This window comes from Paenibacillus rhizoryzae (assembly GCF_059686995.1).
This window is the reverse complement of sequence record NZ_JCAALT010000006.1, coordinates 403,701-461,371: the sequence shown is the minus strand read 5'-3', so window position 1 is coordinate 461,371 and position 57,671 is coordinate 403,701. Positions and strand designations below refer to the sequence as shown.

The following is a 57,671-nucleotide window of genomic DNA, read 5'->3' as shown; positions in this document are numbered from 1 at the left end:
GTTCGGGGACGTCGATTCGGATCGAAATACGATCTCTTTAATTTTCTAAGCGCGACATATAGTTTACCTGGTAAACAAAGATTGCTCGGCTTTGTATACTGAAGATGTTCAATTGAAGCGCTTACAAATTATAGAGCAGGAAGGGGACTTTTCTTTGAAAAACAGAAAGAAATGGCAACTAGGCATGATGTCGCTCGCGCTAATCATGAGTATTGTCGGCTGTTCCAGCGGCAATAACAATGCAAATGAAAACGCTCCAAAGGAAACAGGCAATGCTGCAACAACTAACACAGACACAGCTACGAACACAACAGATGCAGCTGAACCGGCGAAAGAAGAGCCCGTAACCTTCACTTATTTCAATGCTACGGCAAACAAAGACACAGATACGAACAAGACGGAAATCGGTAAAATCCTGGAGGATCAAACGGGCGTCAACTTCAAGATGGAGCATCTTGTAGGCGACTTGAATACGAAGATCGGAACGATGATCGCTAGTAACGAATATCCGGATATCCTGCAGCCGGATGCAGGCATCGACAAAGTTTTGGAAGCGGGCGCGTTCATTCCGCTGAACGATCTTATCGATCAATATGGTCCAAACATCAAGCGCGTATACGGCCCTTACATGAACCTGATGAAAGCGGACGACGGCAACATTTACTTCCTGCCATTCAGCGCGGTAGTTGGGGAATATAAGCCGAACCCAACGATCGACCAAGGCGCTTTCTGGGTACAAAACCGCGTCCTGAAGGATGCTGGCTATCCGAAGATCAAAACATTCGACGAGTACTTTAACCTGATTAAAGATTATGCAGGCAAGCACAAAGACGATAAATTGACTGGCTTCATGTCTTTGACGCATGACTGGCGCTTCTTTGCAACAACGAACCCGCCAAACCATCTTGCAGGCTACCCGAATGACGGCGAAGTCCAAGTGGATATGAACACAATGGATTCCAAAATCTACGCAGCCAACGATGATACCAAACGCTGGTTGAAGAAACTGAATGAGTTTAACGCTGAAGGGTTGTTCGACAAGTCTTCCTTCGTAGACAACTACGATCAATACTTGGCGAAGCTGACTTCCGGTAAAGTACTTGGCTTCTTCGATTACGGCTGGCAGGTGAACCAAGCGCTGCAAACGTTGAAAACCGAAACGTTGAAAAACGGCGGCAACGACGATCTGGAGTACTTCCCGCTGCCAATCACGTTCGACAGCGGCATTAAAGATCAATACATCGATCCAGCTTCCTTTGTAAATAACCGCGGCGTTGGTATCACAACAAGCGCGAAAGATCCTGTACGTATCATTAAATTCTTCAACAACCTGCTGACAGATGAGAATCAGAAGCTGGTACAGTGGGGCGTTCAAGGCAAGAACTATGAAGTGGACGACAAAGGCAGATTGTACAGAACGCAAGAAGAGATCGACAAGCTTAAAGATAACGACTACAAACGCCAAGTAGGTATCGGCTACTTCGAGTACTACTGGCCAATGTACGGTCAAGGCTCCACATTCCCGGATGGCAATGCCGTAAACCCAGGCAGACAACCAGAAGTTGCACAAGCATCCTTTACGCCTGCTGAGAAAGACCGTCTTGCGAAATACGGCGTTCAAACGTATGCAGAGATGTTCGCCGCTCCGGATGAGCGTCCTTGGTACCCGGCATGGAGTATCGCACTTGAGCAAGGTTCGGATGCACAAATCTACACCGCTAAGAAACCAGACGTACAACGCAAATACTTTGCGAAAATCGTCCTTGCATCGCCGGATAAGTTCGACGGTCTGTGGAACGAGTATGTAGGCGAAATCAACAAGCTTCCTGTAGCGGAATACGAGAAAACGATGACTGAAAAAGTCAAAGAAAAAGTGGCAAAGATTAAAGGCTAATAATTAAGTGTAAGGCGGAAGGCCGGAACTCGCATGCAGTACGGGGCCGGCCTTTCCTAATTTAGACATATAGAACCGGTTAGGTATGGAGAGGAGTGATCGCAATGATAAAAACCAAGCAGCAGGATGTGACTGTCGATCGGATACTTCTCGGTCAGAAATCCGGTATCGGCTTATTTCTGGAGAAGCTTGTGAAGCAGCGGGCGCTTGTCCTAATGTCCGTTCCGTTCCTTATTTGGCTTGTTGTGTTTAAATATATTCCACTATGGGGCTGGACGATCGCGTTTCAGAACTATAAGCCGGCGAAATCCTTCAGCGATCAGAAATGGGTAGGGTTGAAGCAGTTTAAGTTTATGTTCTCCGATGATCGGTTTCTGGTGGTGCTTCGCAATACGCTTGCCATGAGCTTAATCAATTTCGTTCTGGGCTTTGTAACAGCGATTATACTAGCGATTCTATTAAATGAGTTAAGAAAAGTAGCGTTCAAGCGGGTCGTCCAAACGATCAGTTATTTACCGCATTTTATTTCATGGGTTGTCGCAGCTACAATCATTCAGACCGTTCTCTCTGCCGATGGCGGGGTATTGAACGAAATTCTGATGGGTCTTGGGCTGATCAAGGAACCGATTCTCTGGCTTGGAGAAGGCAAGTATTTCTGGGGCATTCTTGGGATATCGGAAGTATGGAAAAACGTAGGCTGGAACACGATTATTTATTTGGCCGCTATGACGACAATCGATCCTGCGCAGTATGAAGCTGCCGAGATTGACGGAGCAGGACGCTTCCAGCGTATCTTCCATGTTACGCTTCCGGGCATCCGGCCCGTTATTATCATTCTGATTATTCTTAACCTTGGACAAATTCTAGAGACTGGCTTCGAGCCGCAGTATTTGCTTGGCAATGGACCGAACCTCGATTATTCCGAGAATCTTGAAATCTTTATTCTGAAGTATGGTATGAATCTGGGCAACTATTCATTGTCCGTCGCAGCAGGGATATTCAAGACGGTCATCAGCATCGTGCTATTGTTCTCGGCGAATTACCTTGCAAAACGGCTAGGCCAAGAACGATTGTTTTAAGGAGGAGAACAGCATGGCTAAATCGCAAGTAAATATGGCCCGTCATTCATCGGCAGGAGATCGGCTGTTCGATATCGCCAATTACACGTTCATGGTGCTACTCATGATCGTGACACTATATCCATTCATCAACATGCTGGCTGTTTCGCTCAACGATGCCGGAGACTCCATTAAGGGCGGCGTCTACTTATGGCCAAGGGTATTAACCTGGGAAAATTATGAGTATGTGTTCAAGCAAGGGGACATCTTGCACGCGACTATGGTCTCTGCATCGCGGACGATTCTCGGCACGCTTATTTCGACCTTCTGCTCGGCGATGGTGGCTTACACGATCAGCCGTCCGGAATTCGTATTGCGCAAATTCGTCACGCTGGCATTCGTGCTGACGATGTATTTTAACGGCGGCTTGATTCCGAACTTCTTGCTGATCCGCGAGCTTGGCCTGATGGGCAACTACTGGGTCTACATTATTCCGGGCATTGTCGGCGTATTTAATATCATCGTGATTCGTTCCTTTATTGAGGCGCTGCCGGAGGGCATACTGGAATCGGCGAGAATTGACGGGGCAGGCGAGTTTATGACGTTCCTGAAGATCGTCATGCCACTGTCGATGCCGGTGCTGGCGACAACTTCCTTGTTCACGGCGGTCTATCACTGGAATTCCTGGTTCGATGTGTTCCTGTATAACTCGTCGCATATTAGCTTAAGCACGCTGCAATACGAACTGATGAAGATGCTTCAAAACTCGAATGCTTCGATCAGCTCCTCTGGCGGTAATATGGATGGCTCGGGCGGAACGGCTGCAAACTTCGTCACACCGACATCCATTCGAGCTACGATGACGATTGTCGCAAGCTTGCCGATCGTGATGGTCTATCCATTCCTGCAAAAGTACTTTGTTAAAGGGATGACGCTGGGAGGCGTAAAAGGCTAATGACAGCACATTTCAATCTTCTGCTTGATTATGGTTATGACGCGAAGGACATCGAGGCGAAGATCGAGCAAACGTGGGAGCTCCTCTTCGGCGATCATGAAGCGACGAGGATCTATTACCCGTCCGGTGACGAAATGGGGTATATGCTCGATACCGGGAACCTCGATGTTCGGACCGAAGGCATGTCCTACGGCATGATGATGGCTGTACAGCTGGATAAGAAGGATGTCTTCGATCGGCTCTGGAGATGGAGCTATCACTATATGTACATGACCTCCGGCGAGAATAAAGGCTATTTTGCCTGGTCCTGCAACACAGATGGAACGAAGCGTTCGAACGGACCGGCGCCGGATGGAGAGGAATACTTCGCGCTTGCCCTATTGTTCGCCTCGCATCGGTGGGGCGACGGTGCGGCGCCGCTGGATTACAGCGTAAAGGCGCGCGCACTGCTGCATGACTGCATACACAACGGGGAAGACGGCATCGGCTATCCGATGTGGAACCCGGACAATAAGTTAATCAAATTCGTGCCGAACTGCGAATACTCCGATCCGTCCTATCATCTGCCGCATTTCTATGAGTTGTTTGCTCTTTGGGCTAATGAAGCGGATCGCCCGTTCTGGAGAGAAGCGGCGGAAGCCAGCCGAGCGTTTTTGTTGCTGGCTTGCCATCCGGAAACCGGCTTAGCGCCGGAGTACGCCCATTATGACGGAACGCCTAACGATGATCGCGGGTACGGACATTTCTTCAGCGATTCCTACCGGGTCGCAGCCAATATCGGGTTAGAAGCGCTGTGGTTTGGCGCAAACGAGTGGATGACGCGGGAGGCAGAGCTTATTCAAGCATTCTTCGCGGATAAGCATCCCGAGGACTACCGGCGGTATACGATTGCGGGTGAGCCGTTCGAGGAGAAATCGCTTCATCCGGTTGGGCTTATCGCTACGAATGCAGCCGCATCGTTAGCGGCACCGAATGGGCCTCACGCGCGCGAGAGCGTAGCGCTGTTCTGGAATACGCCTGTTCGCGAAGGTGATCGTCGCTATTATGATAATTGTCTCTACTTATTTGCCTTGTTGGCTTTAAGCGGGCAATATCGCATTTGGTCATTAGAAGCAGGAGAATAAAGTTGATATGTAGTAGGTAGGTCTCCTGTTACAGGAGGCCTTTTCCATTTCGCGAATGAGAGGCAGGTTGTCACAGCCATGAATAAAAGAAGTACAGAGAGCGGCTATGCATGCTGGCTTGATTATCAGCTAATCTCGAATGAATCACTACGAAGTGAATATAGGAAGAGCTGCTCGCAGCTAGTGATGACAGGCGATTCAGCGCTGCTGCAAGCGGCACGCAGAGAGTTGAACCTTGCACTGGGCTTGATGCTTGGCCAAGCACCGCAAGAGGTGGAAGAGGTTGTTGTGGGGAGCTTGCCGACGGTTGTGGTCGGTACAATTGGAAGCTCCCAGCTGCTGAACCCGCTCGCAGGTCTCTATAATTTCGATGAGCTGGGCGAGGAAGGGTATGTTATTCATCGGTCCGGGTCTGCGGATAATCGGATCTACCTGTCGGCCGATGCGGATAAAGGCGTGCTGTATGCGGTGTTCCATTTTATCCGGCTGCTGCAAACCGGGGAGAGCATCGAGCAACTCGCCATTCGCGAGCTGCCGAGCAACGCTCTTCGCATGATTAACCATTGGGACAATATGGACGGATCGATTGAACGCGGATATGCCGGGAGAAGTATTTTCTTCCATGAGGGTCGCTTTATCGAGGATCAAGAGCGTGTGAGGGACTACGCTCGGCTGCTGGCATCCGGAGGCATTAATGCCCTAACGATTAATAACGTTAATGTGCACAGCCAAGAATCGAAGCTCATTACGGATGAGTTTCTGCCGGATGTAGCGAAGACGGCTGCTATCTTCCGCGAGTATGGTATTCGTCTCTACTTGAGCATTAATTATGCGAGTCCGATGGAGCTTGGCGGGCTGGATACGGCAGATCCGCTTGCGCCAGAGGTAGCGCAGTGGTGGCATGGCGCGGCGAAGAACATTTACCGTTATATCCCGGATTTCGGCGGATTTGTAGTGAAGGCCGATTCTGAATTTAGACCGGGGCCGTTTACGTATGGAAGGAATCATGCGGACGGCGCTAACATGCTGGCCGATGCGCTGGCACCGTATGGCGGCGAAGTGATTTGGCGTTGTTTTGTCTACAACTGCCTGCAGAATTGGCGGGATCGCACTACGGATCGTGCTCGTGCCGCCTATGATCACTTCATGCCTCTGGATGGCACGTTCCGGGATAATGTGATGCTGCAGATCAAGAACGGGCCGATGGATTTTCAAGTACGGGAGCCGGTTTCCCCCTTGTTCGGCGGGTTGAAGGAAACGAATCAGCTGCTTGAGCTGCAAATTACGCAGGAGTACACCGGCCAGCAAAAGCATCTGTGTTTCTTGGTGCCGCAGTGGAAAGAAGTTTTGGAGTTTGATACTTATGCTCAAGGAGAAGGTTCGACCATTGCCGAAGTAGCTAGCGGGCGGCTGTTTGGAAGAGCGCGCGGCGGCGTAGCGGCAGTCGCGAATATCGGGGATGATGCGAGCTGGACCGGACATATTTTGGCGCAGGCGAACTGGTATGGCTATGCGCGGTTGGCATGGAATCCGAGCTTAAGCGCGGAGCGAATTGCGCGGGAATGGATTGCGATGACATTCGGCTTGGATTCGGCGGTGGAGCGTATCTTGCTCGGCATGCTGCTGAGCTCGTACAGCATTTACGAGGACTATACGGCTCCGCTCGGCGTAGGCTGGATGGTCAATCCGAATCATCATTATGGCCCTAACGTGGACGGCTATGAATATTCCAAATGGGGCACGTATCACTATGCGGATTGCCATGGGATGGGCGTTGACCGTACCGTGCGAAACGGAACCGGCTTCGCGGGCCAATATCATTCTCCGGTGGCGGAGCGGTACGAATCGCTTGCGTTGTGTCCGGATGAGCTTCTATTGTTCTTCCACCATGTCCCGTATACCCATCGGCTTAAGAGCGGCAAGACGGTCATTCAGCATATTTACGATACGCATTTCGAAGGTGCGGAGCGCGCGGCGCAGCTTGTAGAGCAGTGGAAATCGCTAGACTCGCTGGTTGGCAGCGAACGGTTTGCGCAGGTGCTTAATCGACTCACGCACCAAGCGGAGCATGCGGAAGAATGGCGCGATTGCATCAATACGTACTTTTATCGGAAATCGGGGATTGCCGATGAACGGGGGCGGTTGATTTATTAGTTTAAGGATAAAGCGCTAGTGCTGCAGGGATCAGGGATGTGCCTTCGGCCGCTGTTGATTGTGTGTTCTCTAGGATTAGACTAGGAGGTAACAACACACTAGCAAAGGCGGCACGTAAACTCTCCGGCACAATCCCTTTCACCCTTTTGCGCTGCGCTTTTTCGGAAAAGACTACTAAATAAACCTTGAAGAGAAGAGAAGAGAAGAGGAGGGAAGTGCGGCATGAAAATGGTGTTTCGCTGGTACGGGACCGGCAATGATACCGTTACTTTGAAGCAGATCAAGCAAATTCCGGGCGTGGAAGGGATCGTCTGGGCGCTGCATGATGTGCCTGCTGGTGAAGAGTGGCCGATGGACAAAATTCTTGCCTACAAGGAACAAGCCGATGCTTACGGCCTGCATCTGGAGGTTGTCGAAAGCGTCAATGTCCATGAGGATATCAAACTGGGGCTGCCTTCTAGGGACCATTACATTAACAATTATAAGAAGACGATTGAGAAGCTGGCGAAGGTTGGCGTCAAAACGATCTGCTATAACTTTATGCCGGTATTCGATTGGGTGCGGACGGAGCTGTTCAAGGAGCTGGAAGACGGTTCGACGGCACTCTTCTATGAGAAAGCTAAGGTAGACAGCATGGACCCCGGCGAACTTGTGAGCCGCATTGCGAATGAGCTGGATTTCACGATGCCGGGCTGGGAGCCGGAGCGGCTGAAGCTGCTTGCGCCGTTATTTGAGCAATACAAGCAGGTGTCTGCAGAAGATCTGTGGCGAAATCTGCAGTATTTTCTGGAACACATTATCCCTACCGCGGAGCGCCATGGCATCCAAATGGCCATTCATCCCGATGATCCGCCTTGGCCGATCTTCGGATTGCCGCGAATCATCAACAGCCAAGAAAGCATCCGCAGGCTGCTTCAGCTTGTCGACAGCCCCTACAATGGGGTAACGCTGTGCAGTGGATCGCTCGGTGCTAATCCGGACAACGATATTGTGGCTATGGTGCGGGAGTTTAAAGGCCGTATTCCATTCGCGCATATCCGGAATGTACGCGTCTACGACAACGGGGATTTCATTGAAACCTCGCATCGGACATCCGATGGAACGGTAGATATTGCAGGCGTCGTGCGGGCTTATTATGAGACGGGATTTACAGGATATGCTCGTCCGGATCACGGACGGCATATTTGGGATGAACAATGCAGGCCGGGATATGGGCTGTATGATCGGGCATTAGGCATTATGTATTTGTGGGGCGTTTGGGATTCCATGCGTGCAGGCGAGGTGGCGGAATGAGCATGGGCATACCAAAGCACGAGCATTTGCAGGGGAAGGTAGCTGTAGTAACAGGTGGAAGCGGCGTCCTGTGTTCCGCAATGGCGAAGGAGTTAGCGCGGCAGGGGATGAAGGTAGCCATACTCAACCGGACCGAGGAATCGGGACGGAAGGTGGTAGAGGAGATCCGCCGGGAAGGCTTTGAGGCGATATCGGTTGTTTGCGACGTGCTCGATGCATCGAGTGTGGATGTGGCGGCAAACGTAGTTATGGAGCAGTTGGGTCCATGCCATCTGCTCATCAATGGTGCAGGCGGCAATCATCCGGAGGGCAGCACGACCAACGAGATTTTTAGGGCAGAGGATGTAGGAGCCGAGGGGATTCGCACCTTTTTCGATTTAACGGAGAAGGGCTTCGGGTTTGTGTTCGACTTGAACTTTAAAGGCACGCTGCTGCCGACGCAGGCTTTCGCGAAGCAAATGCTTCATGTCGAGGGAGCGTCGATTATCAATATTTCGTCGATGAGCGCGCCTAGCCCGATGACCAAAGTGCCTGCTTACAGCGCGGCTAAGGCTGCGATCGATAACTTCACGCAGTGGCTCGCGGTGCATATGGCGGAAGCTGGAATTCGGGTTAATGCGATAGCGCCGGGCTTCTTCCTGACGGAGCAGAATCGGAAGCTGCTAACCCATGCGGACGGTTCGCTGACGGAACGTTCTCATAAAATCATTACCCATACGCCGATGCGGCGATTCGGGAAGCCGGAGGATCTGCTTGGTGCGCTAGTTTGGCTGGCGGACGATACCGTCTCCGGGTTCGTCACCGGGGTCACGGTTCCGGTGGATGGCGGTTTCATGGCCTACTCAGGCGTATAGGAGGAGGCGGCTGGAATGACGCTCATCGTTCAGGATGTACTTGACGCGCTGGCGGCGACGGTGCCGGGTGGAGCGGTTGGTTGTCGCGCGGATCAGCTGCTCTTCGGTGAAGCTGGGCAGGCTGTCAGCGGGATCGTCGTTACTTTTATCGCATCGCAGCAGGTTTTGGAGCAGGCGGTTTCGGTAGGGGCGAATATGGTGATTTCGCATGAAGGGATCTTTTACAGTCATCATGATGGAGATAGAGATGAGGTGTTTGCGGGGCCGGTGCATGCTGCGAAGAAGCAGTTTATTGCCGAGCACGGTCTTGCGGTTTATCGCTTCCATGACGGATTGCATCGACAGCAGCCCGATGGCATTATGGAAGGTTTGCTTCAGGAGCTGGGGTGGGAGGCGTTCGTTGTGGAGCATCTCCCTGCGGCTTCAATCGTGGAGCTCCCGTCCTGTACTGGCCTCGAAATTGCGGCACACGTGAAGGCGCGGCTACGGATCGGGTCGCTCCGTGCCGTAGGCGATCTGTCTGCGCAGTGCCGCCGCATTGGATTACTCGCTGGTTACAGGGGGGGCGGGGCGTTGGCGATTCCGCTCTATGAGCAGTACCAGCTAGATCTGATCCTGTACGGCGAAGGACCGGAGTGGGAAACGCCGGAGTACGTGAGGGACGCCACTCACAGTGGAGCGGCGAAGTCCCTCCTCGTTCTCGGCCACCTGGAGAGCGAACAGCCGGGCATGAGGCTGCTGGCCGATCGGCTCAGTCGATTATTCGCCTCCGTGCCAGTGCACTATGTGAATGTGGATTCTGTGTTTGATGTGGTTTAGACCGAGGGGCTGTCTCGAAAGTGCGCAGAGCGACTTTTGAGGCGGCCCTTTTTGTTGTTGTGTTGGTGTTGGCGGTGAGCAAGGGTAAGGGTGGCTCGGAGAGCAACACATTGGCATGTTTTAGTGGAGCATCGGAGGAAGGTGAGGCAAATTGAAGAAGTGCACCTAGAGGTCTACAATGGTGGAATTTCGGGAAACAGCGTTAAAGTAGCTCACGCAGAGATCTACATTGGCCGGAATTTGGCGAAAAGAGAGCATGTAGCTCACCTAGAGATCTACATGGTGGGAGACTGGATAGAAGAGTAGTTCCGAGAGCAACACATTGGCGGAAAATTGATGGATTTAGTGGAAGAGTGGCTCCCGGAGCAACACATTGGTTGAAGAATGGTGGTTATTGAGTAAGAGTAGCTCCCAGAGCAACACATTGGTGGAAGAATGGTGGTTATTGAGAAAGAATGGCTCCCAGAGCAACACACCGGCGGAAGCCTTCCCTTCTGGCGGTGAGAATTCTCCCGATTGGGAAAAAATTCAACACAGAGGGGCAGAAGTTTGATACTGTGTGAATAGGACAACATCAAGGACCGATTGGGAGGGAAATGAATTGAAATTGCATTATCCGGGACCTGCACGAGTTTGGACGGAAGCGCTGCCAATTGGAAATGGCCGATTGGGTGCCATGATTTATGGCAGTGTGGAAAACGAGCAGCTGCAGCTAAATGAAGACACGCTTTGGTCGGGGCCGAACTTTAACTGGAACAATCCAGAGGCCCTCGCTGCTTTGCCGGAAGTTCGCCAGTTGCTGGCGCAAGAGAAATACGTGGAAGCCGATCAGCTGTGCAAACGAATGATGGGTGCGTACACGCAATCCTATTTGCCGCTTGCCCATTTGCATCTTCTGTTCGAGCACGGTAATAATACGAGCGGCTACCGGCGAGAGCTCCGCATCGATGAAGCGATCTCGACGGTGCATTATCGCATCGGCAATGTCGCTTATACGCGGGAGTATTTTGCCTCGCATCCGGATCAAGTCATCGTGATCAAACTGACCGCCAGCCAGCCGGGCAAGATCTCCTTCCATGCCAAGCTAAGCAGTCCGCTTCGTCACCGCATGGAACAAGACGGAGCATCTGAATTAACGCTGAGCGGCAGAGCTCCTGAGCATGTCGCGCCTAGCTATCAGTCTTCCGATAATCCGATCCGTTACGGCGATGAGTCGACGTCAAAAGCGATCCGTTTCAACGGAAGGCTGGCGGCATCTGCGGATGGCGGTACAGTAGTAGCGAGTCCGGATGGACTTCGCGTAAGCGGCGCTACATCGGTTGTCTTGGTATTCGATGCGGCGACGGATTTCGCGACGAAAGACGAGCAGCCTTCAGCACGCACCTCGCAGCGTGTTCATGCAGCGCTGAGCCATTCATACGAGGAGCTTCGCGCGCGGCATATCGCGGATTATCAAGCGCTGTTCAATCGCGTCGAGCTGGATCTGGGCCAAGCATCGGAATCGGACGAGCTGCTTCCAACGGATAAACGGATTAAGCAAAATGGGGCAAGCGATCCCGGATTAGTGAAGCTGCTGTTTGATTTTGGCCGTTATCTGATGATTGCTTCTTCGCGTCCTGGAACGCAAGCGACGAATCTGCAGGGCATTTGGAATCAAGAAACAAGACCGCCGTGGAGCAGCAATTATACGATTAATATTAATACGCAGATGAACTATTGGCCGGCAGAAACCTGTGCGCTCGCAGAATGTCACGAGCCAATGATCGATTTGATCGAGAAGATATCGAAGAGCGGCCGGGAAACGGCGAGTATGCATTACGGTGCGCGCGGCTGGACGGCTCATCATAATACGGATATTTGGGGACATACGGCACCGGTCGGTGATTTTGGAGAAGGCGATGCCGCATGGGCATTGTGGCCGATGGGCGGACCTTGGATGGCCCAGCATTTGTGGGAGCACTACGCGTTCAGCAAAGATAAAGCTTACCTGAGAGATAAGGCGTATCCGATTTTGAAAGAATCGGCGATGTTCTGCCTGGATTGGCTCATTGACGACGGCCAAGGAAAACTCATTACGTCACCATCCACATCGCCGGAGCATAAATTCGTTACCAAAGACGGGTATTCCGGCGTCAGCGTAGCTTCGACGATGGATCTATCGATTATCTGGGACTTGTTCACGAACTGCATTGAAGCATCCGAGGAGCTGGAGATCGATGCGGAGTGGAGAGCGGAGCTGGCAGCGGCCAAAGAGCGCTTATTCCCCTTGCAAATCGGCAAGTATGGTCAGCTTCAAGAATGGTACAAGGACTTCGAGGATGAGGATCAATTCCATCGCCATGTCTCGCATTTATTCGGCGTCTATCCCGGCCGTCAATTGACGGAGGCGAGTACACCGGAGCTGTTCGCCGCTGCGCGTCGTTCACTCGAGCGTCGTGGAGATGAAGGAACCGGTTGGAGCTTAGGGTGGAAAACCGGCCTATGGGCACGTTTTGGCGATGGCAATCGAGCACTCGCTCTAGTGAACAACCTGCTTCAACTGGTCGATGAATATGCAAAAGAAAACTATCACCGCGGCGGCGTGTACGCCAACTTATTCGACGCTCATCCGCCGTTCCAGATCGATGGCAATTTTGCCGCTACGGCGGGCATTGCGGAATTACTGCTGCAATCCCATCAGAATTACGTATGGCTGCTGCCGTCGCTGCCGGATGCTTGGCAGAACGGGTCTGTTAAGGGCTTGCGTGCTCGCGGGGGATTCGAAGTCGGCATGACGTGGAAGGAAGGCAAGCTGCACAAGGCAAGCGTGAAATCCCTAGTCGGAGGCAGCTGCACCTTGCGTTCAGAGTCGCCAATTACGATTACGGATGCAGAAGGAAATCTTGTCGCTGCCGAGCAATTAGGCGGAAGCTTATATCGATTCAGCACTCATATTGACGGAAGCTACTCCATTTCCGGATAAGATTCGAAGCCGCCGGGAGCGAGGGATGCCTCATCCACCGGCGGCTTTTTTTAAGTGCGATGCCGATAAGCCGATGGCGTCATGCCAACAATCTCTTTGAACACCCGGTGGAAGTAGGGCATGCTCTCGAAACCGCAGGCTTCGGCAATGGTTGCAACTTTATCATCCTTGCCCTGCAGAAGCTCCTTAGCTCTCAATATTCGCTTGACCGTAATAAACTCCGTGACGTTCATTCCCGTGCTCTGCTTAAATACTCTGCTAAAATGCGCGGGGCTGACGGAAGCTATCAGACTGAGCTTGCTAAGGCCGATAGCCTCCGTAAAATGCAGGTCCAAGTATAGCAAACTATCCTTCATCCAGCTTGGACCGATAAAGGCGGAGCTGGCTCTCTGCTTCCTCTCGCCGCCTTTCTCCCGATTGACCGCCAGCAGCAGCTGCTCTACATACAGAACAATGGCATGGCGGTAGCCCGCTTGCGCTGTCTGCAGCTCAGATTCCACCCCATCAAGTGCGCGTTCAACAGATTCCTGAAGCGCTGGTGAACATTCCATTTTGAACGTATGACTCATGCGACTTTGCTCGAAGCACGCCAAATAAGAAAAGGATTCTCCCAGCGAAACGCGATCCAGAAGAATAGGATGAAAAAACATAGCGGTGGACGTAACGGGATCCTCTTTGTCCGGGAATGCGCGATGGATGGTATTGCCCGGAATGATGAAGAGATCGCCTTTATTCATGTCATAAATAGTTCGGTCTATAAAGAAAGCACCCTTACCGCTGTACACATAGACAAGCTCAAACCAATCATGCACATGATCAGGCAATTCGCGCTGCGGTGTTTTTCGATCCTTAAATGTGTAGGCAAAAGGGAAGGAAGGCTGTGCATCGAAAAGTTTGCGTATAGGCTTCATGTGCGAGCGCTCCTTTGTCGTCCATCTCTTCTCTAAGGATATATCAAATTAGGGTATAAATGTGCAATAATATGCTCTTTTATGAGCTCATAGGGATGTTAAATTTAGAGTAAGACCAAACAAGCAAAGGGGATTGAATCGATGGGGAAACAGCTGAGTCAAGAGACATTACCTGCTAAGCAGCGGCAAGCCTACGAGGGTATCAAGCAAAGTCCGGTCACGGTGCTGCAAATCGGAGAAGGCAATTTCCTGCGCGGTTTCTTCGATTGGATGATTCATAAATGCCGTGAGCAAGGTCTATTCCATGGAAGTGTAGCGCTGACGCAGCCAAGGCCGGGCGGCCGGGCGAAGATCGATACGCTGCAAAGCCAAGACGGTCTCTACACCTTAGTGACGCGGGGGCTGGAGAAGGGGGAGCGCGTGGAGAAAAAGGAGATTGTATCGGTCTTCTCTACAGTCTTCAACCCTTACAGCGACTGGCAGCAGCTCATCGGACTGGCGGAGAATCCTTCCTTACGTTTTGTCGTTTCGAACACGACGGAGGCCGGACTCGTCTACAACCCGGAGCCGCTTGCGGAAGGCGAACCGATTCAGTCATTTCCGGGCAAAATCGCATGGCTGCTCTACCGCAGATATCTAGCGCTGGGCAGTACATCTCCTGACAGCGGGCTTATTTTTCTGCCATGTGAGCTGCTTGAGCGCAACGGCGATGAATTGAAGCGCTGCGTGCTGCAATATTGCGACGATTGGTCGCTGCCGGAGTCGTTCCGAGAATGGGTATCCACGCATAATCGATTCCTCAATTCGCTTGTTGACCGCATTGTAACGGGTTATCCGCCTGGGGATCAGGCGAATGCGTGGTTCGACGAATGGGGTTATGAGGATGCAATGCTGACTACAGCAGAGCCGTATCACTTCTGGGCGATCGAAGCGGAACCGGAGCTGGACGAAGAGCTGCCGCTGCAGCAGGCAGGGCTGAATGTACGCTGGGTCGATGATCTGCGTCCGTATCAGCTAAGAAAGGTGCGCATTCTTAACGGCGCTCATACGCTCATGACCCCGCTTGCCCTGCTGCATGGCGAGCAGTACGTCAGAGATGTCATGATGAATGCGGCCTTTCATGCTTTTGTGAAGGAAGCCGTTGCAGATGAAATTGTGCCGACGGTTGCCATGCCGGAAGAGGAATTGAAGGCGTACTCGGAGGCCGTGTATGAGCGGTTTCTGAATCCATACATTAACCATCGCCTCGCGGATATTGCCATGAACAGCCTCAGCAAGTTCAGAACCCGGCTGCTGCCTACTTTGCTTTATTATGTGGAGCGCGGAGAGGCGCTGCCGCAGCGAATCGTGAAGTCGCTTGCTGCACTGTTGCGGTATTACCGCGTCGTTCGGAAAGGCGATAGTTTCACAGGTCGCACGCTTGATGGCACTCCGTATACGGTTAGGGACGATGCGGCATCCTTGGCGCTTTTAGCGGGGAGCTGGTCTAGCCAACTTCCGCTTGAGGAAATTGTTCCTCGACTGCTTAGTCACAAGGAAATTTGGGGCAGCGATTTGTCTGCCATCGGCGGACTGGCGGAAGGCGTTACGGCTTTCATGGTGGAGATGGAGCGGCTCACCGAAGATGAATATAACACGAAGGTAGACAGGGGGAATGGTCAGCTGTGAGAGGAATCATCTGCGCGGAAGTAGACCGTTTCGAATGGACGGAAACTTTACCCGAACCGCTACACGAAGCGGGACATGCCATCGTCGGCATCAAACGAATCGGCATCTGTGGAACGGATCTCCACGCATTCAAAGGGAACCAGCCATTCTTCTCGTATCCGCGAATACTTGGGCATGAGCTTGCAGGTGTTATTGAAGAGGTTGGCTTTAACGAACAAGGACTCCGAGTTGGCGATCAAGTCAGCATTATCCCGTACCTGCACTGTGGAGTTTGCATCGCTTGTCGCAGCGGCAAAACAAATTGCTGCACCGATATGTCGGTTCTGGGCGTGCATCGCGATGGGGGCATGAGAGAGCGGATCTCGGTCCCGGTCGCATGTTTGCTGGCAACGAACGGACTGACGCTAGACCAGACCGCAGTGCTCGAGCCAATTGCGATCGGTGCGCATGCCGTGCGAAGGTCGGGCCTAACCGCGGGCGAGACGGCACTGGTCATCGGAGGCGGACCGATCGGCCTCGGAGTAATGGCTATTGCGAAGCATAAGGGGGCGAAGGTCATCGCGATGGACGTGAACGACGACCGGCTTAACTTCTGCGGGCAATGGGCGAAGGCGGATGCGCTTGTGAACGCGCTGCCTGATGAGCCGGTTCGGCGCATCATGGATGCGTGTAACGGCGAGCTGCCAACCGTCGTCTTCGATGCGACGGGCAACGCCAAATCCATGGGCGACTCGTTCCGTTATGCGGCCCATGGCGGCAGGCTCGTCTTTGTCGGGCTGGTCAAAGCCGACATCACCTTCAACGATCCCGAGTTCCACAAACGCGAGCTCACGCTTATGGCGAGCCGCAATGCGACGCGAGAAGACTTCGACACGGTCTTGGATGCGCTGTCCGCAGGTGCGATTGACGTCAGCCGCTACATTACGCACCGTGCACCGCTGGCCGAAATGATAGAGCAGTTTCCCAGCTGGCTAATGCCGGAATCGCGGGTAATAAAAGCGATGGTGGAGCTATAATCTCAGCCTCCGGATTGGCGAGTCGTCGCCGCTAGCGGGTGAGTTCATCGCCGAGCCGAAAGAGGCATATCCGCTCTCGTGTGGTGGGAACCGATCGCAGCAGCGCCGGCGTATTAGCACCTACCGCGCACAGAGATTCGTTTTTGCACCATTCACCACAAAACCAATTCGCAACGAGGTGACCAATTGATCTAAGCTAACTTGCTGCAATCGGCAGCCGACTTTCGTCTGGCAGGCAATTTTAAAGCAGCTTATGATGTACTCGTCCAGATGACCACTTCGGCTGCGAACAATCCGACGCAATACGGACGTTAATGCATGCGATTTTGCAGCTTGCTCCTGATGGCGTGAAGCCGTTCGCACAAGGACTCAGACGGTATACGGATGAAATAACCTAATTCGTCGCCATCCAAATATTAAGAACATCCTCTGCATAGGTATGTAACAGAGGAGCGTGAATAAAGTGGACAAGAAGGTTAAGCGTTATTTTCAGTTGAAGCAGAAGCAGAAAGAAATTGAGCAGGAGCTGACGGAGCTGCGCGGGGAGATTTTGGTGCATTGCGAGGATCACGGCGTTTCGGAGCTGGAAACGGAGAAATACCGGGTGAAAATCGTGCATCAAGAACGCAAGGAATACGATGACCTCAAGCTGTATGAATCCCTTGATGACCCGGAAGTGTGGCGGCTGCTGTCCAGGCCGGATTCTGCTAAGATTGCGGGCCTCATTAAATTAAACGTACTTAACGAAGAGAAGCTGAAGGATACGTACGCGGTGAAGAGCATTTCGCTGCTTCAAGTGGATAAGAAGTGAGCCTCACCGCCGTTACTCCAGACAAGGGCCGAAGCCTCCAAGAACCACTTTAACAAGTGGAGCTGGAGGTTTTTTAACGCGCGCGCCAATGATTCGAAACCTGTTCAAATGTGGTAAATTAGTAGGATATGTATAAACCAACCGACAGATTGGAGAATGCAAAATGAATGTCACGACCTATTGGCTGCAAAATGTGCGGCTTGAGACGGGGTTCCAGCGCGAGAATGGGATTGTTTCCGGAACGGAGACGGCGATTGGCCATGTGTTAATTGTAGATGGCCGAGTCGAGTCGATCTTGTTCGAGGCGATTCCTGCAGAGGATCAGCGTCCGAAGCGGGATGCGAAAGGCATGCTGCTGCTTCCTGCATTCAGAGATGCGCACATCCATTTGGATAAAACCTATTTCGGGGGTCCTTGGCAGGCGGTGAAGCCGGCGAGAAGTATTTTCGACCGAATCGAAGAGGAGAAAATCTTGCTCCCGAAGCTGCTTCCGGTTGCGGTAGATCGGGCGAAGCAAATCATTGAGCTGCTGCTCGGATACGGATCGACGCATATGCGAGGTCACGTCAATATCGAGCCGACCAGCGAGCTTAGGGGGCTCGAAGTTGCACGGCATGCACTTGCCGCCTATGAAGGTAAACTGGGCTACGAGCTGGTTGCGTTCCCGCAGCACGGTTTGCTGCGTTCGAATTCGCGCGGCTTGGTGAAGCAGGCAATCGAGCAGGGAGCTACTCATGTCGGCGGATTGGACCCTACTTCCGTGGATGGCGACATGGAGCAATCGCTGCATGCCATGATGGATCTGGCGGTCGAAACCGGCGCCGGCGTGGACATGCACCTTCATGAGCAAGGGGCGGCAGGCTATGAGACGATGCATCGACTTGCCGAGATGACGATTGATGCCGGCTGGCAGGGACGCGTTACAGTCAGCCATGCCTTCGGTTTTGCGAGTGGAACGGCAGCGCAAGCAGAGCAGCTGGCGGAACGTTTTGCGGAAGCGGGGATCTCGGTTGCGTCTACGGTGCCGATTGGAGGGCTGGTTATGCCGATCCCGATGATGCATCGCAAAGGAGTGAAGGTGGAGCTGGGAACGGACAGCCTTACGGATCACTGGTCGCCTTTTGGCAATGGCGACAACTTGGAGAAAGCGGGCCGCCTGGCAGAGGTGTACCACATGTCGGACGAATATTCGCTGACCCGCGCGCTTGGATTTATTACGGGCGGTGTACTTCCGCTTAATGAACAAGGAGAGCGGGTATGGCCGGCTATCGGAGACGATGCATCGGCAGTACTCGTGCAGGCGAGCTGCTCCGCGGAAGCGGTGGCCAGAAGAGCGCCGCGGATTGCATCGCTGTATCGTGGCAACGTGGTATCGGGAACACTGTAACGAGAGCTGAAGTTGAACGCCTATTTACTGTATAAAGATTTTCTGTTATCATCTTTCCAATATTCAAACGCGATGAAGAGAAGAGTAGGGAAATATCGTTCTTGTACAGAGAGCTCCGGCAGCTGAGAAGGAGCAAGGAACATTTTCGCGAAACAAGCCTCTGAGCAGCATGTCGGAACCGCAAGGGGATGGCATGACGGGAGCTCCCGTTACAGAGCTAGAGTATAACCATCTGCATCGGCATGAACAACGGCACCGGCAGGCGGCGTACTTGAAGAGGTTAATATGGCGACATATTAATGAAGCTGGGGTGGCACCGCGATCGATAAACTTCGTCCCCAAGACAACATGTCTTGGGGGTGAAGTTTTTTTGGTTTTTGCAGCGAATCGGAGTGTCAGATCATATCTTCATTAGGAGGCGTTGACCTTGGATAACGAGAAAGAACACCATAACGAAAATTTTCTGTATAAGCTGATCAGCGAAGAGCTGGAACAAAAGCCATTCGGAAGAGCCATGTGCACGCGGTTTCCGCCGGAGCCTAATGGTTATCTTCATATCGGAAGCGCCTATGCGATCCACACGAATTATACGATGGCGCAAAGGTTCGGCGGCAACTTCCATCTGCGTTTCGACGATACGAATCCGCTGAAGGAGGATATCGAGTACGTTCATGCGATCGTAGAGGATATCCGCTGGTTCGGTTATGATCCGGGCGAGCACATCTATTACGGCTCCGATTACTCGGAACAAATTTATAAGGCTGCCGTCACGTTAATGGAGCGCGGCAAAGCGTATGTATGCGAGCTAACCCCGGATGAGACGAGGGAGTATCGCGGAACATTAACGGAGCCCGGGAAGAACAGTCCTTATCGGAATCGGTCGGTGGAGGAGAATTTGGAGCTTTTTGCAAAAATGCGCAATGGCGACTATCCGGCCTCATCCATGGTGCTTCGAGCCAAAATCGACATGGCATCACCCAATCTCAATCTGAGGGACCCCGTCATTTATCGGATTATCCACGCGGAGCATTATCGGACGGGGAACGAGTGGTGCATTTATCCGATGTATGATTTTGCCCATCCCATTCAAGATGCCATTGAGGGAATCACCTATTCCATGTGCTCGATTGAATTCAAAGACCATCGGCCTTTGTACGAGTGGGTTCTGGTGGAGGTTGGCATCCACGAGCCTCCTCGTCAAAGGGAATTCGGGCGGCTTAGCTTAACAGGCGTTGTGACGAGCAAAAGATTCCTGAGGCAGCTCGTAACGGGTGGTTATGTAGACGGTTGGGATGATCCGAGGCTGCCTACGCTTCGCGGCCTAAGAAGAAGGGGCTTTACGCCGGAGAGTATCCGCCGATTTATTGAGGAGATTGGCAGTATTCGCACGACAAGCACGGTGGACATCTCCTTGCTGGATCATTGTCTCAGACAAGAGCTGAAGGACAAGACGGCGAGCGTGATGGCGGTGTTGCAGCCGTTAAAGGTGGTCATCACGAACTATCCTGAGGGGGAGACAGAACTGCTGGTGGTTGATAACAATAGCGAAAACGAGGCTTTGGGGAAACGGGAGGTTCCATTCACGCGGACGATCTATATCGAGCGGGATGATTTTATGGAAGTGCCGCCGAAAGGGTATCACCGGTCAAGCCCTGGTAGTGAAGTGCGGCTGAAAGGCGCGTACTTTATCCGCTGTGAGGAAGTGATCAAGGATAAGGCGAGCGGCGAGATTAGGGAGCTGCGCTGCACGTACGATCCGCTTACGAAGAGCGGTACGGGTTTCACCGGACGCAAGGTGAAGGGGACCATTCATTGGGTTTCCGCAGCGCATGCGGTGAAGGCCGATGTACATTTGTACGACAGGCTGCTGCTAGACGAGAGTGCGCCAACCCGCGAGGAAAGTAGTTGGGACGACGCGATCAACCCTGAATCACTCGTGATCGTCAAGGACGCGCTGATCGAGCCGTCGGTTCGAGACGCCGGTGCGGAGGAGAAGTTCCAATTCTTCCGCCATGGTTACTTCAGTGTGGATCGGAAACACAGCGGCTTTGAGGGGCCGCTTGTGTTCAATCGAATCGTGCCGCTGAAGGATACGTGGAATAAGAAGTGAGGGAAAGAGATTTTCCTGAAAAATGTTCCTTGGTCATGTTGGTTATGGTTGAGGGCCGCGAGTGTGGAAGTGAGAGTTCGAAAATGGAACTCTCACCGCCGAAACCGCGCGGAAATGAAGCTGAGAGTACGGAAATCGAACTCTCAGCAGTCAAACTAACCTAACTGGCTCTGTGCGCTGAAGTGAGAGTTCGAAAATGGAACTCTCACCGCCGAAACCGCGCCGAAATGATGCTGAGAGTACGGGAATGGAACTCTCAGCAATGGGCAGCCAATAAAAAAGGGACGCCCTGAGGCGTCCCTTTACTATGCCTACAGTCCGCGAACCAACCCGCCGTCGACCATCAACGCTTGGCCGGTCATGTAGCTGTTCGCCGGCGATGCGAGGAACGCGACATAGCGGGCGAATTCCGCCGGATTGCCATAACGGCCTACGCCGACCTCGCTTTCGTTCCGCGTACGCTGCGCCTCGTACGTAATGCCCGCTGCAGACGCGCGCGACTCGTCCAGCGAACGGACGCGATCGGTCGCGAACCGGCCTGGCGCCGCCGCGTTAATGAGAATATTGCGCGGCGCGAGCTCGTCCGCAAGCGTCTTGATGAGCCCTTGCACGCCAAGGCGCAGCGAGTTGCTGAGCACTAATCCGGGAATCGGCTGCTTGATCGACGTGGAGGACACGTACACGATCCGTCCGCCTTCAGCCGGGAAATGCGGCAGCGTATGCCGAACCAGCCGGACAACGCTCATCACGTTCTGCTGGAATGCGGACTCCCACTGCTCGTCCGCAATGCTGGTGAACGTGCCAGCCGGAGGGCCCCCGGCGTTGCATACGAGCCCATCAACGCGTCCGAACCGCTCCACAGCAGCGGCTATAAGCGCTTCGATATCTGCAGGCGAGGAAACATCAGCTCGAACCGCGAGCACTTCCCCTCCCGTAGCAGAGCGGATATCGGCTGCAGCCGCCTCAATGGTGTCTGCGTTTCTGCCGCAGATCACCACGTTCGCTCCTTCTTCAGAGAGCTGAAGCGCGGAAGCTTTTCCAAGTCCTTTACTGGCTGCCGTCACGATCACAGTACGATTTCGAAATCCTAAATCCATTCGCTATTCCTCCATCCTAACTCATTTACTTTAGTAACTAGCATGCCTGATTTCTTCCTCCTTGTCGAGTGCACCAAGAGATGGTACGACGAATCAGGGCGAAGCCTTCCTATCTTTAAAGGGATTAAATATTCATGGCCTAAGCGAGCAAGGAGAGCAGGGAAATCGTCTCTAATTGCAGAAGTATAGGGGTACAGAGATCGCTTACATCGTAGAGGTACCGCACAAGGAGTTGATCAGGGATTTGAACCCATACGAGTTTCATTTGCAAATTGGTCGGATGCTGGATGATATTGCAGACGGCGTCTTTATTATGAAAGCCCATGATATGGAACTGACTTACTATTACGTGAATAAAGCAGCTACCCGTATGACAGGGATTACAATGTCAGATGTAGGGCAGACATTCTTCGAACGCAATAAGCCTGCCATGGCTGAATATTTATATAAGAAATATGCCAGAGTGGTGACGGAGCGAAGGGACATTCGCTACGAGGATGGCGTTGTGATGCCGAATGGGACGATGAGCGGGGAGTCGATGCTGTCGCCTATTTTTGGCGAAAGCGGCGAGGTCGAATATGTCATCAGCATGACGCGCGATATTACCGAACGCAAGAATTACGAGAATTTACTCTTCTACTATGCTTACCACGATGATCGTACGAAGCTGTACAACCGCAGATATCTGATGGAAAAAATGGTGAGCGCCGAAGCGCTCTTCCTGCTGGACCTCGATTATTTTAAAAATATTAACGATACGTTCGGCCATGACGCAGGAGATGCAGTACTTGTAGAGGTTGCGACCCGTTTAAGCGGGGCATTTGTGGCGGACTATACGCTGGTTCGGCTTGGCGGGGATGAATTTATTGTAGCTGCCAGCACCCATGTAGAGCAGCCGGAGTCGATGGCCTTGCTGATTATGGAGCTGTTCCGTGCGCCTTTTCGGATCAACGGCCAGCAAATCAAGCTGAACTGCAGCATTGGGATCGCGCTGGGGCAGGGGCATGAAGATATTCAGACGCTGCTCAAGCAGGCGGACATTGCGCTCTATAAGGCAAAAGGGGCCGGCCGCAAAAGCTTCCACGTGTATGAGGCGACCTCCCGATACGACCATGTCGAGAATTTCATCCACGAGCTTGCGCTGTCGAGTGCGATCGAGCTGGAGGAATTCGAGCTGCATTATCAGCTGATTTACAGCCCGCAGCAAGAATGCGTGGTCGGCGCAGAGGCGCTGCTTCGTTGGAACCGGGCTCATGTAGGCATGGTGCAGCCTGCAGAGTTTATTCCGATCACGGAACAGACCGGCCTTATTGTGCCGATTGGCTATTGGGTGCTCCGCAAGGCGTGCCAGGATTGGCATCTGCTGGTGGAGGGCTACGGAGAAGACATTCGTATTTCCGTGAACATATCGAGCGTGCAGCTCAGTGAGCCGGATTTTGTGGATCGTATTATCGAAATCGTCGAGCAAGAGAACGTCCCTCCGCAAGCGATCGAGCTGGAGCTGACGGAGAGCACCGTGATCAGCGATTCCCAAGGCGTGAAGCAGACGCTTAGCCGGCTGCGTTCCGTCGGTTTTAGCATAGCGCTGGATGACTTCGGCACCGGGTATTCGTCGCTGAGTATGCTGACTTTATTGCCTATCGATACGCTGAAGATTGATCGCTCTTTTATCCAAGAAATGAACGAGTCCGTTCTATCCGCCATGCTTGTTATGGCCGGTGCCTTGCGTTTGAAGGTTATCGCGGAAGGTGTGGAGGACGCAGGTCAGTATGAGATGCTCAGAGCGATGAGCTGCTGGGGCATTCAAGGGTATTACATCAACAAGCCGGTTGAGCTGGCCGCACTGCAGCAGGTTCCGGTTTAATAGAAATTGGCTGCTATTCCAGCAGGGGGAGTGGCGTCAAAAGTGGCTGAACGGGGGAGGACCTTGTTCAGCTGCTTTTTTTATCCCCCCAACCTTCAAAAAAAGTTGCCTCGACATGCGCATGGCGCACTTTCGAGACAACTTCTTAATTTTTTCACGGCTTCGTTAGCACGTATAACCATTACCGTTTGCTAACCCGCAGCTTCGCTCGCAAGAAGCAGCTCCGCAACGCGGTGGTTGCCTTGTTTGGTTGCGATCAAGGATGCTTTTTCTCCGTCTCCGGTTAAAGCATGAATGTCGGCACCATGTGCCAGCAATAAGCGAATAATCTCTTCGTTATCATCATGAAACGCAGCCGTATGGAGAGCTGTATGCCCATTGCTGTCTACAATTGTAGCCTCAGCTTGATTAGCGAGCAGCAGCCCAATCACGTCCACGTTGCGCTCCCCTGCGATAGCCGCATGTAGAGCCGTATTCGAAGGAATGTAAGACACTTTGGAATGGGAGACAGCGTTCACATCTGCGCCGTGATCGAGCAGAGCCTGCACAGCATCCGGGTTTCCGAAATGCGCTGCGAATCCCAGAGGCGTTAAGCCGTCGTCATTCTCGGTGTTGGCTAACTCCGGATGAGCGGCCAATATAGCACGAAGCAGAGCGACTTCATCTAAACGAGCGGCATGAAAAATATCCTCGATAAGCGATTTGATTTCCTTTGTCATTCCTCCATTTGTGCGAATACGAACTCAACCTCGACTATACCTTTTCTGGGAACATGCTCCACATTCCTGCTTCATCGCGGTGCAAGGAAAAAACATTATTTTATTGTATACATTCTGTATTTATTGCATAGACAGCGTTTTTTGACCCATGGTATAGTGCAGAAGAAAGCATGACATGGACTCGAAGAGAGGGAGATCATGAGACAAGTTACGGTAGCGGAGAACAAGGAAATCCTCCTTGACCGCGGGAAGCCATTTTTCTATCTAGCAGATACAGTGTGGGGGGTATTCTCGGCCGCGAAGCTGGAGGAGTGGGAGGTCTATTTGGAATACCGCCGCTTGCAGGGGTTTAATGCCTTGCAAATCAGCGTGCTGCCGCTCGTGCATGAAACGGTTGCTGATGAATTGCCGTTTCGTTTTGATGCCGATGGGAATTGGGACTTTATGAGCTGCAATGAGGCTTATTTCGATAAAGCGGAGAAAATGCTGCAGATGGCCTGCGAACGCGGCTTCCTTCCCGTGCTAGTCGTGCTCTGGCACAACTATGTTCCCGGTACCGGGGTGAATAACATGCATCCGGAGTACACGATTCCGTGGGAGGCTGTTCAGCCCTATACCGAGTATGTCGCGAAACGATTCGCGCGGTACAGCCCGCTCTATTACATCAGCGGCGATACGCAGTTTGAGAATGAGCAAGTGACCTCGTATTACGAGAAAGCACTGCAAACGCTGAAGCGATGCGCCCCTGAGGCAGTAACGGCGATGCATATGGGATCCCATCAGCACGACATTCCGGGTACGATTTTGCAATCGGAGGACTTGGATCTGTACATTTATCAATCCGGCCACCTGACGGAAACGCAGTCCGATTGTTACGAGCCCGGAGCAATTCATGGAGAAAACCATTCGCAGACCCATTATTAATTCCGAGCCCTGCTATGAGGGTCATGGATTTGGTAATCAATACGGCCGATATGGTGCGTTTGACGTTCGCCGGGCTTTCTGGTGGAGTGTATTAGGTGGGGCAAAAGCAGGCTTTACCTATGGGGCGCACGGCATCTGGTCCTGGCATAGGAAGGGGACGCCGTTCAATAATGAGCCGTTTGCCAAAACACCGTTTGACTGGCGAGTGGCGCTGCGATTCTCAGGTGCGTGGGATACCGGCTATGCCAAAGAATTGTTCGAGCAGTACGGCATGTTCGAGCTTGTTCCGCGTAACGATCTGCTCGTCACGCCTTATCCGGAGATCCGCGTAGCCGGGAGCCGCGATTTAAGTAAAGTGGTGATTTATGTTCCGTACAGCATCGACGTGGAGCTCTCTTTAGACCTGGCTGCAGAAGGTTATTCGGTGAAAATGATAGATTTGGACAGGCGGAATGTCATACTGCCAGCGGTTTTAACCATAGTTACGGCGGCTGGTGAGAGCAGCAGGATCCCGATGTCAGAAACGAATACGGACGTGCTTATCGTTGCCATGAAGGAGGAGACAATCAGATGAAGGTGCTCATTATCGGTGGAACGGGGACGATCAGCACGGCGATAACGGAACAGCTGCTGCACCGCGGGGATGCAGAGGTTTGGCATTTCAATCGGGGGCGGGGAGCGACACCTGCTGGTGTTAGGACGATTATCGGTGACCGGCGGGATTTTGCAGCTTTTGAAGCAAAGATGGCATCGGTAGCGGAAGGGTTCGACTGTGTCATCGACATGATTGGGTTTCAAGCGGACGAGGCTGAGAGCGCCATCCGCGCCTTCAAGGGCAGAGTCGGACAATACATTTATTGCAGCACGGTTGATGTGTATACGAAGCAGGCTAAGACTTATCCGATTACGGAAGATGGCGAACGTGAGGCGCTGCCTTCGTTCCCGTATGCGTTTAATAAGGTGCTGAGCGAAAATAGGTTGCTGGAAGCTCATGATCCCGGCACGTTTCCGGTTACGATCTTCCGACCTGCTCAAACGTATGGCGGAAGCGGGACAGCTGTCCCTTCCATCGCAGACGGGAATTACAATATGAAGCGGCTGCGTGAAGGACGCCCGATTGTCATTCATGGTGACGGCACTTCGCTGTGGGTCGCTTGCCATCGGGATGATGTGGCGAGAGCTTTTGTGCAGGCCATCGGTAACGAGACAACTTTCGGAAAAGCGTACAATGTGACAGGTGAGGAATGGATGACGTACGACCGTTACTGGAGAACGGTTGCCGCTGCGCTGGGTGTGCCTGAGCCGCAAATCGTTCATATCCCGACCGATCTTCTGGGCTTGCTGCTGCCCAAGAAGGCGGAGTGGTGCGTGGAGAATTTCCGGTACAATAACCTGTTCGATAATACGGCAGCGAAGCGCGACTTGGATTTTCGCTACACAGTGAAGTGGGAGCAGGGCATTCGAGGCGTTATTGAGGAGCTGGATAAGACGGGTGCGATCGAAGCGGCGGGCGAGCGGCTTTGGTATGATGCGCTGGTTGAGGCTTGGGCGGCAGCGGAAAAGCTGATGGTTGAGCGGATGGTTGGGTTAGACGGGTGACAGATGGGGTGGCTTGAACGTGAAGATGGAATGCGCGTGAAGGCGTGAAAGTGCGAATGCGTAAGGTATGAGGGATGAAAGCGTGAAGGTGTGAAAGCAAGAGGCATGTAGGTGGGGAGCGCCGTCGTCTGCGGTTGTGGTATAATCTTGGTCACAAAGTAACCTCGTAAAGGCGGTATTCTCGTATGTTGATTGATATCAAAACAAAGCTGGACGAAGAAGCGATTCAGGAGCTGCTTGGCTGGTCGGTATTTCCGGACCCGGAGCATTTGGAGAGAGCGGTGCAGCGCTATAAGGACGATGCATCGGCTAAGCTGCTTGGCTATGTGTCGGAGGATGAAATTATTGGTCTGATTGGGTATCACCATACGGGCAGCGATACGATAGTGATCGACCATATTGCCGTGGATCCATCGGAGCGGTACAAAGGCTACGGCAGAGGGATTATTTTGGAGCTGCTGGAGCTGGAGAAACCCGCGGTGCTGCTGGCCGAGACAGATGAAGAAGCAGTGGACTTCTATCGCAGCAGCCGATTCACGGTGGAGAGCCTTGGCGAGAAGTACCCTGGCACGGAGCGGTTCAAATGCACCTATTACGCGGATGAGGACGACAACGAGTAAGGGTTAAAAGGCGTTAGGGGAGTTGCCCCTAACGCCTTTTGTTTGTTCCGTGTGCTGAAAATGGCAATGGAGTGCCGGTTGGGGTCGGTTTTCTGTGGGTTAGACCCTCATTTTCAATTCATGACGGCAGGATAGGTTAGTTTGACTGCTGAGAGTTCGATTTTCGTACTCTCAGCATCATTTCGGCGTGGTTACGGCGTTGAGAGTTCGAATTTGAGACTCTCACTCTCACGCCCGGATCTATTTAGGTTAGTTTGACTGCTGAGAGTTCGATTTTCGTACTCTCAGCATCATTTCGGTGCGGTTACGGCTTTGAGAGTTCGAATTTGAGACTCTCACGCTCCCACCCGGAGGTAGTTAGGTTAGTTTGACTGCTGAGAGTTCGATTTTCGCACTCTCAGCACCCTTTCGGCGCGGTTACGGCGTTGAGAGGTCGGATTTGAGACTCTCACGCTCCCACCCGGAGGTAGTTAGGTTAGTTTGACTGCTGAGAGTTCGATTTTCGCACTCTCAGCACCCTTTCGGCGCGGTTACGGCGTTGAGAGGTCGGATTTGAGACTCTCACTCCACATTTGCAGTTGGAATGATGATAGTGGGCTGAGTTTCGGGAGTTAGTTGCATTGATAAGCGGCATATCCGCTAACACTTGCAATTTCGGTTAGTTTTGACAGCCATTAGCGGATATGCCGCTAATGGCGATGAAATCACCGGCTGAAGGCTGAGTTTTGGTGAATAGTTGCATTGATAAGCGGCATATCCGCTAACAATGTCAACTATGATAGGTTTTGACCGCTATTAGCGGATATACCGCTAATAGCGATGGAATCACCGGCTGCGATGAAACTACTCGCCGGAAGCGAAAACAAGCCCGTCTCAAAGCCTCGACTGCGCGAGCTTTGAGACGGGCTTCCGTTACTTAATAGAGGTAATCTTTAATGCCTCTAACTTAATTCTTGCCAAGGCGCCGCCATAGATTGTGACGGTGCGGACCTCCCCAGGCAGCAGGTCGAAGTAATGATCACTTAGCCGAATATCATCCGCCAAGTCAAAATGCACGGCGTGCGCGTAGGTCTGCGACTTCACTGTAACAAGAAGGTCAGCCCCACTAACGTCCGTGGAAATGATGCTAATTTCCGCCTGCGGGAGACCAAGTGCGCGAATATCACCCGGGCGAAGCATTGCCGGTTGAACTCGCTGTGAGAGGCCGCCCACGGGAATTGCAGCCGCGAACATCCCGCCGGCCCCGAGAGCCTCAGCGCCAGACTTGGCCTCGGCTCCGACCCCAGCTTCTATACCGGCCTCGCCCCCGACCCTGCCTTCAACCCCAGCCCCAACCCCGGCAGTAGAACCCCCACCCGAGAAGCGATGCAGTACTCCGCGGTAGCGTGCCGGGATGACCACTTCAATCCGCTCGGTCTGGCGTATCTGCCCATCGAAGGAGAGGAGACCGCATTCCAGTGCCCCCGTTAGCGGCTCATCGGTTTCGTTCACGGCGGTTACTTCCACCAGGCCGGATGACCCTTCACGCAGGATCAGCTTCACCGGAGCAAAAGCTCGCCGTACACCGTAGTAGCTCAGCTTCCGCCGCAGATAGTAGTCCACGATCGTCCAGCCGACCTCGCCCCAGCAATCGTTGTACATCCAGAACAAGGCCCCGGAGCAGAACGGCTTGCTCCGAATGGACTCCAGCGAATATTGGTACATGAGGCTTTGACAAAGCCCGGCATAAAGCAAATATTCATCCAACGACAGGTCGTCACGGTCCGAATAATGCTTGCGGATACCGGCGCGGACGGTGTCCTTCTCGAAAGTATTCGTATGCAGCCCCCAGATGCGGCTGCTCGTATCAATTGGACGCCCATCGAAATAGGTTTCGATCGTAGATAAGCGGCATGGCCCAATATAGCCATACTCTGAAACAAATTTTGCCTGCACCTCGTCATAGATCTCGGGTGTAATCCGCCGCTCCATATCCGGGTTCATCGTACCGTCATGCCAGTGATGGCGGTCGCCCATAGCATTGCCGTTCGGATGCTCACCGCCATAAGGCGAGCTGTTCCAATAAGGAATATGCGGGCAGTTGCTGCGAATCAGCGCAGGCGCAATTTCATTATAGATAATGGCCCCACCATAAAAATCCGGATGCCGAGTTCCGTTCCACCATTCATCGAAGCCCCAATGGTTCTCGTTGTTACCGCACCAGAGCGCAAGGGAAGCATGATTACGAAGCCGCCGAGTCTGGTAATCGATTTCCTTTGTGACCTCGTGCTTATACCAATCCAAATGGTCCGGGTACTTCCCGCAGGAGAACATGAAATCCTGCCAGACCAGAATACCGTACGCATCGCATCGCTCATAGAAAATATCCCGCTCATAAATACCGCCGCCCCAAATGCGCAGCATGTTAAAGTTGGCATCCCGCGCCTCAGCGATCAACACATCATACTTCTCATCGCTTACTCTGGCGATAATAGAGTCGGCCGGTATCCAGTTGCCTCCCTTGCAAAAGACGGGCACACCATTCACCTCAAGGGTAAACTGCCGCTCCGGTTCGACTTCGCCTGACAAATTTGAAGCCACCGGATCCGTGTTAATACGAAGCGTACGAATACCCAGCTTAAAATCGGGATACTCAAACTGCTCCTCACCGCTTACCAGTGAAGTGTGCACCACATAGAGCGGCTGACCTCCCATGCCGTTCGGCCACCACAGCTCAGCATTATGCACCTCCACTTCATAGGTAAGGAAGTTAATGCCGGAACGAAGACAGACTTGCTCGTTCACTTCGGCACTAATGCTGCCGTTCGGGTGAAGCAGCTGCAAAGAGAGTGCCGCTTCCCGCGTCTTAAAGGGATGAAGCTGCTCCGCCTCTACTTCAAAGCGAAGCTTCGCACTCGCTCCCACCGTCGCACTCGCTCTGGCCGTCGCACTCGCTCCCGCCTCCCCACACGCTCCTGATGCGGACAGTGTCACCGCGCTGACGCTGCGAATACAAACGAGGCTGTCCGCTTCCAGCCAAGCGCTGCCGGTGATGCCCGTCGTAGCAATTCGCGGCCCCCAGTCCCAGCCATAGACGAACTGCGGCTTGCGCACGTTCGCGCGCCGATCGTCGCCGCGCTTGCCAATCGCTTCGTTCTCCATTTCCGCGAGTGTCCCGGCGGTCATCACCATAGCTTGAGCAGACACATGCTCAAGTCCCGATGTGACGCGCACTAGCAGCGCGTTCTCGCCGACGTGGAGCAGGGATTGTACGGATGAACGGAACGGGTAGAAAGCACTGCGATGATGGCCGAGATGAACGCCATTCATCCAGATGTCGGCTTCCGAATCGAGAGATTCCAGATGAAGCATAATGCGCTGCCGAGCAAGTATTCCTTCGTCGAGGGAGAACCGCTTCAAGAACCACCACGATTTGTTCTCCGTCCATTCCGCGGCGAAGCAATAATCGGCGAGCACCGGGTCTTGAATTAGGCCTTGCTCGATGAGCGGCATGTGAATATCGCAGGGCAGCGTGGCAACAGGCATCCAATCCTTTTGCTTGCCCAATATCCGGTAAGCCGCACCAGGACCGCAGGATAAATCCTCAAACGTTAACTGCCAATCGTCTTGTAACGGAATTCGCAGCAAAGGCGGTTCATCTCCCTTTATGTAAACAAATTAGTTAGGACTTCGTTCTGTTGATAGCGTACCATTCGTGGCATCAAAGAATCTTCATTCTTATTGATTCAGAATTGCGTTCTGTTGATATAATGGACATGACATGACAGGGGAGGTATGGCCATGCTGCGGTTGACCGCGAATGGACTGATCGATGCGGAACTTGAAACGGAGTTCTATTATCACCGTAAGCTTCAATACTGGACGACCGTGCATGATCACGAAGACTTCTATGAATGTTTCCTGATTACAGAGGGAAGCGTCTACCATCTTGTTAACGATGTGAAACAACTATTGACAGAAGGTATGCTTACTTTTATCCGTCCAACCGATATACATAGTTATGAGCGATATGGCAGTGAAGAAGTAGAGCTGTTGAATATCAATTTTCGCTGCTCGATGGTAGAGGAAGCTTGGGCCTATCTGGGTGAAGGCTTTGAACGAACGCGGTTGACCGAGCCGGTGCTGCCTCCGCAATGCGTACTCTCGCCGGAGCAAGCTGCATGGTTGATTGGGCAATACGAAAGAATCAACGCCATGAGTGCAGAGAATAAATCCGCCATTCGCTCTGTGGCACGAGGCCTGCTAATTGAACTGCTGGTACAGCATTTTACGCCGCCGCCGGCAGATGTTCATCCCAGTGCGCCGAAGTGGTTAAATGATCTGCTCAACCAGGTCGGCACTAGAGCGCACCTAATCGAGGGAACAGGCGCACTCTACAGGCTGGCCCCCTATTCGCAAGAGCATGTTTGCAGGGAAATGAGGAAGTATCTCGGCATCACCCCGACGGAGTGGATGAATGAACAAAGGCTGCAGCACGCGGCTGTATGGTTGAAGCAGGGGGAAGCGTCCATACTCGACATCGGGCTGGATTGCGGCTACAGCAGTTTAAGTTATTTCTACAAAATGTTTTCGTCCAGATTCGCCATGACACCGGCAAGGTACAGGAAGCTTAATCGCAAAACGGCAATACCTGTTCGAGGGCCATCAATGTAGCATGTTCTAACGAAACAATAACAGCGCTTACACGTGCAGAGAACGCAAACACCTTCCTAAAATTGGAATCTACTAGGATGATTATCGGGATAGTGTGAATTAAAATGGATTTTACATAGAATAGAAGACCTTTCGAGACTATAATGGGTTAAACAGCAAACATAAACTTGGGGGAAGCAGATGAAACCTACAGCGGTGAGTTTATTTCTGTGCGCATCAATCGTGTTAAGCTTGGCGGCTTGCGATCGGAATGGTGCTGATGAGGGCAATCCGTTTAGTGCTACTTATCATGAGGGCGACTCGAATGCAGAGAAAAACGCAATTACATATGCGGAAATCAATGATGATGGACCCTTTACGAAGTATGAGAAGCAGGTTACGGTGACACTCGGAAGGCAAGGAATTGCCGGCAATAACTTGCCTAATGGGGATACATTGGAGAACAACGAGTTTCTCAAATACGTCGAAGACCGCCTCAATGTGAAAGTGAATTATGAGTTCTCCATTGAAGACGTAGATGACTACAATCAGAAGGTTAGCTTGGCGATCGCCAATAATAGCATGCCGGATATCATGATCGTCAATGAACAGCAATTCAAAGAGATGGCGGGAGCAGGCATGCTGGCCGATCTGACCACGATTTACGAGAAATACAGTTCACCGCTTATTAAAGACTACTATAAGTCGTTCTCGGGCGATCGCGTGCTGAATACAGGCCGTATCGACAACAAACTGTACGGGCTGCCAAATACGAACATAGACGGAACCTACCAGCTGCTGTGGGTTCGCAAGGATTGGTTGGATAAATTGAAGCTGGGGCTCCCTTCTTCCATGGAAGACATTCAAACGATTGCGCAAGCCTTCAAGGAGCAAGATCCCGACCGTAACGGCAAGCCGGATACAGTAGGACTGCTCGGGGACAAACAGATTGTCGGCGATGCTGAGTTTTTCACCTTCGATCCGATATTTAACCAGTATCATTCGTATCCGCAGAGCTGGTTTAAGGATGACGGCGGCAATATCGTATATGGATCTACGACACCGGAGACGAAGGAAGCGCTCATGAAGCTGAGGGATATGTACAAAGCAGGACTCATCGATAAAGAGTTTCTGACGCGCAAATGGCAGGACAATGCCGCGCTGGTATCCGGCGGTCGAGCGGGCATTCTGTTTGCGCCATGGTTTGCCGGCTGGATGCTGGCGGACAGCGTGAAAACCGATCCGAAAGCAGAGTGGGTGCCGCTTGCCGCGCCGCTTGACGAGGATGGCAACCGTAATGTTGTGCCTTCCGCGCCGTCAGGAACATTCCTTGTAGTGAACAAGAATGCAATGCACCCGGAGGCGGCACTGAAGTTGTTAAGTGTCGAATACGAAGGTATTCGTCTAATCGATCCGAAGTCGCATGAGCTGTACAAGGATGAGATCGTCAGCTGGCTCAACTATCCGCTGAACGTGCAGCTGGATTTCCAAGATTCGTTAGCCCGCGATATTCCGATCTACGACAAGGTGCTGAAGGATAACGACCTGCAGGATCTGCCGGCACGGCTAATTAAGCGCGTGAATTCAATCTTGAAGAATAAGAAGGATCCGAAGATGGACATTGCAGCGTTCGCGGATTCTCTCGCTTACTACACAGGCGGCGCCGTTACGGGTACCAAGGAAATAAAGAAGATCAATCCGATCTTCTATGGCACAACGGCGACGATGGTGAAGAAAGGGACCAGCCTTGATAATCTGGAGAATGAGACGTTCCTGCGCATCATAACCGGTGCGGCACCGATCGAGGACTTTGATAAGTTTGTCTCTACATGGAAGCTTTCCGGAGGCGACGAGGTTACGCAAGAGGTGGCGGCATCGCTGAACTAGCCTAGCAAGCGGACGGCAACGTCGGTTGGCTCAACGCCGCGCAGCAAAATATCGTAGATGAACCACGAAGCCCCCTTGAGATTATCTCAAGGGGGCTTCGCGTGGGGTTTAAAAAATATGAAGGGGTCTGAACCAGGTTCAGGTTTTCAAATGGATTTATATGTGAATGGTATGCAGCTCCAGCACTTGTGCCAGAGGAGTATATGCATAACCAAGATCATCGGCTACTGCTTTGTACGTTACTTTGCCATTAATAATATTCGTGCCGCTTTGCAGCGCTGGGCTATCTTGAATCGCTTGATAAGCACCTTTACGAGCAATTTGCAGCGCATACGGAATTGTTGCATTGGTCAACCCAATGGTGGACGTCTGCGGAACGGCGCCCGGCATGTTCGCTACGGCATAATGAATGACGCCATGCTTCACATACGTTGGATTGTCATGCGTTGTAATATGATCGATCGTCTCCACGCTGCCGCCTTGGTCAATGGCCACATCGACGATTACAGCGCCTTGCTTCATCGTTTTCACCATTTCCTCGGAGACGAGGACAGGTGCTTTCGCGCCCGGAATCAGTACAGCGCAGATAAGCAAATCTGCTTCGGCAACGCTCTGTGCAATGTTATAGCGGCTCGATACGAGCGTTTGTACTTGGTTGCCAAACAGATCATCGAGCTGTCGCAGACGGTTCGCATTCAAATCGAGAATCGTCACTTCCGCGCCTAAGCCGATGGCGATTTTCGCTGCATTCGTACCTACAACGCCGCCTCCGATTACGGTAACTTTGCCTCTGGCTACCCCGGGAATACCGGAGAGCAGAATGCCGCGTCCACCTTTAGAGCGCTCGAGCAGCTGACTGCCGATTTGTGCGGCCATCCGGCCGGCTACTTCGCTCATTGGCGTCAAGAGCGGAAGAGCTCCGCCTTCTTTGACCGTTTCATAAGCGATTGCAGTTACCTTCGACTGGACAAGTGCCTCAGCTAAGCTTGGCTCTGCGGAGAGATGCAGGTAAGTGAAGAGAATAAGACCTTCTCTGAAGAAGGAGTACTCGCTTGGCAGCGGCTCTTTCACTTTTATAACCATATCTGCTTGTTGCCAAACAGCTGCGGCATCGGCTAGGATAATCGCTCCCGATTGCTGGTACTCAGCATCCGTAAAACCGCTCTCATAACCGGCATTTGTTTCCACATAAACGGTATGTCCGTCTTGAACGAATTCCTTCACACCGGATGGTGTTACGCCTACACGGCATTCATTATTTTTAATTTCCTTCGGCACGCCAATGATCATTAGTGATCTCTCCCCGTCCATGAATGCGAACCTCTGAAAGTCGTAAGTTGTTTCCTGTTCTTATTTGCATTATAGAATGGATCTGGCGCATAAACATCATACAGAATATAAAGTGAATTGACAGATGGATAGACATTTATGTATATTGAGCCTACTACGTATAGACAAAATGTCTAAAGTAAAGGTGATAAAATGGACACAATGACGTTTGGGATTAAACAGCTGCTCGAACGGCCGATCTTTCGCGCGGCGAGATTGGTTGCAGGACGGGAAGGCATCCATCATCCGGTCGGCTGGGTGCATGTGCTTGAAATTACGAATGTGGCGCCGTACGTGAGCCCGAATGATTTGATTCTGACGACGGGCCTGTGGCTGAAGCAGAATGAACAGGAACGTTTTGCCTATATGAAGCAGTTGATCGATCAACAGGCGGCAGGGCTATGTATCGAGATGGGCACCACCGTCGATAACATTCCGAAAGAAATTGTGGAGCTCGCGGACCTGCATCATTTTCCGCTTATTGTGTTTGAGCAGCCGGTACGGTTTGTCGAGATTACGCAGGATATTCATGCCCTGATTATTAACAGGCAGCATCAGTTTCTGAAGGAGCTCGAGGTCTACTCGCGAAAGCTGCAGCGTCTAACACTGGAGAGTACGGGGATTGCGCAAATCTTGAAAGCTTTCCATGAACAATCGGCCAGACAGGTACTGTATTTCTCATCGCTTGACCACAGCATTTTCTACCCGGCTTTAACCAGTAAAGTATCGGGACCGATTTCGAGCTTCCTGCAGCGGCAGATGGATACCAAGGCGCTCTCTGCCAAAGACGTCTCGATTCTGCCGATGAATGCGCAGCAATTGCTTGTCGTCGAGCCCGTTATTTGTTTCGGCCAGACCTTCTCCTATGTAGGGGTACTCTTGCACAATCGCGCCGAGATTACAGAGTCGTTGACGCTGCTGCTTGATTACACCACGAAGGCTGTTGCCGCGATTACACTGCGCACCGAGTTTCTGGAAGAGAAGATGTCTCGCGACCATAACGAATTCATCCTGGATATTATGAACAACCGTATCGAGAACGAGGACCAGGCGCAATCCCGAATGGGCCTTCGTCAGTTGAATAAAGGCGAGTATTTGTTTGCCAGCGGCATTATCGAAATTCAGCATACGGCCGACATTGAACCGATTACGATTGAGGCCGATAAGCAGGATATGCTCATCCTGGTTCGGCAGCTCCTGAAGAAGCATGGGCTCTACAATCTGGTCATGATCCAGAACAATCGCATCTATATGCTCTGCGCCAAAGACGCCCTGCACAAGGAGTCGCATGACAACTTCCAAGCGACGCTCATGCGGCTTGCGGAGGAATTGCGAGCATCTGCGCATGAACCGCGAAAATCATTAAAGCTTCATGCCGGTTTCGGCAAGCTGCGTACGCAAATCGTGGAATCCTCGAGAAGCTTCGAAGAAGCGCAGCAGGTTATTGAAGTTGCACGTAATGTAGCGACGCAAGAGGGATGCATCTTCTATGACCGACTTGGTGTATACCAGCTGCTGAAGGCCGTTCCCAAGCTGTCGTTCCTCGCTTCGTATGTGGATGACCATCTGGGAGAACTAATCGCATACGATAGAGAGCATCATCTGCAGCTTATTGAGACGCTGGATGTTTATTTGGCTTGCATGGGCTCGAAGCAAGAGACGGCGGCGAAGCTTCACATCCACCGCCAGACGCTTTATAATCGGTTAGAAAAGCTCGGCCTGCTGCTGGGAGAAGACTTCCTGGAAGCCGATAAACGGCGTTGTCTCGAGATGGCGCTTGTTGCCTATAAGCTGAAGTAAGGGGATACGGGGAATGAAATCATCGAGGTTGTACTATGGCTGGGTAGTTGTCGGCATTGTGTTTCTGACGCTGCTCGTTTCAGCGGCGATTAATTCCGTGCCAAGCGTTCTCATGCTGCCGCTGGAGAAAGAATTTGGCTGGGATCGCAGCGCGGTATCCGGCGCCGTTTCGATTCGTATTCTGCTGTATGGATTAATGGGGCCATTTGCTGCAGCTTTCATGGCGAGGTATGGCGTACGTAAAATCATGGTGATCTCCATGCTGCTGCTCATCGTTAGTTTATCGCTTACGCCGATCATGACGTCGATCTGGCAAATGACCGTGCTATGGGGCATCATGGTCGGGATTGGAACCGGATCCTTGGCCAATGTGCTCGGTGTTACGATTGCCGGCCGGTGGTTTGTCACGCACAAAGGGCTAGTAATCGGCATGCTCACCGCAAGTGCTGCCACGGGTCAGCTTCTGTTCCTGCCGCTGCTGGCTAAGCTGACAGAGGATATCGGGTGGCGGACCGCTGTATATACGGTTGTAGGGGTGTTGGCTGTCCTGACGCCGATCGTCGGAATCTGGATGCGAAACCATCCTTACGATGTCGGCGTATCTGCGCTAGGAACAACCGAAGTGGTGAAGCCTGTACCGTTTACCGGCAATTTGTTTTTCACTCCGATTCAGACCTTGCTGAGCGCTGCGCGCAGCGGGACGTTCTGGCTGCTCGCCGGCACATTCTTCTTCTGCGGTTTCTCCACAAACGGGCTCATCGGAACGCATTTGATACCGGCTTGCGGCGATTACGGCATCCCGCTTGTAACCGCGGCAGGATTGCTGTCGCTGATGGGGCTGTTCGATCTTGTCGGTACGACGTTGTCGGGCTGGCTGTCCGATCGGTTCGATAGCCGGTGGCTGCTGTTCTGGTATTACGGACTGCGCGGACTGTCGCTGATCTTCCTGCCTTATGCGCTTGGCATGGGCTATACGCAGCTGACCGTTTTCGCTGTTTTCTATGGTCTCGACTGGATTGCGACTGTTCCGCCAACCGCGAAGCTGGCCTCCGATACCTTCGGCAAAGAGAAGGCCGGCATGATCTTCGGCTGGGTCGTGGTGGCGCATCAAGCAGGCGCGGCGCTTGCAGCATACGAAGCGGGACTGCTGCGCGTTTGGCTTGGCAGCTACACGGTGCCATTCGTCATGTCCGGCTTCCTCTGCTTGCTGGCCTCGCTTATGGCGCTGCGTATTCGCCGTGCCAGAGGCGCCGTCATTCAGGCAGCCTAACCAAAAAGCCTTCTTCCCGTTAAGGGAAGAAGGCTTTTTGGTTCTTTCCATCTATGTTGTCGATAACCCGCCGGTCAGATCATTACGGATCGCAGGAGATTCTGCAGCGTTGCAGAGCCGATCTACTTCCTTCAGATGTGCGCCGGAAACTGGTGCGCTTGGTGAATCGCTATTTACTGGTTTCTTCACGAAGTATAGTCGTTGTTGGATTTCATCAAAAAACTCGACTTGATCCATTTGTACGACGTAACAACGATCGACTTTCTTAAAGCCTTCTCCTACCAAGAAGCGCTCATGTTCTTCAAACGTAGAAACTTGACTGTAAAGACCTTCTCTTGTCTGATAGTATACCTCTCCGCGGTAGCTGCGCATAAGAAGAACGTCCTCAAGATCAATAAAAACGATATCAAACTCTTTTTTATTGTATCTTTTTACGACTGGAATCTTCATATTACACGCCCTTTTTTCTTAATTCGTTTGGAATGCGCGGATTGTGGAGCAGGAAATAAGATCCTGTCAGTACAAACAAGGATGAAACGCCGATAATGGCTGCCGCCAACATTTGGTAAGCTCTTTTTTGCATCGCTATCACCTCCTTATCAGAGTAATAACGATTCCTATTTAGCGTCTTCTTTGTCTTTTCTAATGGAGTAATGCAGAAATAGGGGGATCGTTAGTAGAAAAATGACACTTGCTACTATGGCATAGTCTTTATAATTTCCCCGCAGGATGAGTCCGGCGCCCGCAGCAATGACGAGGCTGGATACGACAACAACGAGCAGTATCGCATTGGTTCCCGTTATGGTGACGTTCGCGCGATGCGAAGCTGGTACATAATCATAACCCCAATGTTTGATAAAAATGGTTCTGCTGATGGCGAACACGATCGCAGCAGACAACACTTGCACCGATGCGGACAGAATCGGGGTACCTGCCACAACTTCCAGCGGCGTACCGGTTAGGGAGAGTACGAGAAGCGTCAACCCCTGAATGGCGAATCCGACAATGAAGGCCGCGGCGTTCATAATGAGAGAATAATAGATTGGAACCCGGAACAAGACCCATAAGACGATAACTAGCATCCCGAGTTGTATATAGGAAGATATATCTCCGATTTCAGGGATAAGCCGAGTGAAGTAAGAAACCTGACTCATCATAAGGGAGACAATCAAAGTAATATTTAGCCGTTCTGTCACGGGAAAGCGGAATAAGGTAAACATTAAAACGAAAACAGAGAAGTATTCTACTGATGAACCCAAGATGAAGTATAAATAATTCATAGTACCGCTTTTCCCTCCTAAGTTAGTATTATAAGGCCATATAGCTTCATTTTACCATGTCTGAAGGAATAGATTTGACATTTTTCTTTTGTTTTACGACATTTGGACTAGTTGACTCCATTATATCAGAAGCAAATTGCATATAAACGAAATAAAAACGACAAAATGAGACATAACTTCCCCTGCTTTGTAAGCAAAAAAGACACGGCCCGCATCATGTGCGAAGCCGTGTCTCTTTATACTTAAAACGTGCAATCTATTGGTGCATGTTTGTGTAAAGCTGCCAAGTAACGCCGAATTTGTCCGTGATCACCGCATAGCCCGGGCTAAAATGCGTTTCAATTAAAGGCACGCTGACTTGACCGCCTTGCTCGAGTGCGGCAAATACTTGCTTGGAAGTATTTACATCGTCCGTGCACAGGCAGATTGTAACTTGGTTGCCGAGTTGATGAGGCGTACCTGGGAATGCATCGGAGAACATAAGGTCGGTCTGGCCGACTTTAATGGTTGCATGGCCGATTAGGCTCTTAGCTTCTTCCGGAAGCGGCATCTCCGGGTTCTGCGGCATCTCGCCAAAGGTTTGCATGATGACTACTTCCGCATGTAAAGCTTCTTGATAAAATTTGATAGCTTCCGTTGCATTGCCGTTCATGACTAGATAAGGGACCAACATTGTGATCATCTTAAAATCGCTCCTTTGTGATTGGGGTGGCCATATCAGTATGGCCCTTACGGTTATCATACAGTACCGAACATATGTTTGCAATATTGCGGCGAGGTTATCTTTTTTTTGTTGGAAGCTGCCCGCATGGTGACAGACTTATTGTCACCAATAGGGTGATATAATGAGGTTGAAATGAGGGATGTCAGTGAGGCGGATGGACCGATTGATGGCGATCCTAATTGCGCTGCAGCAGGAGCCGGCAACAGCCAAACGATTGGCGGACAAATTCGAAGTGACGAAGCGGACGATTCTGCGGGATATGCAGTCGCTCTCCGAGATGGGGGTTCCTTTGTATGCGGTATCGGGTCCATCAGGAGGCTTTCGGTTGATGGAAAGCTTCCGGCTGCCGCCGCTGCAGCTGGATTCCGGCGAGGCGCTATCTGTCCTCTTCGCGCTTCGCAGCTTGACGAGGATGGCCGATACGCCGTTTCAGCAGGCAAGATGGACGGTGATGGATAAACTGAAGGCCATTATGCCGGAGCAGACTTTGGCGCAGATCGAGTCCACGCTTGATTATGTCGAGGTCGAAGTGCCGCAGCGCAGCGTCAAATCCCCGTTTCTGACCGATTTATTGGCCCATACTGCTGATTCGAGATGGCTCCGCGTGCTTTATCGTTCGGAGAAACAGACACGCTGGCTGGAACTGCGGCCTCGTAAAATGTATTCCGCGCACGGGTATTGGTACTGCGAAGCGTATTCGATAACCCACGGCGAGCAGCGGACCTTTCGCGTCGATCGCTTCGAAGCGATGGAACTCATGGAGGTGCCTGGCGAAGAAGCGGAACGTTTGGCTCGGGAAGCAGAGAGTCCGGCCGGCAGCGATGAGGGTTCTACCCGCATTATCGCTCAATTAACGTACCGGGGAGCGTTATTGGCGGAGCAGGACTTTCATATTGGCGACAACGTGAAACAGGTCACGGATGTTAGCTGGGAGCTGGATTTCATGTGCCCGGCTTCGGAGTGGCAGTGGGCGATCAAGTTTTTCTATTGGCTTGGCATGGATGCGGAAGTAAAGGAACCGCTGCATTTGCGGGAAGAGCTGTTCCGGATGGCGAGACAAGTTTACGACAGATACAAGATACAGTCAGAGATAGCGGTTGAATAGGATTTCCTATTTCAGAGGAGGTTGTTCAGGATGGAAAGCAATGAAATTCTCGAACGGGCTAAGTCATTTCTATACCGAAACGGCAGGTTGATTGATCGGAGAAGATTTGAATATCTCTTCGAGGACGGGACAAAAGAAGGGGTCTTCGGCGCGCTTCGCGCCTATCAGAATGAGGACGGCGGTTTTGGACATGCGCTGGAAGCGGACATTCGCTGTCCGGACAGTCAGCCTGTGCCGACTGAGGTAGCGCTTGCGATCATGGAGGAGATGGACAGCTATGATCCGGACATCCTTGACGGCACTATCCGCTATATGCGAAGCATTACATTGCCGGAGGGCGGCGTGCCGTTCGTATTCCGCAGTGCGGCGGCATACCCGCATGCGCCTTGGTGGAATGCCGAGCGGGATGATGTCGCTTCGATTAATCCGACCGGTCTATTAATCGGGACATTATACAAACAGCAAGCACGGACGGACATTTGGAAGGAAGAATGGTTTCAGCGAAACACAGCCTATATCTGGCGCGCGCTAGAGCAGGAGAAGCCGATTGGTTTTCACGATGGTATCCAGTGGATTACGTTTCTGCAGCATACGCCCGAGCAAGAGAAAGCTGCTCCCTATCTAGCATGGATAGAGGAATGGCTGCAGCAGCCCGGCATCATCGAGCGAGATCCGGAAGCCGTTGGTTATGTGCAAAAGGTACTGGATTGGGCTCCGAAGCGCAGCAGCTATGCAGGCAAGGTGATTTCGGAAGGCGAGCTGGATCGGCATCTGCATGCTTTGATCGATCAGCAGCGGGATGATGGGGGCTGGGGCATCAGCTGGGTGCCGGTAGGTCCCGGAGCTGAAGCCGAATGGCGCGGTTTCGTTACGGTAGAACGATTAAAGACGTTAAAATCTTATGGCATGTTGTAAAATGTAGGCGGAGATCCGAGTGGGGAGTGTGCTTCTTGCTCGGATTTTCCTGTGTTTATCTATGGTTTCTTTTTGGAAACAAGGAAACTTTCAAGTGCCTACTTCTGATTAAATACCCTTTGTCGTATGATAAGCCCATACAACCAACAAGGGGAGAGTACAAATTATGAATATCGCATTATGGGCCGTTCAGATTATTCTGGCGCTTATGTTCTTAATGGCAGGCATCATGAAGACGTTCCAATATGAGAAGGTTAAAGCAAGCATGCCTTGGGCAAAAGATTCCTCTCGGGGGCTCGTTCTCCTCGTCGGCTTATCCGAGCTGCTCGCTGCAATCGGATTTATCGTACCAACTGCAACAGACATTCTGCCATGGCTGGCCGGCGTTGCCGGAATTGGAATAGCGGTCATAATGGTGCTGGCTATTGGGGTTCATGCCAGAAGAAGCGAGAACCAGGCGATCGTGATGAACGTAGTGATTCTGGCGGTTGCCGTATTTATCGCAATTGGAAGATTGGGTTCATAGATTTATTGAAAGGCCGCCACTCTCCGGGGAAGGAGAGTGGCGGCCTTTTTGTGCATAACTATTCGAGAAGTTCAGCTTTGTATTGGGTGAACAGGGCTCGCATCGAATCCGGATCTCGCTGCTCCATCGCATGAATCGCATCGATTAACATTTGAATGCGCTTGTTCATGATAAGCAGATAACGGGCAGTCTCCGGTGCCGGATTCCAGAAGGTATGCTTCACGCCGCGCGGGGCTATGACGGCACTGCCGCCGGAAGCCTCTACAATGGTGTCGCCAATTTGGATAGCCAGCTTTCCTTCAAGCACATACCATGCTTCATCATCTTCATGATGAAGATGCAGCGGTGCAATGCGCATCGGTTCCCTATCCGGTGAACAACCTTCGGCGGTCCATTCGGCAATCACCAGATCCGCCCCGAAGGGGGAGAGGGTTTGCCCTAACATAGGCAAGGCAGTTATACGGGCGTTCGTTGTTTCGGACATAATAGAGGCCTCCGGTTCATAAAGTTGTTCCAAACAGTTATTCACAAAGTTATCCCCAATGCCAACAGCTCAAACGGCAATAAGGGTATAAGTATTGGGGACGTATGAACATATCCACAATTTAAGTTATCCACAGCTGGATACAATATTGCAAACGTTTCCTACTCATTAATTCGCTGTGGAAAGCAGGTGCGCACCTCTTGTATTTGACCATGCGGCAACCGATAATGAGTAAACATACTTCCACACATGCCGGATAGAACGAATAGGCAACGCCTCGAAGGAGTTGAGCCCGTTTGCATATTGCCATAGATTTGGATAATACCGTTCTGGATGCGACGGCGGCGCATGTAACCTATTATAATAGGGCATCCGGAATGGCGCTAATGGCCGCAGATATTCAAGATTTTTATATCTATCGATCCTATGGCTGGAATAAGGAAGAACGAGATCGTATTTATGAGAAGCATGGCCATGATATCCATTGGAATTCGGCGCCTTATCCGAATGCAGCTGATAGTTTGCGGCAATTATCGCTTCAGCATGAGCTGTCTATTATAACGGCAAGGCCGATGCTGTTCCGAGATGTTACAATCGATTGGTTGAACCATCATAAGTTTACCTATCACAATATATCATTCGCCGAAAATAAACTCGAAGCCTGCATAGCGGCTAAAGTGGACCTATTGGTCGATGATGCGCCACATTACGCGGAGGAGTTCGCTCGCATGCGCAAACCGATTATTTTGTATGATCAGCCTTATAATCGAGCCGTTACGGGCGAGTTCGTCCTGCGTGCTGCCAATTGGGCGGAAGTGAATCAGCATATACATCGTTTTGCCGCGGGGCTAAGGTAAATAAACAACTGGAACTGGAGAGAGAATGGAACCATGCTTGGTGCAATGATTCATGGATTTATATTGGCATTAGGATTGATTTTGCCGCTCGGTGTGCAAAATGTGTTTGTGTTTAATCAAGGTGCGGTTCAAAGCCGGCTCCGCAAGGCGCTGCCCGTCGTCATTACGGCGTCTATCTGCGATACGCTGCTGATCTTGCTGGCGGTGCTCGGCGTATCGGTCCTTGTCCTGCAGTTCGTTTGGCTGAAGACGATCCTGTTCGCCGTGGGCATCCTATTCCTCCTCTATATGGGATGGCTGACTTGGAAAAGCAAGCCGGCCAATCGGGAGTCCTCTTCCGCGGAAGCTCTCGGAGCGAAGAAACAGATTGCTTTTGCAGCGTCGGTGTCGCTCCTCAATCCGCATGCGATTCTGGACACGATCGGCGTCATTGGGACAGGCTCCTTGCAATATAGCGGGGCCGAGAAGGTGCTCTTCACCGTGGCCTGCGTGGTTGTCTCGTGGCTATGGTTTACTAGTCTGGCTGCGGCAGGACGCCTTACGGGCAGTCTGGATAAATCAGGGCGGATTATGATGGCGCTGAACAAAGTCTCCGCTGTCGTCATGTGGGGAACGGCTGTTTATTTGCTCGTTACGTTGATTAGCAAGTAGAGAGTAGAAGTTCACTCTAACGAACCAGACAGCCCTTATTTCAACCAAATAACTCGATTTGAAAATCTAACGAACCCTAGAGGCGTTATTTGGTGTAAAAAAGCCTCTAACCGCTCCAATTCCCCTAAATAGCGCCTTCACGGTTCGTTAGAATGGGTTGGGGGCTATTTTCATGTAAATAAGAGCCGTACGGTTCGTTAGAAGTTTAGCCCGCCCTTAATTTCGAGCACTTGCCGCCCATGAAAGCCGCTAGACGACCGGTTTCCAGGCCGCGGGCCTCAGCTACAGCTGCTGCGTTCTGCTATTCAGCAAATTAGATTCTTCCTCTACAATACGAAGAGTATCAATGCGCTCGAATAACAGCGATAAGCTCTGAATTTGCTGGTTAGCCGGAACGGTAATAAGCTTCCAAGCCGGCTGTTCAAGCGTGAGGAAGGACCGGATGCGCTCACAGGAGAAGGGGATGAACGGCTGCAGCAGATTGGCTAAATTCGCAATGATTCCCGTGCAAGTATGGAGTGTATGGCCGCATGCATCGCGATCCGCTTTGATTTGAACCCATGGCTTCTGCTCATCGAAATATTTATTGGCCCGGCGGATTTGAGCGAAAATCAACTCCAGCGCTTCTTTCAATCGGCCTTCTTCAATAAGGGTCCCCGACTCCAGGTACAACTCCGTAAGAACCTGCTTCCATTCTTCGCTAAGCTCGCCTGCGGGAACACGTCCTTCAAACGATTTTGTAATAAAAGCGAGCGTACGGTTCACGAAATTACCGAATGCGCCGAGCAGCTCCCCATTATGACTGTGGATAAACTCCCGCCAAGAAAAATCCGTATCCCGCCTCTCAGGGCCGTTAGCAAGGAGAAAATAGCGGATGGAGTCCGGCTGATACCGGCTCAGGATATCAGGCACCCAAATCGCCCAGTTGCGGCTGGTCGAGAACTTCTTTCCCTCCAGCGTCATGTACTCGCAGGAAATCATCCGATCCGGCAGATGCAGTCCGCCTCCGCCCAGAAGTACGGCAGGCCATATTAATGTATGGAAGGGGATATTGTCTTTGCCGTGCACATAATAAGCCGTAATGGTCGCCTCTCCATCTTTCCAGAAGGACTCCCACCTCCCGCCGGTCTCAGCAGCCCACTGTTTACTTGCTGACAGATAACCGCTGACCGCTTCGATCCAGACATAGATTTTCTTATCCTCGAAGCCCTCTACCGGTACTTCAACACCCCAGTCTAAGTCTCGTGTTGCCGCTCGATCAAGAAGGCCTTCTTCTAAGTAGCGCTTTGTTGATTGAACCGCGTTCTCTCGCCAGTCATGTGACTTGCCGGCAGCGTAAGCAGACAGCTCATTCTGAAAATGGGATAGCGCAAGATAGAAGTGCTCGGTGGCCCGTTCAGTAGGTGGATTGCCGCATATTTTGCAGGTCTTATCCAATAGATCGGCGGGGTCGAGCATGGTGGAACAAGCATCGCATTGATCGCCTCGGGCGCGACTTCCGCAAACCGGGCATATTCCTTCAACGTAACGATCCGGCAGAAACCGTTTATCCGTCTCGCAGTAGGTCTGTTGAATCGTTTTCTTGTACAGATGGCCATTCTCGAGCAGCTTCAGGAAGATTTCCTGCACGACCTGATGATGGAAGGGCTGGTCCGTCCGCGTATAGAGGTCATAGGTAAAGCCAAGCTGTGCGAAACAATCGGCAAATTCCCGATGGTAGCGGTCCGCGATAGCGCTGGGAGAAACGCCATCTTGAATCGCTTGAACCGCGACAGGAGTGCCGTGGCAATCGCTTCCTGATACGTACAAAACCTGCTCGCCCTTGGAACGGTAATAACGTGCCAGAACATCTCCGGGTAATAAGCTCGCCAATCGCCCCAAGTGCAAGGAGCCATTCGCATACGGCCAAGCGCCGCCAATAAATATAGGTGCCATCCACATCGCCTCCTTAATAGAAAACAGAAAAAGCCCTCATCCCGAAGGGACGAGAGCTGTGCTCACGTGGTACCACCCAATTTTATAAATGCCTCGCGGCATTCACCTCTTCAGGTACGCCGCGGTTCGCGGTTATACCCTAGCACAGTAACGGGTGCAGGATCCGGCGCAGCCTACTCCCATAGAGGGTTCGGGGCGCAGCTCAGAGACCATATTCTCGCGGTTATTCTTTACCCCTTTGCACCGGCCGGGGCTCTCTGTTAAAGACATCAACGCGATACTCTTTCTCTTCGCAGCTTTTGTTTGAATATTCAGCTTATTCGAGATTATAATACACAGTATTTTCCAAGTCAAGGATACACGCTTATGATCGTACAATATGCCGCTCTGTTTCGAATCGTGCTAATTCGCCCTTGCAACGATTTTCCATATAATGCTAGCATTTAGGATAGTAGACTTCCAAACCAAGCGGAGGGATCCAAACATGCTGCAGCAGCACAAGGCTATCATTCAACTCAATAAAGAAGGCTGGAATAAAGTAGCGGATCAATTCTTTGAAGGCTCGTTCGAACATCTATCGTATGGTTCCTATGCGCCAACGGAGGAAGAGTTGAACTTGCTGGGGACAATTACGGATTGCACGATCGTTGAAGTAGGGTGCGGCAGCGGGCATACGCTGGAGTATCTGGCCAAGCGTGGAGCGCGCGAGCTCTGGGGCGTTGATTTGTCTGGCTCGCAGATTGAGACGGCAAGGCAGGTTACCTCTAACTTGGACATGTCTGTCGTCCTCATGGAGACACCTATGGAAGAGATGTCGGAGCTGCCGGAGAATTATTTTGACAAAGCGGTATCGATTTATGCACTCGGTTGGACCGTGGATTTGCCGCTGACGCTAAGCCACATCCATAGAAGCTTGAAGCCCGGCGGGATCTTCGTATTTAGCTGGGAGCATCCCGTACATAGCGTGGTGGAATACAGCGATGCAGAGTTGAAATTCAGGCGGTCCTATGTGAAAGAGAGCTTCGAGCGGCATGAGGCATGGAGAGGTACGCCGATTGTCATGCACAACCGCAAGGTTAGTACGTTCATCAACGCGTTGATCAGCGCGGGCTTCGTCATCGATGCTGTAATCGAAGAGTCTGAGGTGGATGATGAGGACAACGTCAATCCGGCCAAATGGTACTCCGGCACAAAAGCGCGCATCATCCCATCTACGCTCATTATGAAGTGTCATAAATCTCGCGCTGAAGGAGAACCGGGCTAATGGATACTTCCATACTGAGTGCGTCTGGAATTTCGTTTCTGCTCGTAACGCTGCTGACTCCACTGCTCATCTGGGGCTTGCGCACACTGAAGCTAACGCAGCCTATTCGTGCAGAATTGCCGCCGGATCATCAAGCTAAACGCGGCACGCCGTTAATGTCGGGATTAATCCTGCTGGTTGGCATTATGGTTTCGGTCTACGTTCATCCCCAGCCGATGGTGCTGTTTATAGGAGCAACGTTTGTTTTATTCGGTGCCATAGGGTTCATGGATGATTTTCGAAAGGCAGCATTTCAAGATCCATCGGGCATTTCCGGCAAAATGAAGCTGGTTCTTCAGTTCGCCTTCGCCTGTGCATTGCTGCTTGTATTGCTTCAGCAATTCAACTTAAGCACGGACATTGCGGTATTTCGGGGCTTCTCGCTCAGCTTACCTCCGTGGCTATATCTGGTGATCATGCTTTTGTTCATTGTAGGCTCCGCTAACGCCATTAACTTTACCGATGGGTTGGACGGGCTGTTGATCAACGTCGCGATTCCGACCTTTTTCTTCTTCTTTGTCATCTCCGAAAGAATCGAAGTGCAGACGTTCTCTCTAGTTATGATAGGCTGCCTGCTGGGACTGTTCATCTATAATATTTACCCGGCAAAAGCATTCATGGGCGACACCGGCTCCCTAGCAATTGGAGGTTCGCTCACCTTCTTGGCGGTCGTCGAGAAGGTAGAGATTCTGATTCCGATTCTGTTCATCATTTATCTGGCCGAGCAGCTGTCTGTGATCCTGCAGGTGTGGTATTACAAGAAGACGAAGCTGCGCATCTTTCGGATGGCGCCGATTCATTATCATTTTAGCTTGAAGTATGGCTGGAGCGAGAACAAAATTGTCATGATATTCGGGTTTGTGTCGTGGCTGGCCGCGTTTGTTTCGTGGTTGCTCTGGAAATTTGTCTTGTAATCCTGCGAGAGAGGCAACCGACACCTCTCGCAAAAGGCGGCTCTTCAACTAACTGTGTCTTACCTACTTCATTCGTCGCTCCCCCACCACTGTATTGCACCGAAAGCCGCTCTCTTGGCAAGGGCTGTACGAAATTAGCCGCTTGGGCGTCCATGTAGATCCCCAGGTGTGCTTCCTGCGCGATATTAGTTACTTTGGTGTCCATGTAGATCCCCGGGTGAGCTTCCTGCGCGATATTAGTTACTTTGGTGTCCATGTAGATCCCCGGGTGAGCTTCTTGTGCGAGAATAGCTACTTTGGCGTCGATGTAGATCTCTGGGTGAGCTTCTTGTGCGATATTAGCTACTTTGGGCGTCCATGTAGGCCCCCAGGTGTGCTTCGTGCGTTAGCGTCTCCAGGTGTTGCTGCTGCGCGCTAACGAACCGTACGGGCCTTATTTAGGTGAAAATCGCCCTCTTTCAAATCTAACGAACCGTAGGGACGCTATTCTGCCCAAAAGGCTCGAAAAGGGGACTCCAAACATGAAATAGGGCCTGTAGGGTTCGTTAGAATTTCAAAATGAGCCAAATTGCTGAAATAAGGCCTCTGTGGTTTGTTAGAGTGAGAAGCCGGCGGCATATCCCTGAAACTTCACAGTGTGAACTACCCATTCTGAGCCAGAGAGGTGCCAAGCAGGGCCCCTGCCAGCGTTCAGCTCCCACCACAAAAAAAGGACTGTCCCAAAAGTCGCGGCTGCGCACTGTTGAGTCAGTCCTTCTATGGATCTATTCCGCGTAGCGGATAAACGACAGCAGCAGATCCTGCCTGTGGTCGCCGAAGTCGGCGCCGAATAGGTTAAGCCCGCGGCAGTTGACCGCGTCTTCGGACACTTCCAGCCTGACGCGAATGGGCTTGTTGTACTGCAGGCCGAGTGCCGCAAGCGTTGTTTCCGACGATGCTTCGCCGTTCACTCGACTGCCGGAAGCGGAGATGCGCCACTCGGTCAGCTTGCCGTACTCGGTGCCGCTCTTCCATTTGTCCGGAGTTAACTTACCTTTGCGGTCGCCGAGATCGCCGGGGCTTGTCCATGTGCCGACAAGCTGGTCGTTGATGATAAGGGAAATATCGGACGACCAGTCCATCTGGAAGCCTGCCGCTTCGGAGCATAGCTCTGCGCTGAACCACAGCTCATCAATGGCAACGCCGGGCGGCATCGGATTGGCAAAATAATATTCCACATAACCCGCCCCAGCGAACCAGAGCAAGGAAGCCTCTACCCGTTCCGGCAAGTAGAAGGCGCGCGGATCATCGACGGATCCCAGTTGGACGCAATCGCGTGTAACGATGCCGCATGTGGGCTGGACGGCACAATGAGCGTACATGCCGATTGGCATGCGCAGCTCTTCCGTGCGAAGCAGTCCTTCACCAAGCTTCACGGGCAAGTCCAACTGAATGGAGCGACAGGTGACGGAGCATATTTTCTCCCGACTCGCGCCGAGTGTGGATGTAATCAGCTCTACGTTCTCCAAGATCTGCACGTTTACGGAAATGGTCGGCTGCGCAACGCCGAGTGCTTCGGCGAGCTGGCTGACGCTCATCGATTTCTCGCCCAGTGCTTCCAGGATACGGACGCGAACGTCACCGGACAACGCTTTGGCCACATCGATTAGGCGGGTGGAGGGATAACGAATGGTATCTTGTTTGAGTTCACTCATCTGCATTTCAACCCTTCATCGTTCAGTTCTTTCATTACCACCAGTGTACTCTATAATTGGTGTATTGTAAAAACATAATATATATTGATTAAATCATATACCGATGCTAAAATGAGGGCAATTCAAATCCATCCACCACCCTGAAAGGTTGTGTTTCCCAAATGGCTGCTCAAGCTTTGAAATCTGCACAAACAGAAATGCCGCGTCCCGAGTACCCGCGTCCGGATTGGCAGCGCCAAGATTGGCTGAATCTGAACGGCGTATGGGATTTCCGTCTAGATACTAAAGAGAATGTAAGCGATTACTCCGCCGCTTTGCAGCCTTCGGATCAATTTGATTCCGAAATTACGGTACCGTTCTCGTGGTCCAGCCCGTTGTCGGGTATCGGCCGTAACGAGACTGGAACAGGCTGGTATAAGAAGACTGTAACATGGGCGCCGGCAGAGAGCGGATCGCTTGTATTCGTGCGTTTTGGCGCTGTCGATTATCGCTCCGATGTATGGGTTAACGGCATTCATGTCGGTTCGCATGCTGGCGGATATGGCAGCTTCGAGTTCGAGGTTAGTACGCTGTGGAAGAATGATGCAGAAAACACGATCATCGTGCGAGCAGAAGACTTCGACCGCAGCTCGCAGGCACGAGGCAAGCAAGGGTATGGCGAAATTCGCGGGATCTGGCAGCCGGTATGGCTGGAGGCGCGGCCGCAGGCCTACATCCAATCGGCTAAATTCAACACCCGTATTGACGGCGGCATTGAAGTGAATGCCGCGATTACTGCGCAGGAAGCGGGAGAAGCCACGCTGCAGTTTAGCTTCGCCGATCAGTCGGTGCAGCATACGGCAGTTGTTCAGCTCGAAGCAGGCAGCAATGCGGTCAACGTATCGTTCATCGTAAGCGACCCGCAGCTGTGGAGCCCGGAGTCGCCGTTCCTCTATGAAGGCGAGCTCACGCTCAGCAGCGGCACAAGCACGGATACGGTTGCCACGTATTTCGGTATTCGTGAAATCGGGACGGCATTGTTCGGTGACCGCTCGTATCGCTGGATCACGTTGAACGGCAAGCCGGTTTACCTGAACGGTACATTGGATCAGTCGTTCCATAAAACCGGTTATTTTACCTATCCAACGGATGAAGAGATGCATAATGAAATTTACTTGCTGAAACGCCTTGGCCTGAACATGGTCCGGATCCATATCAAACCGGAAGAGCCGCGCAAGCTGTACTGGGCGGATAAGCTGGGCATGCTCGTGATGGAAGATATGCCATGCTTCTGGGGCAACCCGGATGAGACGGCGCGCACTTCCTATGAGAGCGAAGCCAGAGAAATTATCGATCGTGACTACAACCACCCATCGATCTTCTGCTGGGTTATGTTCAACGAAACTTGGGGCCTGAAGACCAACCCGCAAGGGGATGGGTTAACAGGGGAGCCGGGCCAGCAGAGCTGGTACTTGCCGGAAACGCAGGAATGGGTGCGCGGGATTTACCGCTGGGCGAAGCAAACGGATCCGACCCGGGTTATCGAGGATAATTCCCCGTGCAACTTTGACCATGTCGAGTCGGATTTGAATTCGTGGCATTTCTATATTAACGGCTATGAGCAAGTACGCGAGCATGTATCGGAGATTGTAGAGAAGACCTATCCGGGCTCAGACTTCAACTATATCGGCGGCAACTTGCAGGGCGACGCTCCGCTCATCAACAGTGAGTGCGGCAATGTATGGGGCTTCACGAGCGGTGCGGGCGACAGCGATCTCGCATGGCACTATCGGTACATGCTCAACGAATTCCGCCGCCATGACAAGATGTGCGGATTCGTCTTTACGGAATTCCGCGATGTAACCAATGAGTTTAACGGCTATTATCGCCTGGATGGAACGGACAAATATTTCGGTTACGAGGAGTTTGTACCGGGCATGTCGCTTGCCGATCTGCATGCGGCAGACTTTATCGTCATCGACGCGCCGCCATGTCAGACGGTTCAAGCCAATGCGCAGGTAGCAGTTCCGCTGCTGCGCTCCAGCTATTCGGACCAATACCACGGCCAGCAGCTGCAGCTGAGCTATGAGCTGTGGTTTGACAACCTCGGTATCCGCACGGTTGCGGATCAGGGCGCAATCGCGCTTAACTGGGATGGCTTCGGCGTAACAGCAATTGATGCGCCGCTTACCGTTACGATGCCGAATCAGGATGCGGTTGCCGTGCTGGCGGTCTCCCTGAAGGATGCCTCCGGCAAAGTTGTAACACGCAACTTCATTACATTCGATGTGCGCAGCGGAAGCGAAGATGGCGTCTACGATGCAGAGGGTCGTTTCGTCAATGTACCGGTTACGGCATTTGCCGGGCACAGCTTCAACTATCAGTGGAATGCGATTCAAGGCTATAAAACAAACGGCGGCGGAGAAGGCCAATTCGTTTACGACATTAACCTGCCGAGCAAAGCAGAGCATAACGTCATCCACCATGTAGATATCCGCTTCGAAGCCAGCGCGAAGCGACTGCTTGCCCGCAATGTGGAAGGGGCTACGGATCGCGCGCACACGATTAGCTTCATGCACGGGGCTGACGCAAACGTGGAGCGCAACAGCAACACGTACTACATGACGGATGAACAGCGTCACGAATCCCGCATCCATGTTCTTATTGATGGGGAGCGTGTCGGTTCGTTCCTGCTTCCGGATAATCCTGCAGATAGCAGAGGCGTTCTGTCCTGGCAGTATCAAGAGGTGTATAACAAGCTGGATGAAGCGGGATCTTTCGGCTACCTATGCAGCGTAACCGTGCCAAGCCGAATCGCAGCGAAGCTGGATCGCAGCCGCAGCTTCAAGCTGACGCTTGAGGCCGAACAAGGCGGTCTTGCCCTCTACGGGCGAAATGCCGGACGTTATCCGTTTGATGTGCTGCTTCAATTGAGGTAGTTAACGATTCATGCCGCGAAGTATTAAACAAGACGGTTAGCAGCAATCCTCCTACAAGCATACTAAAACAGCCGAACAAGTCGTCCCACAGCGGGGCGGCTTGTTTTGGCATGAAAAGTAACAATCTTCCCACTCCGACCCAACAGGTTTCACCCCTCTCTTTATTGAACACTTAACTAGATCCATATATATTTAGGGGGAACTTGGCATCCAGACTGGCAGAGGCGCCACTAAAACGTAAAGTCTGAAGCGGTGGCAGAGGAGTCGGAGATCAGGCACAGCCACGCATTAACTTTGAGGAGAGATCGTATGATGAAGGCGATCATCGTGGACGACGAATATTTTGTGCGCAAAGGGTTCATGCATATTATTCCTTGGCATGAGTTAGGGATTGAGATCATCGGCGAGGCGGCTAACGGCGAGCTTGCCTTGGAGCTCATGAAGCAATCCCATGTGGATTTGGTGCTTACGGATTTGACGATGCCGGTGATGAACGGATTCGAGCTGATCAGACAGGTTCGCGAACATCATATTGGCACGTGGATTGCCGTCTTAACCTGTCATCAGGATTTTCATCATATTCAAGAGGCTGTGCGGCTTGGAGCGATCGACTATGTGGTCAAGACAGAGCTGGAAAACGACACCTTAAATAAATCCATCGCGCGCATCATTGAACGCATACGGTTAGAAGAGAAACGTAAGCTGGAGCTGCAGGAGCAGCATCAGGAGGCGGAGGAGCCATGGGCGTTGTTCTTGACGCCTGTTACGAATGAGGCAAATTGGGAGCTGCCCTTTGAGCTAATTATGCCCAGCCATAGGAGTCGCGCAATAACGATACAGAAGAAGGGCATCTATGTCAGGCGGGAAGACCTGCTTCAGAAATATACGAATATTGCACAGCTATATGCCGCGATGGATTGGAATCAGTGGATTCCGGTCATAATCCGCGGTGTGCGGAATTTGCCCGAGAAAGTCATGGTGCAGCTGTTGACCCGGTACCGGGACGAGAAGCTGTTCTTTGATTTCCAGGCGCAGAAGACGGGCTATGAAATCGACTGGATTGAGCTGGAGACTCGGCCTATCACCACCGATGATGCCGTAATGCAAGTGCTGAAGCAGCAGTGGCGTTCCTTCTACTGGGTGTACCACGATGGCGCTTTTCACGACTTGATGGAAAAGGTGCGGGAGCGAAGACCGGCGGTTTCGGTTTGGATCGAGCATCTGAAGAACACCGTCCTTTTGTGGCGGCATTTTGAGTCGATCTCGGAGTCGATGGACTGGGCTGCTGCTTGCGAGGAGCTGCTGTTCTGGGAGCAATGGACGGACTGGCTCAGGCTCGTTCGCTTGCGGCTGCGCCATCATGAGCTCTCCGAGGATGTGTGCATCGGCATCCTGCGGGCGATGCAGATGATTTCGATTGATTTGCAAAGCAGCATGAATCAGACCGAGGTGGCAAAACGCATCAATTTGAACCGGAGCTACCTCAGCCGCTGCTTCAAGCAATATGTCGGAAAGCAATTTCAGGATGTGCTGAACGACCTGCGCGTCGAGAAAGCGACGGAGCTGCTGGCTACGACGAACGAGCCTGTCTATCAAATCGCGGAGAAAACGGGCTTTCAGGACGAGAAGTATTTTAGCAAATTTTATAAACAGCAGACCGGCAGGCTGCCCAAGCATGTACGTAAAGAATAAGTTTCGTACGGGGTGCAGACGAGTTTCGCACACGTTCCATGATGGACGTTCGCTACAATGGTTTAATCAGCTCATTAGGAGAGTGTAACCATGCAGCAATCCACGATTCAGTATCAGGCTCCGGCGGCCCAAATCGCAGCTTCCGAGCGGTATAAAGTACGTATCAACGGGCAGCCGGTATTCGTTTACAGTAGTCAAGGCGCAGGGTATGCGATGCTGTCCGCCGAAGGCAAGGTCACTGTTGAAATCGAAGACAGCCAAGCGGCCGAACAAGCTGTCGTTCGACCGCTCCGTCATGCGATTCAGCCGGTTCAAGCCGGCGGCGTGCTGCGTTTCGAGGCAGAGGCACCGATTAAGCTGTCGGTAGAGTTCAACGCTAACATTCGCGAACCGCTGTTTATTTGGATCAATCCGCTGGAAGCCGAGGCGCGTCCGGATCAGGCCGATCCATCAGTGCGATATTTTAAAGGTGGAGAGGTTCATCATGCCGGGGAAATCACATTGTCAGACGGAGAGACGGTTTACATTGAAGAAGGCGCCATCGTACATGGACGAATTAAGGCTGAGAATGCATCGAACATTGCAATTCGCGGCAGAGGAATTCTGGACGGTTCGCCGTGGAGAGAGGCCGAGGAAGGCAGCAAAAGACATCTGATGATGCTGCTTGCAGGCTGCAAGCAAGTGACCATCGAGGGGATTTCCGTTATCGATGGGCCGACCTGGCATGTGGTGCCGGCAGGCAGCACGCAAGTCGCGATCAGCAACATCAACATTCTGACTTACGCGGGAACCGGTGACGGCATTGATATCGTAGGCTGTGAGGATGTGACGGTGGATAATGTGTTCGTTCGCTCCAAGGACGACTGCATTGCGATCAAAGCCGTCGATTATTTCCATCCGGCCGGCCTGCATGATGTGAGAAATGTACGCGTGACCCGCTCGGTGTTCTGGAACGCAGAATGGGGCAATGCACTCGAGATCGGTTATGAGACGCGCTGCGCTGCCATCTCCGAAGTCGAATTCAGCGACTGCGATATTATCCGCTGTGAATTCGAAGGTTACGAGTCCGGCGGTACGTTTACGATTCATAATGGAGATCGTGCGGATGTGCATAATGTGCTGTACAAGAACATCCGCGTGGAGGATTCACGCGAGAAGCTCATTGATATTAAAGTGCAGTTCTCGCAATATTCGAAGGATGCGGAGCGCGGCCATGTCCGTGATATTCGTTTCGAAGACATCGCCATTGTCGGCGGCTTGCTGCCGGTTTCGATTATTCGCGGCTATGATGCCGAGCATAGGATTGAGCAGGTCACGATCAGCAACCTAACCTATCAGGGCGAGGCTCTTCGCGGAGCGAACGAAACGAAGATGGTCGTTGAGCTGAGCAGGAAGATCTTATTCGTTTCCTAGTCCATTTTGCAGTTCATCCATGCGTTCATTAGGACCGTCTACCTATGTGTAGCGGTCTTTTCTATTTCAAGGGTGGAATTGCGTATGATTTCCAGTTAAGGAGGAGACAGATTTCACTGTTCTACCTACTTTTTTCCATATTGGAGCCATCCGCGCCAAAATTATAATTAGAATTGCGGTCCCAGCATGTCACTCGAAAAATGAAGGGAAATGGTGAGCATGGTCAGCATTAAGAAGTGGGTCTCGATAATGGCAGCCGTTATGATGATTTTCTCGTTGGTTAGCCAAGTCGCACCCGTTCTCGCAAGCGCTTCCAATGAGGAATACACAAGCGATTTTAGCAGTGCCGAAGGTTGGACACTGGATGCCACGCTTTCAATTGCCAATGGCAAGCTGCATTCGGAGTCATGGAGTGCCTATCTGCAATCAGCGGTCACAGACCAGAGCTTTGACGGTACGTATTCATTCCAAGTCGACGTCGAGGCGCCTTTGTCGAGCGGACA

47 protein-coding genes and 2 other annotated features (2 of these 49 cut by a window edge) are annotated in these 57,671 nt (G+C 52.0%); of the genes, 35 read left to right on the top strand and 12 right to left on the bottom strand.

The features are described from left to right. The 10 genes from AC6ESO_RS20040 to AC6ESO_RS19995 form a co-directional block, all read left to right on the top strand. Nucleotides 1-41: the final stretch of a sensor histidine kinase gene (locus AC6ESO_RS20040; protein ID WP_497092907.1), read on the top strand. It extends 1,678 nt beyond the left edge of the window; 41 of the gene's 1,719 nt are visible here — the last part of the coding sequence; the start codon falls outside the window, past its left edge; the stop codon is at nt 39-41. Nucleotides 42-184: 143 nt separating this feature from the next. Beyond that, the gene (locus AC6ESO_RS20035; RefSeq protein WP_497093013.1) at nt 185-1,894 is read left to right on the top strand and encodes an ABC transporter substrate-binding protein; all 1,710 of its coding nucleotides are present in this window, start codon (nt 185-187) and stop codon (nt 1,892-1,894) included. Nucleotides 1,895-2,109: 215 nt separating this feature from the next. Further along, nucleotides 2,110-2,973, top strand: coding sequence for an ABC transporter permease (locus AC6ESO_RS20030; protein WP_497093012.1), 864 nt, complete (start codon nt 2,110-2,112; stop codon nt 2,971-2,973). A 13-nt stretch (nt 2,974-2,986) separates the two neighbouring features. Continuing rightward, nucleotides 2,987-3,907, top strand: a complete 921-nt coding sequence (locus tag AC6ESO_RS20025) for a carbohydrate ABC transporter permease (protein ID WP_497092906.1) — start codon at nt 2,987-2,989, stop codon at nt 3,905-3,907. Then, nucleotides 3,907-5,031, top strand: a complete 1,125-nt coding sequence (locus tag AC6ESO_RS20020; RefSeq protein ID WP_497092905.1) for a family 8 glycosyl hydrolase — start codon at nt 3,907-3,909, stop codon at nt 5,029-5,031. Before AC6ESO_RS20025 ends, AC6ESO_RS20020 begins: the two co-directional genes overlap by 1 nt. Nucleotides 5,032-5,109: 78 nt before the next feature. Beyond that, nucleotides 5,110-7,185, top strand: a complete 2,076-nt coding sequence (locus tag AC6ESO_RS20015) for an alpha-glucuronidase family glycosyl hydrolase (RefSeq protein WP_497092904.1) — start codon at nt 5,110-5,112, stop codon at nt 7,183-7,185. Nucleotides 7,186-7,407: 222 nt separating this feature from the next. Further along, nucleotides 7,408-8,478: a mannonate dehydratase gene (gene uxuA / locus AC6ESO_RS20010; RefSeq protein ID WP_497092903.1), complete on the top strand. Its 1,071-nt coding sequence runs from the start codon at nt 7,408-7,410 to the stop codon at nt 8,476-8,478. 2 nt (nt 8,479-8,480) lie between these two features. After that, a complete protein-coding gene (locus AC6ESO_RS20005) occupies nt 8,481-9,332 on the top strand; it encodes an SDR family oxidoreductase (protein ID WP_497092902.1) in 852 nt (283 codons plus the stop codon). Nucleotides 9,333-9,347: 15 nt separating this feature from the next. Beyond that, a complete protein-coding gene (locus AC6ESO_RS20000) occupies nt 9,348-10,151 on the top strand; it encodes a Nif3-like dinuclear metal center hexameric protein (protein WP_497092901.1) in 804 nt (267 codons plus the stop codon). Between the two features lie 601 nt (nt 10,152-10,752). After that, nucleotides 10,753-13,113 carry a glycoside hydrolase family 95 protein gene (locus AC6ESO_RS19995; RefSeq protein WP_497092900.1) on the top strand — a complete coding sequence of 787 codons (2,361 nt, stop codon included), beginning with the start codon at nt 10,753-10,755 and terminating at the stop codon, nt 13,111-13,113. Between the two features lie 50 nt (nt 13,114-13,163). Here the strand turns inward: AC6ESO_RS19995 and AC6ESO_RS19990 are convergent, their stop codons facing one another. Beyond that, nucleotides 13,164-14,024 (bottom strand): AraC family transcriptional regulator, encoded by an 861-nt coding sequence (locus AC6ESO_RS19990; RefSeq protein ID WP_497092899.1) that lies wholly within the window; start codon nt 14,022-14,024, stop codon nt 13,164-13,166. A 141-nt stretch (nt 14,025-14,165) separates the two neighbouring features. Here AC6ESO_RS19990 and AC6ESO_RS19985 point away from each other — a divergent pair, with 141 nt between their 5' ends. From AC6ESO_RS19985 to AC6ESO_RS19965, 5 genes are all read left to right on the top strand, one after another. Beyond that, the gene (locus AC6ESO_RS19985) at nt 14,166-15,692 is read left to right on the top strand and encodes a tagaturonate reductase (RefSeq protein ID WP_497092898.1); all 1,527 of its coding nucleotides are present in this window, start codon (nt 14,166-14,168) and stop codon (nt 15,690-15,692) included. After that, on the top strand, nt 15,689-16,708 hold the full coding sequence (locus AC6ESO_RS19980; protein ID WP_497092897.1) for a zinc-binding alcohol dehydrogenase family protein: 1,020 nt from the start codon (nt 15,689-15,691) through the stop codon (nt 16,706-16,708). Before AC6ESO_RS19985 ends, AC6ESO_RS19980 begins: the two co-directional genes overlap by 4 nt. Before the next feature lie 463 nt (nt 16,709-17,171). After that, nucleotides 17,172-17,519 (top strand): hypothetical protein, encoded by a 348-nt coding sequence (locus AC6ESO_RS19975; protein WP_497092896.1) that lies wholly within the window; start codon nt 17,172-17,174, stop codon nt 17,517-17,519. Nucleotides 17,520-17,682: 163 nt separating this feature from the next. Next, complete coding sequence (locus AC6ESO_RS19970) at nt 17,683-18,906, top strand: amidohydrolase (protein WP_497092895.1); 1,224 nt, start codon at nt 17,683-17,685, stop codon at nt 18,904-18,906. Nucleotides 18,907-18,969: 63 nt separating this feature from the next. After that, nucleotides 18,970-19,249: a binding site (T-box leader), on the top strand. Nucleotides 19,250-19,333: 84 nt separating this feature from the next. After that, nucleotides 19,334-21,016, top strand: coding sequence for a glutamine--tRNA ligase/YqeY domain fusion protein (locus AC6ESO_RS19965; RefSeq protein WP_497092894.1), 1,683 nt, complete (start codon nt 19,334-19,336; stop codon nt 21,014-21,016). Between the two features lie 311 nt (nt 21,017-21,327). Here the strand turns inward: AC6ESO_RS19965 and AC6ESO_RS19960 are convergent, their stop codons facing one another. Beyond that, nucleotides 21,328-22,113, bottom strand: a complete 786-nt coding sequence (locus AC6ESO_RS19960; protein WP_497092893.1) for an SDR family oxidoreductase — start codon at nt 22,111-22,113, stop codon at nt 21,328-21,330. Nucleotides 22,114-22,288: 175 nt separating this feature from the next. Here AC6ESO_RS19960 and AC6ESO_RS19955 point away from each other — a divergent pair, with 175 nt between their 5' ends. Then, complete coding sequence (locus AC6ESO_RS19955; RefSeq protein WP_497092892.1) at nt 22,289-23,977, top strand: putative bifunctional diguanylate cyclase/phosphodiesterase; 1,689 nt, start codon at nt 22,289-22,291, stop codon at nt 23,975-23,977. 191 nt (nt 23,978-24,168) lie between these two features. Here AC6ESO_RS19955 and AC6ESO_RS19950 read toward each other — a convergent pair whose 3' ends face one another. After that, on the bottom strand, nt 24,169-24,696 hold the full coding sequence (locus tag AC6ESO_RS19950) for an ankyrin repeat domain-containing protein (RefSeq protein WP_497092891.1): 528 nt from the start codon (nt 24,694-24,696) through the stop codon (nt 24,169-24,171). A 198-nt stretch (nt 24,697-24,894) separates the two neighbouring features. On the opposite strand from AC6ESO_RS19950, the gene AC6ESO_RS19945 reads away from it, so the two are divergent. From AC6ESO_RS19945 to AC6ESO_RS19930, 4 genes are all read left to right on the top strand, one after another. Beyond that, nucleotides 24,895-25,620 carry an apiosidase-like domain-containing protein gene (locus AC6ESO_RS19945; protein ID WP_497092890.1) on the top strand — a complete coding sequence of 242 codons (726 nt, stop codon included), beginning with the start codon at nt 24,895-24,897 and terminating at the stop codon, nt 25,618-25,620. Next, nucleotides 25,589-26,194 (top strand): apiosidase-like domain-containing protein, encoded by a 606-nt coding sequence (locus AC6ESO_RS19940; protein WP_497092889.1) that lies wholly within the window; start codon nt 25,589-25,591, stop codon nt 26,192-26,194. The genes AC6ESO_RS19945 and AC6ESO_RS19940 overlap by 32 nt, the downstream gene beginning before the upstream one ends. After that, nucleotides 26,191-27,219 carry an NAD-dependent epimerase/dehydratase family protein gene (locus AC6ESO_RS19935; RefSeq protein ID WP_497092888.1) on the top strand — a complete coding sequence of 343 codons (1,029 nt, stop codon included), beginning with the start codon at nt 26,191-26,193 and terminating at the stop codon, nt 27,217-27,219. Before AC6ESO_RS19940 ends, AC6ESO_RS19935 begins: the two co-directional genes overlap by 4 nt. Before the next feature lie 185 nt (nt 27,220-27,404). Next, nucleotides 27,405-27,839 (top strand): GNAT family N-acetyltransferase, encoded by a 435-nt coding sequence (locus tag AC6ESO_RS19930; protein ID WP_497092887.1) that lies wholly within the window; start codon nt 27,405-27,407, stop codon nt 27,837-27,839. 912 nt (nt 27,840-28,751) lie between these two features. Here the strand turns inward: AC6ESO_RS19930 and AC6ESO_RS19925 are convergent. Continuing rightward, the gene (locus AC6ESO_RS19925; protein ID WP_497092886.1) at nt 28,752-31,466 is read right to left on the bottom strand and encodes a glycosyl hydrolase 2 galactose-binding domain-containing protein; all 2,715 of its coding nucleotides are present in this window, start codon (nt 31,464-31,466) and stop codon (nt 28,752-28,754) included. 153 nt (nt 31,467-31,619) lie between these two features. On the opposite strand from AC6ESO_RS19925, the gene AC6ESO_RS19920 reads away from it, so the two are divergent. Continuing rightward, nucleotides 31,620-32,492, top strand: a complete 873-nt coding sequence (locus AC6ESO_RS19920; RefSeq protein ID WP_497092885.1) for a helix-turn-helix domain-containing protein — start codon at nt 31,620-31,622, stop codon at nt 32,490-32,492. A gap of 180 nt (nt 32,493-32,672) precedes the next feature. Further along, nucleotides 32,673-34,358 (top strand): extracellular solute-binding protein, encoded by a 1,686-nt coding sequence (locus AC6ESO_RS19915; protein ID WP_497092884.1) that lies wholly within the window; start codon nt 32,673-32,675, stop codon nt 34,356-34,358. Nucleotides 34,359-34,514: 156 nt separating this feature from the next. On the opposite strand, the gene ald is transcribed toward AC6ESO_RS19915, so the two are convergent. Beyond that, complete coding sequence (ald, locus tag AC6ESO_RS19910) at nt 34,515-35,648, bottom strand: alanine dehydrogenase (RefSeq protein ID WP_497092883.1); 1,134 nt, start codon at nt 35,646-35,648, stop codon at nt 34,515-34,517. Nucleotides 35,649-35,840: 192 nt separating this feature from the next. Here ald and AC6ESO_RS19905 point away from each other — a divergent pair, with 192 nt between their 5' ends. Next, nucleotides 35,841-37,487: a PucR family transcriptional regulator gene (locus AC6ESO_RS19905; protein ID WP_497092882.1), complete on the top strand. Its 1,647-nt coding sequence runs from the start codon at nt 35,841-35,843 to the stop codon at nt 37,485-37,487. 13 nt (nt 37,488-37,500) lie between these two features. Next, on the top strand, nt 37,501-38,757 hold the full coding sequence (locus tag AC6ESO_RS19900) for an MFS transporter (protein ID WP_497092881.1): 1,257 nt from the start codon (nt 37,501-37,503) through the stop codon (nt 38,755-38,757). Nucleotides 38,758-38,808: 51 nt separating this feature from the next. On the opposite strand, the gene AC6ESO_RS19895 is transcribed toward AC6ESO_RS19900, so the two are convergent. The 4 genes from AC6ESO_RS19895 to AC6ESO_RS19880 form a co-directional block, all read right to left on the bottom strand. Further along, on the bottom strand, nt 38,809-39,207 hold the full coding sequence (locus AC6ESO_RS19895; protein WP_494821559.1) for a LytTR family transcriptional regulator DNA-binding domain-containing protein: 399 nt from the start codon (nt 39,205-39,207) through the stop codon (nt 38,809-38,811). 1 nt (nt 39,208) lies between these two features. Beyond that, the gene (locus tag AC6ESO_RS19890; RefSeq protein WP_256256516.1) at nt 39,209-39,340 is read right to left on the bottom strand and encodes a hypothetical protein; all 132 of its coding nucleotides are present in this window, start codon (nt 39,338-39,340) and stop codon (nt 39,209-39,211) included. A 34-nt stretch (nt 39,341-39,374) separates the two neighbouring features. After that, entirely contained in the window at nt 39,375-40,037 is a 663-nt protein-coding gene (locus tag AC6ESO_RS19885) for a hypothetical protein (RefSeq protein WP_494821558.1), read from the bottom strand. Nucleotides 40,038-40,293: 256 nt separating this feature from the next. Further along, complete coding sequence (locus AC6ESO_RS19880) at nt 40,294-40,719, bottom strand: VOC family protein (RefSeq protein WP_494821557.1); 426 nt, start codon at nt 40,717-40,719, stop codon at nt 40,294-40,296. 196 nt (nt 40,720-40,915) lie between these two features. Between AC6ESO_RS19880 and AC6ESO_RS19875 the strand changes: the two genes are divergently transcribed. The 3 genes from AC6ESO_RS19875 (at nt 40,916) to AC6ESO_RS19865 (ending at nt 43,307) form a co-directional block, all read left to right on the top strand. Continuing rightward, entirely contained in the window at nt 40,916-41,866 is a 951-nt protein-coding gene (locus AC6ESO_RS19875; RefSeq protein ID WP_497092880.1) for a helix-turn-helix transcriptional regulator, read from the top strand. A gap of 30 nt (nt 41,867-41,896) precedes the next feature. Next, entirely contained in the window at nt 41,897-42,781 is an 885-nt protein-coding gene (locus AC6ESO_RS19870) for a hypothetical protein (RefSeq protein WP_497092879.1), read from the top strand. A 166-nt stretch (nt 42,782-42,947) separates the two neighbouring features. Then, nucleotides 42,948-43,307 carry a DoxX family protein gene (locus tag AC6ESO_RS19865; protein WP_497092878.1) on the top strand — a complete coding sequence of 120 codons (360 nt, stop codon included), beginning with the start codon at nt 42,948-42,950 and terminating at the stop codon, nt 43,305-43,307. Nucleotides 43,308-43,365: 58 nt separating this feature from the next. On the opposite strand, the gene AC6ESO_RS19860 is transcribed toward AC6ESO_RS19865, so the two are convergent. Continuing rightward, nucleotides 43,366-43,791 carry a cupin domain-containing protein gene (locus AC6ESO_RS19860; protein WP_497092877.1) on the bottom strand — a complete coding sequence of 142 codons (426 nt, stop codon included), beginning with the start codon at nt 43,789-43,791 and terminating at the stop codon, nt 43,366-43,368. 296 nt (nt 43,792-44,087) lie between these two features. Between AC6ESO_RS19860 and AC6ESO_RS19855 the strand changes: the two genes are divergently transcribed. Together AC6ESO_RS19855 and AC6ESO_RS19850 are read left to right on the top strand one after the other, a co-directional pair. Continuing rightward, nucleotides 44,088-44,648 carry a 5' nucleotidase, NT5C type gene (locus tag AC6ESO_RS19855; RefSeq protein WP_497092876.1) on the top strand — a complete coding sequence of 187 codons (561 nt, stop codon included), beginning with the start codon at nt 44,088-44,090 and terminating at the stop codon, nt 44,646-44,648. Nucleotides 44,649-44,681: 33 nt separating this feature from the next. Then, nucleotides 44,682-45,299 (top strand): LysE/ArgO family amino acid transporter, encoded by a 618-nt coding sequence (locus AC6ESO_RS19850; RefSeq protein ID WP_497092875.1) that lies wholly within the window; start codon nt 44,682-44,684, stop codon nt 45,297-45,299. A 282-nt stretch (nt 45,300-45,581) separates the two neighbouring features. Here the strand turns inward: AC6ESO_RS19850 and metG are convergent, their stop codons facing one another. Beyond that, nucleotides 45,582-47,234, bottom strand: a complete 1,653-nt coding sequence (metG, locus tag AC6ESO_RS19845; protein ID WP_497092874.1) for a methionine--tRNA ligase — start codon at nt 47,232-47,234, stop codon at nt 45,582-45,584. Between the two features lie 42 nt (nt 47,235-47,276). Next, nucleotides 47,277-47,537, bottom strand: a binding site (T-box leader). Between the two features lie 181 nt (nt 47,538-47,718). Here metG and AC6ESO_RS19840 point away from each other — a divergent pair. Together AC6ESO_RS19840 and mraY are read left to right on the top strand one after the other, a co-directional pair. Then, nucleotides 47,719-48,498 (top strand): class I SAM-dependent methyltransferase, encoded by a 780-nt coding sequence (locus AC6ESO_RS19840; RefSeq protein ID WP_497092873.1) that lies wholly within the window; start codon nt 47,719-47,721, stop codon nt 48,496-48,498. After that, nucleotides 48,498-49,451 (top strand): phospho-N-acetylmuramoyl-pentapeptide-transferase, encoded by a 954-nt coding sequence (gene mraY / locus AC6ESO_RS19835; protein ID WP_497092872.1) that lies wholly within the window; start codon nt 48,498-48,500, stop codon nt 49,449-49,451. The genes AC6ESO_RS19840 and mraY overlap by 1 nt, the downstream gene beginning before the upstream one ends. Nucleotides 49,452-50,215: 764 nt before the next feature. Here mraY and AC6ESO_RS19830 read toward each other — a convergent pair. Then, nucleotides 50,216-51,145: an ArsR/SmtB family transcription factor gene (locus AC6ESO_RS19830; protein WP_497092871.1), complete on the bottom strand. Its 930-nt coding sequence runs from the start codon at nt 51,143-51,145 to the stop codon at nt 50,216-50,218. Nucleotides 51,146-51,306: 161 nt separating this feature from the next. Between AC6ESO_RS19830 and AC6ESO_RS19825 the strand changes: the two genes are divergently transcribed. The 4 genes from AC6ESO_RS19825 to AC6ESO_RS19810 form a co-directional block, all read left to right on the top strand. After that, complete coding sequence (locus AC6ESO_RS19825) at nt 51,307-54,063, top strand: glycoside hydrolase family 2 protein (RefSeq protein WP_497092870.1); 2,757 nt, start codon at nt 51,307-51,309, stop codon at nt 54,061-54,063. Between the two features lie 309 nt (nt 54,064-54,372). Continuing rightward, nucleotides 54,373-55,755, top strand: coding sequence for a response regulator (locus tag AC6ESO_RS19820; protein ID WP_497092869.1), 1,383 nt, complete (start codon nt 54,373-54,375; stop codon nt 55,753-55,755). Nucleotides 55,756-55,845: 90 nt separating this feature from the next. Then, a complete protein-coding gene (locus AC6ESO_RS19815) occupies nt 55,846-57,168 on the top strand; it encodes a glycosyl hydrolase family 28 protein (protein WP_497092868.1) in 1,323 nt (440 codons plus the stop codon). 219 nt (nt 57,169-57,387) lie between these two features. Continuing rightward, a protein-coding gene (locus tag AC6ESO_RS19810) for a cellulase family glycosylhydrolase (RefSeq protein WP_497092867.1) crosses the window boundary here: on the top strand, nt 57,388-57,671 show its start. It continues 2,713 nt past the right edge of the window; only the first 284 of its 2,997 coding nucleotides appear in the window; the start codon lies at nt 57,388-57,390; its stop codon lies beyond the right edge, outside the window.

Excerpts from the sequence above, each read along its gene's own strand:
- AC6ESO_RS20025 (WP_497092906.1), top strand. The coding sequence starts at position 2,987 with ATGGCTAAATCGCAAGTAAATATGGCCCGTCATTCATCGGCAGGAGAT.
- AC6ESO_RS19960 (WP_497092893.1), bottom strand. The coding sequence starts at position 22,113 with ATGGATTTAGGATTTCGAAATCGTACTGTGATCGTGACGGCAGCCAGT.
- AC6ESO_RS19850 (WP_497092875.1), top strand. The coding sequence starts at position 44,682 with ATGCTTGGTGCAATGATTCATGGATTTATATTGGCATTAGGATTGATT.
- metG (WP_497092874.1), bottom strand. The coding sequence starts at position 47,234 with ATGGCACCTATATTTATTGGCGGCGCTTGGCCGTATGCGAATGGCTCC.
- AC6ESO_RS19930 (WP_497092887.1), top strand. The coding sequence starts at position 27,405 with ATGTTGATTGATATCAAAACAAAGCTGGACGAAGAAGCGATTCAGGAG.
- AC6ESO_RS19905 (WP_497092882.1), top strand. The coding sequence starts at position 35,841 with ATGGACACAATGACGTTTGGGATTAAACAGCTGCTCGAACGGCCGATC.
- AC6ESO_RS19840 (WP_497092873.1), top strand. The coding sequence starts at position 47,719 with ATGCTGCAGCAGCACAAGGCTATCATTCAACTCAATAAAGAAGGCTGG.
- AC6ESO_RS19985 (WP_497092898.1), top strand. The coding sequence starts at position 14,166 with ATGGGGAAACAGCTGAGTCAAGAGACATTACCTGCTAAGCAGCGGCAA.
- AC6ESO_RS19880 (WP_494821557.1), bottom strand. The coding sequence starts at position 40,719 with ATGATCACAATGTTGGTCCCTTATCTAGTCATGAACGGCAATGCAACG.
- AC6ESO_RS19825 (WP_497092870.1), top strand. The coding sequence starts at position 51,307 with ATGGCTGCTCAAGCTTTGAAATCTGCACAAACAGAAATGCCGCGTCCC.
- AC6ESO_RS19870 (WP_497092879.1), top strand. The coding sequence starts at position 41,897 with ATGGAAAGCAATGAAATTCTCGAACGGGCTAAGTCATTTCTATACCGA.
- AC6ESO_RS19860 (WP_497092877.1), bottom strand. The coding sequence starts at position 43,791 with ATGTCCGAAACAACGAACGCCCGTATAACTGCCTTGCCTATGTTAGGG.
- AC6ESO_RS19875 (WP_497092880.1), top strand. The coding sequence starts at position 40,916 with ATGGACCGATTGATGGCGATCCTAATTGCGCTGCAGCAGGAGCCGGCA.
- AC6ESO_RS19820 (WP_497092869.1), top strand. The coding sequence starts at position 54,373 with ATGATGAAGGCGATCATCGTGGACGACGAATATTTTGTGCGCAAAGGG.
- ald (WP_497092883.1), bottom strand. The coding sequence starts at position 35,648 with ATGATCATTGGCGTGCCGAAGGAAATTAAAAATAATGAATGCCGTGTA.
- AC6ESO_RS19940 (WP_497092889.1), top strand. The coding sequence starts at position 25,589 with ATGGAGAAAACCATTCGCAGACCCATTATTAATTCCGAGCCCTGCTAT.
- AC6ESO_RS19895 (WP_494821559.1), bottom strand. The coding sequence starts at position 39,207 with ATGAAGATTCCAGTCGTAAAAAGATACAATAAAAAAGAGTTTGATATC.
- mraY (WP_497092872.1), top strand. The coding sequence starts at position 48,498 with ATGGATACTTCCATACTGAGTGCGTCTGGAATTTCGTTTCTGCTCGTA.
- AC6ESO_RS19970 (WP_497092895.1), top strand. The coding sequence starts at position 17,683 with ATGAATGTCACGACCTATTGGCTGCAAAATGTGCGGCTTGAGACGGGG.
- AC6ESO_RS19920 (WP_497092885.1), top strand. The coding sequence starts at position 31,620 with ATGCTGCGGTTGACCGCGAATGGACTGATCGATGCGGAACTTGAAACG.
- AC6ESO_RS19990 (WP_497092899.1), bottom strand. The coding sequence starts at position 14,024 with ATGAAGCCTATACGCAAACTTTTCGATGCACAGCCTTCCTTCCCTTTT.
- AC6ESO_RS19900 (WP_497092881.1), top strand. The coding sequence starts at position 37,501 with ATGAAATCATCGAGGTTGTACTATGGCTGGGTAGTTGTCGGCATTGTG.
- AC6ESO_RS19950 (WP_497092891.1), bottom strand. The coding sequence starts at position 24,696 with ATGACAAAGGAAATCAAATCGCTTATCGAGGATATTTTTCATGCCGCT.
- AC6ESO_RS20035 (WP_497093013.1), top strand. The coding sequence starts at position 185 with ATGATGTCGCTCGCGCTAATCATGAGTATTGTCGGCTGTTCCAGCGGC.
- AC6ESO_RS19815 (WP_497092868.1), top strand. The coding sequence starts at position 55,846 with ATGCAGCAATCCACGATTCAGTATCAGGCTCCGGCGGCCCAAATCGCA.
- AC6ESO_RS19935 (WP_497092888.1), top strand. The coding sequence starts at position 26,191 with ATGAAGGTGCTCATTATCGGTGGAACGGGGACGATCAGCACGGCGATA.
- AC6ESO_RS20005 (WP_497092902.1), top strand. The coding sequence starts at position 8,481 with ATGGGCATACCAAAGCACGAGCATTTGCAGGGGAAGGTAGCTGTAGTA.
- AC6ESO_RS19865 (WP_497092878.1), top strand. The coding sequence starts at position 42,948 with ATGAATATCGCATTATGGGCCGTTCAGATTATTCTGGCGCTTATGTTC.
- AC6ESO_RS20015 (WP_497092904.1), top strand. The coding sequence starts at position 5,110 with ATGAATAAAAGAAGTACAGAGAGCGGCTATGCATGCTGGCTTGATTAT.
- AC6ESO_RS19945 (WP_497092890.1), top strand. The coding sequence starts at position 24,895 with ATGAGACAAGTTACGGTAGCGGAGAACAAGGAAATCCTCCTTGACCGC.
- AC6ESO_RS20030 (WP_497093012.1), top strand. The coding sequence starts at position 2,110 with ATGTCCGTTCCGTTCCTTATTTGGCTTGTTGTGTTTAAATATATTCCA.
- AC6ESO_RS20020 (WP_497092905.1), top strand. The coding sequence starts at position 3,907 with ATGACAGCACATTTCAATCTTCTGCTTGATTATGGTTATGACGCGAAG.
- uxuA (WP_497092903.1), top strand. The coding sequence starts at position 7,408 with ATGAAAATGGTGTTTCGCTGGTACGGGACCGGCAATGATACCGTTACT.
- AC6ESO_RS20000 (WP_497092901.1), top strand. The coding sequence starts at position 9,348 with ATGACGCTCATCGTTCAGGATGTACTTGACGCGCTGGCGGCGACGGTG.
- AC6ESO_RS19890 (WP_256256516.1), bottom strand. The coding sequence starts at position 39,340 with ATGCAAAAAAGAGCTTACCAAATGTTGGCGGCAGCCATTATCGGCGTT.
- AC6ESO_RS19885 (WP_494821558.1), bottom strand. The coding sequence starts at position 40,037 with ATGAATTATTTATACTTCATCTTGGGTTCATCAGTAGAATACTTCTCT.
- AC6ESO_RS19830 (WP_497092871.1), bottom strand. The coding sequence starts at position 51,145 with ATGAGTGAACTCAAACAAGATACCATTCGTTATCCCTCCACCCGCCTA.
- AC6ESO_RS19915 (WP_497092884.1), top strand. The coding sequence starts at position 32,673 with ATGAAACCTACAGCGGTGAGTTTATTTCTGTGCGCATCAATCGTGTTA.